The following is a 56,134-nucleotide window of genomic DNA, read 5'->3' as shown; positions in this document are numbered from 1 at the left end:
GACGGCGGCCCAGGTCGAGCAGTTCCGGCCGCCGGACGCCGGTCCGGCGGCCGGGGACGAGCCGGTCGAACTGACCGACGGCGACCGGGCGCTGCTGGCCGAGCTCGGCCACGACGGCCGCACCGGCTTCCGCGAGCTCGCCACGGCCACGGGCTGGTCCCAGACGACGGTCCGGCGCCGGCTCGGCGAGCTGCGCGACTGGGGGGCGCTGTACTTCGACGTCGACTTCGCGCCGTCGGTGCTGGGGCTGCGGACCGCCGCGTCGCTGTGGCTGTCCGTGGCTCCCCGGCACCTCGAGGCGGCCGGCGCCGCCCTCGCCGGGCACGCCGAGGTCTGTTTCGCCGCGGCGACCACCGGGCCGGCGAACCTGTACGTCAGCGTCCTGTGCCGCCATCCCCGCGCGCTCTACGCCTACCTCACCGGGCCGCTGGCCGCGCTGCCCGGCGTGTCCGGGGTGGAGACCGCACCGGTCATGCGCACGGTCAAACGGACGGAAACCGCCGCCTGAGCGCACTGTTCGGAGAAAATCGCCGAAGATCGTCTTCTTTCTGGGGTTGCTTCGCCGAAGCCGCGACAGTGGGGCCGTACTGGTTCCCTCCCGATCGGAGACTTCGATGTCCCTCAGCCTCGGCCTGCCCGTCGCCCGCCCGGAACGGCTGCTCGACTGGGCCCGGCGCGCCGACGACGGCCCGTTCCGCTCCCTCGGCCTGGCCGACCGGCTCATCTGGGACAACCCCGAGCCGCTGGTCACGCTGGCCGCGCTCGCCGGCGCGACGACCCGGATCCGGCTGCAGACCGAAGTCCTGCTCGCGCCGCTGCGCGAACCGGCGTTGCTGGCGAAGCAGGCGGCGACCCTGGACCGGCTCTCCGGCGGCCGCTTCACCCTCGGCCTCGGCGTGGGCGGCCGCGCGGACGAGTTCGACCTCGTCGGCGTGGACCTGCGCACCCGCGGACGCCGGTTCGACGAGCAGCTGAAGACCATGCGCGACATCTGGTCCGGCGGCCCCATCGGCCCGGCCCCGGCCCGCGCCGGCGGCCCCGAGGTGCTGATCGGCGGGTTCGCCGAGCCGGCACTGGAACGCGTGGCCCGGTTCGCCGACGGGCTGCTGTGCGCGACCTCGCTGGCCGCCGCGGGCCGTCAGTTCGAGTACGTCGAGGCGTCGTGGGCCCGCGCGGGCCGCCCGGGCCGTCCCCGGCTGGTCGGGCAGCTGACCACCGCGCTGGGCCCGGAGTCCACTGTGGAGGAAGCACGCGAGCAGATCCTCGCCTACTACGCCTTCGACCCGGCCCTGGCGGCCGCGACGGCCGGACGCCTGCTGACCACCCCCGCGGCCATCCGCGCGGCGGTGGCGGAGTTCACCGGCCTGGGCGCCGACGAGGTGGTCTGCTACTGCTGGTCCCCCGACACCGACCAGGTCGACCGGCTCGCCGACGTCCTCGGCTGACGCGGCCACGCGCCGGGCGTGCCGCCGAGGCGGTGCGCCCGGCGCGCGGCAATTCCGCAATCCGCGTTTCCCGGAACACCGGTTGCCGTGAAATTTTCATTCCCGCGACCGCCTTTCAGCTCGCCGATTCCGCCGATCTCGCCCGCCTCTTGTGAGCGTGAACATCCGGTGCGACACTGCGTTCGCCGCCACCCCGGAAAGGCGGCGCCCGAACTTCCGGGCCGAATGGCGCACCGGCTCTCGGAATGCATTCACCGGCGAGCGAAGGAACCACGATGAACCTCGCGAAGACTTCCGTCCCGGTGCCGCCCGCCGGGATGGCCGGCCGCGACCGCGAGGGGCGTTCCGGCCGGGCCCGGCCCGGCGAGCCCGGCCACAGCCGGCCGTACCAGCCCTGACCTCTCCCCCACCCGTCCACCACCGCCTCCAGGAAGTGCGCACATGAAACTGACATCGCGGTCCTTCTCCCGCGCGGCACTCGCCTCGGCGCTGCTCGCCGCGTCGCTCGGGATTTCGCTGACGCTCGCCACCTCCGCCGGCGCCGCGACGACGCTCGGCGCCTCGGCCGCCCAGACCGGGCGGTACTTCGGCACCGCCGTTTCGGCCGGGAAGCTCGGCGACTCGACCTACGTGAACATCCTGAACCGCGAGTTCAGCATGATCACGCCGGAAAACGAAATGAAGTGGGACGCCACCGAACCCAACCGGGGGCAGTTCAACTACAGCGGCGGCGACCGGATCCTCAACCAGGCGGTCAGCACCGGCAAGCGGGTCCGCGGGCACGCGTTGCTGTGGTACCAGCAGGAACCGGGCTGGGCGCAGCGCATGGAAGGCTCCGACCTGCGCCAGGCCATGATGAACCACGTCACCCAGGTCGCCACCCACTACAAGGGCAAGGTCTACGCCTGGGACGTCGTCAACGAAGCGTTCGCCGACGGCGGCAGCGGCGGACGGCGCGACTCGAACCTGCAGCGCACCGGCAACGACTGGATCGAAGCCGCCTTCCGGGCCGCGCGCGCCGCCGATCCGGGCGCGAAGCTCTGCTACAACGACTACAACACCGACGGTGTCAACGCGAAGAGCACCGGTATCTACAACATGGTCCGCGACTTCAAGTCCCGCGGCGTCCCGATCGACTGCGTCGGCTTCCAGTCCCACCTCACCAACTCCGCGCCCGGTGACTACCAGGCCAACCTCCAGCGGTTCGCCGACCTCGGCGTCGAGGTCCAGATCACCGAGCTGGACATCTCCGGGTCGAACCAGGCCGCGGTCTACGGCACCGTCACCCGCGCCTGCCTGGCCGTCGCCCGCTGCGCCGGGATCACCGTGTGGGGCATCCGCGACAGCGATTCCTGGCGCACCGGCCAGAACCCGCTGCTGTTCGACAGCAACGGCAACAAGAAAGCCGCCTACAACAGCGTTCTCGACGCGCTGAACGCCGGCGGCCCGACCGTGCCCACGACCCCGACCACGCCGACCACCCCGACGACGCCCACCACGCCGACCACGCCCACCACGACCACCACGACCACGCCGGTCCCCGGCGGCTGCAGCGCGTCGGTGTCGCTGAACCAGTGGAACGGCGGGTTCGTCGCCACCGTCAAGGTCACCGCGGGCACCGCCGGCCTCACCGGCTGGCGCGTGACGACCGACCTGCCCGCCGGCGCCGCCGTCACCAGCTCCTGGAGCGCCGGCAACAGCGGCACCACGGGCAGCGTCACGTGGGCCAACGTCAGCTACAACGGCACCGTCGCGGCCGGGCAGTCGACCGAGTTCGGCTTCCAGGGCACCGGAAGCGCCGAGGGGGTGACGTCCTCGTGCGCCGCAAGCTGACCTGTCTGCTGGCTGCCGTCGTGGCCGCGCTCGCCGTCCTGCCCGGCAGCGCCCACGCCGACAACCCGATCGTGCAGCACATCTACACGGCGGACCCGGCGCCGCTGGTGCACGACGGCCGCGTCTACCTCTACACCGGCCACGACGAAGACGGCTCGACGTACTTCACCATGAAGGAGTGGCGCGTCTGGTCGTCGGCGGACATGGTCAACTGGACCGATCACGGCTCGCCGATGAGCCTGTCGACGTTCAGCTGGGCCAAGCAGGACGCGTGGGCCGGGCAGGCCATCGAGCGCAACGGCAAGTTCTACTGGTACGTCCCGATGGTCAACCGCGCCAGCGGCCGGATGGCCATCGGGGTCGGCGTCGCCGACAGCCCCACCGGGCCGTTCCGCGACGCGCTCGGCCACCCGCTCGTCGAGAACGGCGAGATCGACCCGACCGTCTTCATCGACGACAACGGCCAGGCGTACCTGTACTGGGGCAACCCGAATCTCTGGTACGTGCGGCTGAACGCCGACATGACGTCGTTCTCGGGCGGTGTCAACCAGGTCCCGCTCACCACGGCCGGGTTCGGCACCCGCCCGAACGGGGGCAGCCGCCCGACGCTGTACGAGGAAGGGCCCTGGGTCTACAAGCGCAACGGCACGTACTACAACGTGTTCGCGGCCAAGTGCTGCTCGGAGTTCATCGGCTACTCCACCTCGCCCGGCCCGACCGGCCCGTGGACCTACCGCGGCACGGTGATGCCCACGCAGGGCAGCAGTTTCACCAACCACCCCGGCATCGTGGACTTCAAGGGCAGCTCGTACTTCTTCTACCACAACGGCGCGCTGCCCGGCGGTGGCGGCTACACGCGCTCGGTGGCGGTGGAGAAGTTCGCCTACAACGCCGACGGCAGCATCCCCACCATCAACATGACCACCGGCGGGCCGCCACCGGCCGACACGCTCGATCCGTACACGCGGCAGGAAGCGGAGACCATCGCCTGGGGTTCCGGCATCGAAACCGAACCGGCTTCCGAAGGCGGCATGAACGTCGGCTGGCTCGAAAACGGCGACAGCATCAAGGTCCGCAACGTCGCCTTCGGCGCGGGCGCGAAGTCGTTCACCGCCCGCGTCGCCTCCGCGGCCGCCGGCGGAACGATCGAGCTGCGCCTGGGCAGCGCGAGCGGAACCGTCGTAGGCCGCTGCACGGTGGCCGGCACCGGCGGCTGGCAAACGTGGGCATCGGTGTCCTGCCCGGTCACCGGCGCCACCGGCACCCAGGACCTGGTCCTGCGCTTCACCGGCGGGAGCGGCTACCTGTTCAACGTGAACTGGTGGCAGTTCGCCGCCTGACCGTCCCCGTCCAGTGAAGGAACATCATGTCGTTACGTTCGTCGGCCATCCGGCCGGTCCTGGCGGCGGCCACCGCGGTCGTCGCCGGGACGGCCGCGACCCTGCTCGCGGTGTCCGCCCCGGCTGTGGCCGCTTCCGGCTGCTCGGTCAGCTACACGAAGACCTCGGAATGGCAGGGCGGCTTCGGCGCGTCCGTGTCGGTCACCAACCTCGGTGACGCCGTCAGCGGGTGGACGCTCGAGTGGTCCTTCGCGTCCGGTCAGCAGGTGGGCCAGTACTGGAACGCGACGATCACCCAGGACGGCACGCAGGTCAGCGCGAAGAACGTCGCCTACAACGCCGCCATCCCCACCGGCGGCACGGCGGAGTTCGGGTTCAACGGCACCTTTTCCGCGAGCAACCCGGTTCCGTCGTCCTTCCGGCTCAACGGCGTCGCCTGCACCGGCGGTGTCGACACGCCGACTCCGACAACGACGACACCGACAACCCCCAGCACCCCGACCACCACCACGACGCCGAACCAGCCGTCCACCTTCACGAACCCGGTGGTGTGGCAGGACTTCGCGGACGGCGACATCATCCGCGTCGGCGACACCTACTACTACTCGGCGTCGACCATGCACTACTCGCCGGGCGCGCCGATCCTGCGCTCCTACGACCTGGTGAACTGGGAGTACGCCGGGCATTCGGTGCCGAAGCTGGACTTCGGCGCCAAGTACGACCTGAACGGCGGACGCGGCTACGTCCGCGGCATCTGGGCGTCGTTCTTGAACCACCGGGCCAGCAACAACACCTTCTACTGGGGTGGCTGCATCGACTTCGCCAAGACCTACATCTACACCGCCACCGCGGTGGACGGCCCGTGGTCCAAGCACACGACGATCGACAAGTGCTACTACGACGCGGGCATGCTCATCGACGACGACGACACGATGTACGTCGCCTACGGCAACACCACCCTCAGCGTCGCCCAGTTGTCCCCCGACGGGAAGACGGAAGTCCGCTCGCAGCAGGTGTTCCAGACGCCGTCGAACATCGGCACCCTGGAGGGGTCCCGGTTCTACAAGCGCAACGGCAGCTACTACATCTTCACCACGCGCCCGGCGAACGGCCAGTACATCCTGAAGGCGAGCAGCCCGTTCGGCCCCTACACCGTGCAGCAGGTGCTGCTGGACCTGCCGGGCCCGATCCAGGGCGGCGGCGTGCCGCACCAGGGCGGGCTGGTGCAGACGCAGAACGGCGACTGGTACTACATGGCTTTCGTCGACGCCTACCCCGGCGGCCGGGTCCCGGTGCTGGCCCCGATCACCTGGACGGCCGACGGCTGGCCGCGGCTGCAGACGGTCAACGGACGCTGGGGCGTCACGTACCCGAAGCCGAACCTGCCGCCGCCACCCCGCCAGGTCGAACCGATGACCGGCACGGACACCTTCCAGGGCACGACGCTCGGGCCGCAGTGGGAGTGGAACCACAACCCGGACACGACGAAGTTCTCGGTGGGAAACGGGCTGAAGCTGTCCACCGCCACGGTCACCAACGACCTGTACTCGGCCCGCAACACCCTGACCCGCCGAATCCAGGGCCCCACCTCCACGGCCACCGCCACGCTGGACCTGACGGCCCTGCGCGACGGCGACCGGACCGGGCTGGCGATGCTGCGCGACTCGTCGGCGTGGATCGGCGTCAAGCGCGACGGCGGCCGCAACCGCGTCGTGATGGTCAACGGCCTGACCATGGACGGGAACTGGAACACGACCGGCACCGGAACGGAGGTCGCGGCCGCGGACCTGCCGGGCACGAAGATCTGGCTGCGCGCCAACGCCGACATCCGTCCCGGCAGCGGCCGCCAGGCCCGGTTCTCCTACAGCACCGACGGAACGACGTTCACGCCGCTGGGCAGCGCGTTCACGCTGAACAACGCGTGGCAGTTCTTCATGGGCTACCGGTTCGCCGTTTTCAACTACGCCGGCCAGGCACTCGGCGGGTCGGTCACCCTGCAGCGGTTCGACCTGACCACGCCGTAGGGGTCTCCCCCGTCCGGCGGTGAACCGGACGCCACGGAGGTGGCCGCCGCACCGGCTCGGCGGCCGCCTCCGGCGGGCTACTTCCAGGACTCGATCTCGCCGATCACCTCCCGGGTCAGCCGCACCGCTTCGTTCGACTTCTTGTCCGGCGCCACCCCGGCGTGGATGCCCACGGCGGCCGGCGCGCGCTCCTCCAGGTACGGCGACACCGGAGCCCCGCTCTGACCACCGGAGGTCGAGATCCGGTAGTTCAGGATGCGGGTGCCCGGCGGGCTGAGCAGCTTGCCGTCGTCGTACCACAGCGAGTTCTCCGGCGCCTTGTCGTCCGGGTAGCCGGCCACCTGCCACGTCCCCGCCGTCAGATCCGCGTCGGAGGCCGCGGTCAGCCGGTAGAGCGTCACCGGGGGCGGCAGCGCCGTCGCGAGCTTCACCAGGCAGTAGTCGTACGGCCGGCCACCGGAGGGGTACTGGCCCGGGTAGGTCCACGCGGTCGCCTTGGTCACGCCGAACGGTGTCCGGGTGGCGTCCCGGCCGGCTTCGAACGTCACCGCGACGGCCCGGCCGCCGTGGTCGGCGTCGTAGACCCCGTGGGCCGCGGTCACCACGTACTGCGGGGCGATCGCGAACCCCGTCGCCTCCAGCACTTCGCCGTCCGGCATCGTGGCCGAGAGCAGGCCGAGGCCCGACCAGGGCGGCTGGGTGGTCTGCTGCACCCGCTCCCGGCCGTCGGGCGGGAACGGCATCCCGACCCGGACGTGGCTGCGGACGGGCCGGTGGAACGCCGGCAGGGTCATCGTCATGGCATTGCCTCCAAGGGGTTTCGTGGTCAGACCTTGACCCGGCGGGGAGTCGCCGAGCGGCGCGGGCGCTGCGCGGGCACCAGGCCGCCGGTGACGGCTTCCTCGATGCGCGCCAGCACCTCGTCGACCTCTTCGGGCGAGGCCGCGGTGATCTCCGGGCTGCCGTCCTCGCGGACGCCGCCGATCGACGGGTACTCCGTGAGCGTGATGGTGTTCAGCGTCGCGACCATCGTCGAGTACTGCTGCGGTGTCCACTCACCGGATTCGACCTTCGCCATGTAAAGGAGCAGCTTCTTCCGCTTGGCTTCCTTCTCGGTGTCGATGCGGTTCTGCAGCCCCTCGTGCTTGGCCTTGGTGACGCAACCCTGCGCCATCATCTGCAGGTCGTAGAAGTGGCTCTCGGTGCTCGCCGCGCACGGCACCGCCAGCGCCATCGAGCTGTTGAACCGGACCGGCATCATCCCTTCGAACGAGACCTTCTGGTCGAAGGTGATTTCCTGCTTGAAGAAATTGCTGACGTACCCGACGTTGATCGACGTGGTGAACGGCAGCAGTTTCGACGCCCAATTCTCGTCCTTGGTGGGTTCCTGCGGAGTCGGATTCGGTTCGAACTTGAACAGGCCCTCCCCCGCGGTGATCTGCTTGTTGATCGCCTCGAACAGCGTCTTCGTGCTGTTGAGCATCTGCCAGCCGAACTCGTTGCCGCCGCTGCCCTGGATGTAGCGGATGTCGACGATGTTGTTCGTGATCAGCTCCTGGGTGATCTTGTCGATGCTGGTGCCCAGGTTGAACCAGCCGAGGTTCAGCCCGACGTCGACCTTCGTCCGGGTGTACTCCCAGACCCTCCGCAGGTCGGCGTGGATTTCCGCCACCCACGGGTCGGCGTACAGCTCGGCCTCGCCGGAGAGGTTGATCGCGAAGTCCGGCCGCGGCTCCGCGTGGTCCTGTTCGCTGCCGACCAGCTCGGCGAACAGGCTGTTGCCACTGCCGATCTGGTAGCCGGTGCTCGCGCCGATGGACAGCTCGTTGGGGAAGGTGGCCGAGCCGCCGGTGCCCATGTCCACGATGTGCTTGGCGAAGATCGGCTGCACGGTGACGTTGTTCAGCACCAGCGGCACCAGGTTCGGCTTCTTGACGCCGTAGACGTCCCCGATGACCTTGGTGATGTTGGCCCGCTGGGCGGTGGTGAGCTCCGGCACGGCGGTCCCCGAGAGGTTGCCGCCGACGCAGCTCTGGTAGTTCTCGTTGCCCATGTCGACCCAGTACGGCTTGGCGCTCACGCCGTAGTAGTCGACTTTGAAGCTGCGCAACGTCTCCCCGAGGACCGAATCGATCCGCAGCGGGAAGTAGTGGAACATGTCCTGCTTGTCCTTGTCCTGGTACGCGACGACGCCGTCCGCCGCAGCGGGACGGTTCAGCCTTCCGGCCATGGGAACTCCAGAAAAGGGAAGGAACAACGGGTGGGTGGAAACGTGCTCCGGCGGCCGCCGCTTTTCACGCCTTGGCCACGTTACGCAGATTCCCCGCCGATCCATCAGTCCACGAACTGATGACCTTCACTCACCGCGGGTCACAACGGCTTCCCGATCGGCCGGGATTTCCCCCGGTCCGGCAGAATCGTGCCGCCAAGCGGACCGCTTTCCCGCGCCGGCCGCCGTCCGCTCCGCCGCCGCGCAACCGGAAACCCTTTGTCCCCAAAGCGAAGACGCCGAGTGAGCGCGGCTGCTCCACGCGGGGGATGCGCTTCCCGTCGTGACGGAACCGCCGGCAACGCGGATCAGCTGTCCGCGTTCCGGTTGGGCCACCCGGAGGACCGGCCGTCGATCGAACCGGGCGGATTCCGGGGTCAGAGCCCGAGGGCACTCGCGAACAGGGCGGCGACGGCCGCGCGGTGCTCGGGCCGGTCCGCCCACCGCAGCAGGCGTCCCGCTTCGACGACCACGCCGAACCCCGCGTGCACCAGCACCCGCGCCTGGCGGGCGTCCAGCTCCGGGCGGGCCTCGCGCAGGTGCTGCTCCCACACCGCGATGTGCTCGCGCTGCGCCGCCACCAGCGGGCGGCGCAGCGCCGGCGGCAGTCCCGCGATTTCGGCGTCGGCCACGCTGGTGAGCGTGTGGTGCTCGAAGCTGTACGCCACGTAGGTCGCGGTCAGCGCGGCCAGTGCGTCGTGCGGGCCGGTCGTCCCGCGGAGGTTGTGCTCGACCGCCTGGGCCAGCAGGGCGGCGGCCTGCAGGCACGCCGCCGCCAGGATGTCGGCCTTGCCGGGGAAGTACCGGTAGAGCGCGGACGGGACCAGGCCCACCGCCTCGGCGATCCGGCCGTTGGTGACGGTGGCGAACCCGTCCCGCTCGAACAGCGGGACGGCGGCCGCGAGGATTTCCGAGCGCCGGGTGCGGGGCACCGGCGCGGCCGGGAGTTCGACCACGCGCGCGGTCGCCGCGGGACCGGTCGCGGCCACCCGCAGCGCCGCGTCCAGCAGCAGGGTTTCGGCCCGGCGCTGCGCGATCGAGGTGTGGTGCATCGTGACCGACCCGATCGCCCCGAGCGCGGCCACCGCGCGCAGCTGCTCGCCGGGCCACGGGTGCGCGCGGCGCACGACGTCCGTGACGCGCCCGACGACCTGCGCGAACTTGGCCCGCAGCAGCCTGCGGTCGGCCCGCTCGAGGTACCGGGCTTCCCACCGGTACACGCCCCCGGACGCGCGGTGGGCGACGGTGACCCGGGTGACGGCGGCGAGGACGCCGGCCGGCCCGGCGTCCCCGGGGACGTCGCCGAGCGCCGCGACCAGCCGGTCCGCCATGACGTTCGCGCACTCGGCGAACAGCGCGTACTTGTTCGGGAAGTGCCGGTACAGGGCGGCCGCGGTGATGCCCACGCGCGCCGCGATCTCCTCCATCGACGCCGCGTGGTAGCCGCGCTCGCTGAACAGCGTCGCGCCGGCCTCGACGATGAGCTGCCGCCGGTTGCGCGGCCGCACGGCCGCGGCCGGCCCGGCCGTCACCGCGGCCGCCGGGAAGGGGTGCGCGGACACGGGGCCATGGCGCCATCCAACCACAGGACGCCCGGGTCTTGCCGACGCGCGAGTCACCTCCTATGTTAATGGAGAATCTCCTCCCGGCGTCCGTGTCCCACGCCGGATCACCACCGCTGATACCCGGCCTGACCGGCCTACTGCCTACCAAGGAAGCTAGGTAAGTAAATGAGCAATCTCAGCAGGAGGAACGTTCTTACGCTCGGTGTCGCACTGGGTCTCGTGAGCGCGGCGAGCGTCGTCCCCGCCTGGGCGGCGGGCAGCACCGACCCGTGGTGGGTCTGGGACGACGAGGTGGACCGCCTGGTCGCCGGTCTCGTCGACGGCGGACAGGTCCCCGCCGTCAACACGGCACTGCGGTCGTGGGTGAACAACGGCGACCCGCTGCCCGGCGGCCTGCCTGCCGACCTCGCCGGCTACCTCGGGCGGGTGAACGGGCTGCCGTCCTGGGCCGACGCCGCGAAGCTGCGCCGCGCCGCCGACTTCAACCGCCGCAAGGACACCTACCTGTTCCTGCTCTACGGTCTGGGCAGCGGCATCATGAGCACGGTCATCCCGCGGGAGGCCCGGTCGGTCTACTGGTCCGCGGGCGGGGCGAACATGCAGGACCGCGCGGCCAAGACGTTCACCTTCGGCTACGACCTCAGCGACCTCGACGCGTTCGAACCCGGCGGCCAGTTCGTGGTCACGGCCACCAAGACGCGGCTGGTGCACGCGGCCGTCCGGCACCTGCTGCCGCAGTCGGCACACTGGCGGGCGGGCTCCGACGAGCAGGTGCCGATCAGCAACGGCGACATCCTGGTCACCTTCCACAGCCTCGGCACCTTCGTGCACCGGAAGCTGCGCGAATGGCACGTCCCGATGTCGGCCGCGGACGAGGACGCTTTCCTGCACCAGTGGCAGGTGGCCATCCACCTGCTCGGCGTGCGCGACGAGTTCATCCCGAAGACGTGGGCGGAGGCGGACGCGCAGTCGGCCCAGGTGCTCACCCCGCTGCTGGCCCCCACGACCGAGGGCAAGGAGCTGGCCGAGGACCTGCTCGGGCTGACCGCGCAGGTCGACCTCGGCGTCACCCGCGGGTTCCTCGACGAGTTCGTGCGGTACGTGCTCAGCGACGAGGTGGGCGACTGGCTCGGCCTGCGGCGTGACTACGCGGCGGCCGCGCTGGTCCGCACCGGGTGGCCCGCCTACATCGCGTTCCGCGAGGGCCTGCTGCCGATCGCCCCGGCCGGGTTCTACCTGTTCGACCAGTTCGTGCGGGCGCTCGCGATGCTGTTCCTCAACAAGGCGTCGTCCCCGACGAGCACGCCGATCACGATCCCCACCGCGAACCGGCCCGGAGCATGACGGCCGGGGTCCTCCTTGCGGAGGAGGCGGCCCGGCACTGAGGATGACGCGGTGATCGCCGTCGCCCGGATACGTTCCGGGCATGCAGCGGCTCGTGGTCCGGGCGCGGCGCCACCGCGGGACGGTGTCGCTCTGCGCGGTGTTCCTCCTCCTCACCCCGACCTGGCTCGCGGGCGAGGGCTGGGTGCCGCGCGCGATCCCGACGCTGTTCTTCCTGCCGTTGCTGGCGCGGCGGCGGTTCCCCCGCACGGTCGCGGTGCTCGCGGTCGCCGCCACGGCCGTCCAGTACCTGACGGAGGTCTGGGCCCACGACCGCGGCCGCGGCGAGCTGGCGATCGCGGTGGCGCTGTTCACCCTGGTCAGGCTGGGTGACCGCCGGTTCGGCGCGCTGATCACCGCGTGCCTGCTGGCGCTGTACGCGTTCTGGGCGGTGGTCTGGGGCCCGGACACGGCGGGCCCGGTGGTCGCGGTGGCCGGCGCCCTCCCGCTGCCGGTGACGGCGTGGGCGCTCGGCGAGTTCGCCCGCGCCCGCCGTGAGCTCGCCGAAGAGGAGGAGCTGCGGGCGCGGCTGGCGGTGTCGGAAGCCGCGGCGCAGGCGCGCGCGGCGGCCGCGGAAGAGCGCACGCGCATCGCCCGCGAGCTGCACGACGTCCTGGCGCACAGCATGAGCGTGATCGTGCTCAACGCCGACGGCGCGCGGATCGCCCGGCACCGCGATCCGGAGGTGGTGGACCGCACCCTGGCCACGATCGGCGCCACGGGCCGCGAAGCGCTCGCCGAGCTCCGGCGGCTGCTGGAGGTCCTGCACGCGGGCAAGGCGGCCCGCAGCCCCCAGCCGACGCTCACCGACCTGCGCACCCTGGTCGAGCAGACGGGCCGCGCGATCGACCTCGCCGTCACGGGCGAACCGGACGGCCTCCCGGCGGCCGCGGCGCTGCACGCGTACCGCATCGTCCAGGAGGCGGTCACGAACATGGTCAAGCACGCCCCCGCCGACGCGTCGGGCCGCGTGGCGATCGACTTCGCCCCGCACCGGATCGCCATCGAGGTGACGAACACGGGCGGCCACGCCCCGGCGGCGCGGCTGCCGTCATCGGGCCGCGGCCTCACGGGAATGGCCCAGCGCGTCGCGCTGTACCACGGCGAGCTGACGACGGGCCCCTTGCCCGGCGGCGGCTATCGCGTGACGGCGACCCTCGTCCTGGACCCGCCGGGACGGGGGCGGCCCGCCGGAACGGGCCGCCCCGAGCCGCCGGCCGTCAGCAGAAGTACTGCGCCAGGACGTAACCGCCGTACGGGGAGTTGATGTGCCACCACACGTTGTCGTTGTGGTTGTCGACGTTCACCCGGACGCCGTAGCCGATCGTCTCGCCGGGGATCGCCGGGCCGCCCGGGTACGAGCGGACCGTGACGCTGTCCGCGCCGCACTGCCAGCGGATCTCGTCCACCGAGCTGCCGCTGGCGCCGGCGACGCCCGGTGTTCCCAGGCAGATCGCCGCGGCCACCAGGACACCCGCTCCGATGACGTTCTTCGCACTGCGCACGATGGTTTCCTTTCGTTCAGTCGTTGTCGTTGTAGAGGGAGGCCGGCCGCTGGACGCAGCCGATCGGCAGGAATCCCCAGCCGAGCACGGTGTCGCGCACCACGGCCGCCTGGCCGTCACGCGTGGTGAAGCGGTAGCGGACGCTGCTCTGCGGCGCGCCCGCCGCCGTCGCCCAGTGGCCGCCGTTCGACGCGAAGTCGGTCCCGTAGAAGTAGTTGAAGTACAGCGTGCAGGCCGGGTTGGCCGGCACCGCACTGCCGTCGGTCGCCTGGTGCGCCGGGGCGTTGTAGTCGCGGCCCACGGTCAGGCGGTGCGAGATCGTCCCCTGGGTGGTGGCGGAACAGCTGTCCGCCACCGGCCCGACGTCGGCGCCCATCGAGCCCGGGAGCACCCAGCCGCACATGTTCACCGTCGACTGCGCGCGGCCGAAGTGCCAGTTGGCGCTCGTGGTGACCTCGTCGTCGAAGGTGTCCCCCGGCATCGCCCGGCCGACGTAGTACCCGCTCGGCTTGTTGACGATCCAGCTCCCGCCCCCGTCGATGGGTGCGCCCGTGCTCGGCGACGGCGCGGTCTTGATCCGGTGCACCTCCCCGGCATCCGCCGCCGGCGCCACCGTCAGCAGCGCCAATCCGGCCGTGACGAGTGCGGCGAGCACGGCCCGGGATCGGAATTCCCCCATCGCGCCTCCTTTCGTTCGGTAATCGGCGACCTCACCGAATGGTTCCTAGTGAACGGCCGACGGTGACGGCTAGGGTTCGGGACGCACCCGGACGGATCCGGATGGGAAACGGGGAGAAGATGCCGACCGGAACGACGACGCAATTGATCGACGATCTGCGCGGGATCCGCCGGAGAAACGGCATGCCGAGCTTCGCGGAACTGGCCCGAAGAACCGGCTACCCCCGCAGCACACTGCACGACGCGCTCCGGGGTGACCGCCTGCCGGCCTGCGACCTGGTCGTGGCGCTGGCCGAGGCGTGCGGCGAACCGGGGCCGGCGTGGAAGGAACGCTGGATCGCCGCGGCCGCCGCCGAGCAGGACGACCCCCGTCCGGACGCGTCCGCCGGTCGTCCGGCCCCGTCCGAGACGCCCCCGGCCAGGCGGATCAGCGTCAGAACGGCCCTGGTGGTCAGCGCGGCGGCGGCGTTGACCGGCGCCGGGGTGGCGCTGCTGGGCACGTCGGACGAACCGTGCGTGCCGGCTCGCGACTACCGGGTCACCCGCGCGGGCGCGGTCCTGGACGCGGCGGGCAGCCCGATCGGCGAGGTCCGCACCGCCGACGTCGTGCAGGTCCGCACGCTGACCCACGACCGCTACCCGCACCGCTACTTCGGCACGGTCGCCCGCACCGGGATCAGCGGTTACGTCGACGAGGCCAAGCTGACCTACACCGCGCCCAGTTGCACGTCGTGACTTCGGCCGGTAAACCCGCGTCCCCATTCCGGGTGCCGTAGGATCGGGTTCCTTCGCACAGGGGAACGCGATCTTGGGGAGTTCGATGACCGGCGGCACGTCGTCCGATTCGGCGGACAGTTCTTCGAAGAACAGCATTCGGGGAAATGCCGCTCAGGTCGTGCAGGCCCGCGACATCACCGGCCCCGTTTACCTCGGCCGTCGGCTCGCGCGGCCGCGGTGGTGGCTGATCGGCGGCCTCGTGGTGGTCCTGCTCGCCGGGACCGGCGCCGTCTTCTGGCTGCAGCCGTCCGGGCCGGCGGAACTGCGGGTGACCGCGGACCTGTCGGCCAACGACGCCGGGCCGTGGGGCTACGCGAGTGAAGACCCCGGTTTCCCCGGCCCCGGACTCGCCGCCCGGCTCGCCCGGCCCGGAGCCGGGACGGACGACACCGTGGCGCACGACGTCCGGGTCTCCGGTGCCGCGAGCCTGGAGCAGCAGGTGATCCGGCTGCACCTCGAGGGCCCGCGAACCGGGCAGGTCGTCGTCACCGACATCCGGCCGGTGATCCGCAAGCGGGTGCCGCCGTTGAGCGGCGGTCTCGTGTGGGTTCCGTCGCAGGGAAGCGAGGATTCGGCGCAGACGCTGCTCGAGCTGGACGACCGGTTCCCCGTCCTGCAGGCCGCCGTGCGCGACGCGACCGGCAACCGGAACTTCCCGGCCGGCCCGTACTTCCCGGCGCACACGATCAAGCTCGGCAACGGCGAAACCAGCGAGGTGGTCGTGACCGCGTCGGCGGCCAAGGGCGCCTACGACTACGTCCTCGCGGTGTTTTCCCAGTCCGGCACCCAGATCAAGCAGACGATCGTCGACGACGGCGGGAAGCCGTTCCGCGTGACGGGGTTCGCCTGCAGCGGGAACCACGAGGCCGCCTACCACGTCGTGTATTTCGCCGTGGGCGACTTCAGCGTCCCCCGCGATCCGCACCCGGAACGCTTCGGCACCCTGCCCTACTGCTGACGACGAGGGGGATCCGTGCGAAGAAGAACCCGGTGGCTCACGGCGATCGCGGCGCTGCTGCTGCTCCTCGCCGGGACGGTCTGGCTGGCGGCTCGCGGCGACGATCCGGGCCCGGCCGCCGTCGCACCGGCTCCGGCCGCACCGGCGTGCGGGCCGCTCACGACGACCGACCTGGACGGCCACCCGCTGGCCGAAGGGCTCCTCGCCCCGGCGCGCGCGGTGCACGACGCGGCCTGCCACCGCGACTACGCGGCCCTGGGCCGCCTGATGGACGACCCGTTCGGCACGCGCAGCCCGGCCGAGGCCCTCACCGAGCTGCACGCGAACGACGGCGCCCCGCTGACCGTCCTCGCCCAGACCCTCGAGTCCACCGCGGTCGCCGACCAGGGCGGCCTGACCTACTGCCACCCCCACGGCGCGATCGCGGTCTTCGCCCGCGGAACCCCGGACCACCAGGGCAAACTGACCGACTTCACCCTCACCGGTGACAACCCGATGGGCGAGGTCTGCTTCGAAGCCGTCCGGCGTTAGACCGTGTGACGACTGTCCCGACCGGAGCCCGCCAATTCGCGGCGGGTTCCCGAAGCGCGCCAGAACAGCCAGCCCGACACCGCGATCAGGACGTACGACACCGTCCACACCGGACCGAACAACCAGGACGGCGGCTGCACGAGTCCGTTGTAGACAGTTCGCGACCGCGTCGCGGCCAGGCTGCCGACGACGGCCACCGCGGCGACCGCCGCGAGGAAACCGGTCAGTGCCAGCGGTGAACGAGCGGAACGGGGCAACGTCGTCATGCCGGTTCTCCCGTGGTGGAGGAAATGGGGGCGGCCGCCGTGCCGAGCAGGTGTGCGAGCGCGTCCGCCAGGTGCGGGTGGCGGAACTCGTGGCCGGCCTCGAGCAGCCGCCGCGGCTCGACCCGCTGGCCGGCGAGCGCGAGCTCCCGGACGCCGTCGGCGCCCAGCAGCGGCCGCGGGCCGGGCGCGGGCACCTCCGGCCGGTCGAGCACGCTGCCGAGGACGCGGGTGTACTCGGCGTTGCGCACCGGCTCCGGGCTCACCGCGTTGACCGCCCCGGCCAGGCCGGGATCGGTCACCGCGCGCAGGTAGACCTCGGCCAGGTCGTCGATGCCGATCCAGGGCATCCACTGCCGCCCCGACCCGAGCGGGCCGCCCAGCCCGGCGGCGAACAGCGGGTACTGCAGCCGCAGCAGGCCGCCGCGGGGGCTGAGCACCAGCCCGGTGCGCACCCGCACCACCCGGTGCCCCGCCACCAGGGCCGGCTCGGTCGCCGCTTCCCACCCGTCGGCCACGTCGGCGAGAAACCCCGGCCCGCACCGGCTTTTCTCGGTGCGGATCTCGTCACCGCGGCCAGGCCCGTAGTAGCCCACGGTGGACGCCGAGACGAATACCTTGGGCCCGTCGGCGGTCCGCGCGGCCAGCGCGGCGAGCGCCCGCGTCGGCGCGGTCCGGCTGTCGCGCACGGCTCGCCGGTGCCGCTCGTCGAACCGCCCGGCCGTCGGAGCCCCCGCCAGGTGCACGACGGCGTCGATCCCGGCGAGCAGGTCCGCGGCGGGTTGCGCCGGCCGCCACTCCCGCTCGCCGGGCGCCGCGGCGGGCCGCCGCACCAGCCGCACGACCCGGTGACCTCCGGTGGCCAGCAGGGCCGTGAAAGCCGTCCCGACGAGCCCGCTCGCCCCCGTCACGGCCACGGTCAGCGGCTCGTGCCGGTACCGCCGGTGCGCGGCCAGGTCGGCGGCGAGCCGCCCGCGCCGGTAGGCGGACATCGCCCGCAGGGAACCCCTTCGGGACTTGCGCTTCGGCGTACTGCATCGTCCACCGTGGACACGAGGCTTCCCGGCGAACTGCCGAGGGCACGGGCGACCGGTTGCCCGTGCCCTCGGCACCCCGGTACGAGCCCCGGGTTCAGGGCTGCCGGCGGGACCACTCCCCGGCGTCGGTGGTGTAGCGGACCAGGAGCCGCGCGAACTGGGCCCGGTCCGCCGCCGACCACCCGGCCGTGATGGCTTCGAACGCCGCGCGCTGCTCGGCGGCGAACCGGGCCCGCTCGGCTTCGCCGCGTTCGGTGAGCTCGAGCACGGTCCGGCGGCCGTCAGCCTGGGAGGCGGCCCGCCGCAGCAGGCCGTCGGCGATGCACGCCGCGACCGTGCGGCTGGCCACCGGCTGCACCACGCCCATCTCCGCGGCGAGCCCGCCGACCGTCATCTCCCCCGGCGCGTCGGCGACCACGTTCAGCACCAGGTTCCGGGACAGGTCGCGGCCCGAGGCCGGGGTGCGCCGGCGCAGCCGGGACAGGGCCGGGCCGATCTGGTCCAGCAGGGCGTCTTCCGCGGAACTTCTCACCTGGCGGAGCGTAGTACTCCCGGCATTTGCATACCAGTGGCAAAGTGCATAGCATCAGGTATGTAACTGCGAAGAGAGAGCGAGGCCGCCATGGCCACCACTGCCATCACCGGTGCCCGGGTGTTCGACGGGGAGAAGACGCTGGGGGTGCAGACCGTCGTCCTCGACGGTGCGAAGATCCGCCAGGTCGGCGGCGAAGTGCCCGAGGGTGCCGAAGTCGTCGACGGCCGGGGCGCGACCCTGCTGCCCGGGCTGATCGACGCGCACGTCCACTCCGGCCCGGGCTCACTGGCGCTGGCCCTGCGCTTCGGCGTCACCACCGAGCTGGAGATGCAGGGCGTGAACACGCGCGAAAACCGGGCGCACATCACCGAGGACGACACCGTCGCCGACGTCCGGTCGGCGGGGTTCGGCATCACCCCGCCCGGCGGTCACCCCAGCGAGCTGATGCCGGAAGGCTTCCGGCCGGGCGGCAACCTGCCGCCGGTGATGCCGCTGATGCCGTTCTCCACCACCCCGGAACAGGCCGCCGCGTACGTGCCGCAGCTGCTGGCGCGCGGCTCCGACTACATCAAGTTCATGATCGACGACGGCAGCGTCGAGGGCCACCCCGGCCTGCCGATGCTCGACCAGGCCACGCTCGACGCGGGCGTCGCCGAGGCGAAGAAGCACGGCGCCCTCACCGTGGCCCACACGCTGACCCTCGACGCCACCCGGATGGCCGTCGAGGCGGGCATCGACGGCTTGGTCCACGTGTTCATGGATCGCCCGCACACCACCGAAATCGTCGACCTGATCGCCGGGGCGGAGATGTTCGTCGTGCCGTGCATCTGCCTCGACGCGTCGATGATGGGCATCACCGGCAGTGAACTCGCCGACGACCCGCGCGTCGCCCGCCGCCTCGACGCCCAGTGGGAGAAGACCCTGCGCTCGAGCTACGACCGTTACCCGCAGGGCAATCTCGACGACGTCCTGGCGACGGTGCAAGCGCTTGCGGCAGCGGGCGTGGACTTGCTGGCCGGCACCGACGCCTCGATGGCCGAGACGTTCTTCGGCGGCCTGGCCCACGGCGCCAGCCTGCACCAGGAACTGCAGTACCTCGTGGCCGCCGGCCTCACGCCCGCCCAGGCGCTGCGCGCGGCAACCGCCACCACGGCCCGCCGGTTCGGCCTCGGCGACCGCGGACGGATCGCCGAAGGACTCCGCGCCGACCTCCTGCTCGTCGACGGCGACCCGACGGCGAACATCGGCGACACGCTCGACACCCGCGCGATCTGGCGCCGCGGCAGCCGGCTCAAGGAGTCGTGATCGCCGGCAATCGGGGCATCGCTCCGGCGGTCCGGTCCTAGAATGGCCTGATGGCCGAGGAACACGACGTCCACAACGAAGTCAGTGGCGTCGTCCTCGGCCCCGTCGTGCAGGCCCGCGACATCATCATCGCGCGGCCGCCCGATCCCGGCCCGGTCGGCGTGCCGGTCCGGGAGGTCACCGATCCGCTGGCGTTCGAGGTGCACCCGGCCATCGACGCCGGACCGGGTTCGGCGGTGCTGCCCGCGTACGTCGAGCGCGCGCACGACGTCCGGCTGCGCCAGTCGGTGCTGCGCGCCGCGGCGGGCGGCAGCGTCGCCGTCTTCCTGGTCGGCGGGTCCTCGACCGGCAAGACCCGGGCCTGCTGGGAAGCGTTGCGGCTGGTGCCGGACGACTGGCGGCTCTGGCACCCGATCGATCCGGAAGACGCCGTTTCCGGGCTGGCCCGGGTCGTTCCGAAGACCGTGGTGTGGCTGAACGAGAGTGCCTACTACCTGCGCGCGCCGGTCCACGGCGAGCGGATAGCGGCGGGGTTGCGCGAGCTCCTGCGGCGCGCGGACCGCGGGCCCGTCCTCCTGCTGGGCACCATCTGGCCCGAGGACTGGCCGGTACTGACCACGGACGCGAACAAGCAGGCTCGCGCGCTGCTCACCGGCGCCGACGTGCGTGTTCCCGAGTCCTTCACGGGTGCCGCGCTGGCGGCCGTGCGCCGGGCCGTCCGTGCGGATCCGCGCTTCGCCGAGGCGTTGGCGCAGGTGGCGGACGGCCGGATCACCCAGTTCCTCGCCGGGGTGCCCGCGCTGCTCGACCGCTACCGCAACGCTCCCGCGGCACCTCGCGCCCTGATCGACGCCGCGGTGGACGCCCGGCGGCTCGGCCACGGCCCGGCGATTCCCCGTCCGCTTCTCGAGGCCGCCGCCCCCGGCTACCTGAGCGACGACGAGTGGGAGTCCCTCGACGACGGCTGGCCGGCGGCGGCTTTCAGCTACGCGGGCGCCCGGTGCCGCGGAGTTCGCGGGCCGCTCACCCTGATCAAGCCGCGACCCGGCGAGCAGGCCCCGGCCGGGCCGCACTACCGGCTGGCCGACTACCTGGAGCAGGCCGGCCGGGCCGGCCGGGCGAACGAGCTCGTCCCGGCGTCGCTGTGGAACGCGCTGCCGGACCACGCCGCCCGCGATTCCCTGCCCGCCCTGGCCCGCAGTGCCGACGTCCGCAGGCTCGATCGCCACGCGTACCTGCTGTACGCCGCGGCCGGCCGGCCGGAGGGCATGGCGCGGTTCCTGGAGAGCCGCGGGCGGAAACGGGAAGCCGTCGACTGGCTGTCCGGCCGCAGCGAACCGGAGGCGCTGTACTGGACGGCCTGGATCTACGAATCCTTCACCAGCCCCGAATTCGACCTGGGGCCGGAGATCGAGTGGACCCCCTGGGACGACGGCTTCCCGGATGTCGCCCTCGAGTACTACTGCCGCGCGGCGGCCGCGGGACACGAGGACTCCGTCGTCGAAGCCGTTCGCGTGCTGCGTGAGTCGGGTTTGGCTGACCGCCCTGCCGAAGTGGCCAAGGTCGTCGAGGCACTGACGCCGTGGTCGTCCTCCGGCAACACCGAAGTCCTGGAGGCCCTCGTCGAGCTGTACGAGTTCGCCGGCCGGGACGAGGACGCCGCCGAGCTGCAACGCCGGATCGACGAGGACTAGCCCGGTCAGCCGATGTTCTTCAGGAACAGGGACTTCGCCGTGCTCGTCTTCGAGTCGTCGACGCCGTGGCCGTGGGTGTAGTCGCGCTGTTCGTTGTGCGCCCAGTCCACGATGGGCTTGCCGCCGACGTCGAGGTGGTGGAACGCGGACCCGTCCCAGCCGAACTGGTAGATCTTCGTGCGGTCGGCGTAGTACGGCGTGTACGCCGCGCCCGCGGTGATCTGCTTGGTCATCGTGTTGGCGAAGAAGACGTTGCGGGGTCCCGAAGAGCCGGACCACTTGACCGCCTTCTGCCCGGTCGACCAGTAGATCGGGAACCACGACGAGTCGTCGGGCGCGTCGCCGCCCTCGTCGCCGCAGTGCGCGGTGCAGTTGCCCGAGCGGTGGGCGTAGGAGACGTTGTTCGTGTTGTTCTCGAACAGGTTGTTGCGCTCGTAGCCGCCGTGGATGTTGAAGTCGGAGTCGATGTCGTTGCCGATCACCACGTTGCCCGAGGCCGACCACTGGAAGGTGAAGTGCCGGAGGTCGCGGGTGGTGTTGCCGGCGTAGAGCGAATCCCAGACCCGCGAGCCGCGGAAGTAGCCGTTGCCGCCCTTGCCCTTGTTCCACGCGCCGTCCAGCTCGTTGCCGACGATCTGCAGGTTCTTGGCCTCCTCGGTGACGATGGGGTGCGACCCCGTCATGACCGCGTGGATGCCCCGCACCCACGAGTTCGCGGCCCACTTGAACACGATCCCCTGCATGGCCAGCGACGGAGCCAGGTTGCCGTAATTGTCCTCGGCCTGCTCCGGCGTCACCCCGGGCGGCGGCGCCTGGGTGAAGGCGAAGTCCTCGAAGCCGACACCGACGACCGGGTCCACGATCGGCGACGCCTTCGAGGCGTACGCCGTGCCGTCGATCGGCGCCGAACCGTCCGAAGTGGAGTCGACCGGGACGTCGTACTCGAGCGGCTTGTCGATCGACACGGTGTGGTTCTTGGTGTCGACCGCGGTGATGGTGAACCACTGCTGGCGCATGTGCAGGTTCTGCAGCGGCCAGGTGGTGGGCACCGCGTTCATCGACTGGTAGAACTTCATCGAGTTGGCGGCGCGGATGTTGACGAAGCCGCCGACCTTCATGTTCGTGGTCTTGGCACTGGTGGCCAGGTAGACGGTCCTGTCCCCGGTGCGCGCGGCGAAGTCCTTGTCACCGGGCTTCTCCCGCAGTTTCGCGCCGGCCTTCCAGTGCACGTTGATCGTGCCCTCGAAGATGTCCTTCCGGTTGGCCGGCGCGGACGCGTACTGGTCGGCGTAGCTCGGATCGACACCGCGCGACTGCACCCGGAACAACCCGCGCCCCGGCCACAACCAGCCACCGGAGCCGTCCTCGTAGCTCATCTCGTGCTGGTCCCATTGGTCGCCGTCGGGGGTCAGCACGTCGTATCCGGTGTTCTTGTCCGGCCGGTACACGAACTTCGTCTGGTCCATCCCGGCCCCGCGCAGGACCAGGTAACTGGCGTCGACGTGGATTTCGTGCGTGACGTCCAGCGTGCCGGCCGGAAAGGTGATCAGGCTCAGCTTCCCGTAGCTCGCCGACGGCGAGCACGAAGTGTGGATCTTGTCGATGGCGGCCTGGATCCCGGCGGTGTCGTCGACCCCGTCGTCCGGCTTGACGCGGTAGGTGGCGGCGAGCTGGGCCGCGGTGAGCCGGCAGCTCGCGCTCGGGTTGACCGCACCGGCCCCGGGCAGGTCCTGCCCGCCCCGGAACCCGGCCTTGCTCCAGTCGTAGAGCCCCGGCACCGGGGCTGCCCGGTTGCCGGCCGAGGTGTCCAGACCGGTCAGCGCACCCGGCCCGGGCGCGGCGACAGCGGCCGGCCCGAACCCGGCCACGAGGCAGGCGACGACGGTCAGTACGGCGGCTTTTTTCTTGCGTGACAAGGAAACCTCCGAGATCGGCGGAAAGCACGGGCAACCGGCCGCGCATGACGCGGCGCTGCACCGGCGTGGAGCGGCCGAGGGACCATCGAAGCGGCGACCCGGCCGAGAACGGACGCGGCGGCGGGAAGTGAGCACTTCCGGCCGCGGCGAACGCCTATCGGGACAAGACTCCTCCGTAGCTGGACTGGTTCGCACCAGGACTGCTTGAAGGCGGCGGTGTCCCGACCATACAACCGCAGACGGAGTTCGTAAAGTAACCTTCCAAATACGCGGGGTCGCGGTTCGCGGGCGTGACAGCGACAGCACGCCCGCCGAGGAGGCCGTTCGGGCCGGAGCTTGTCCCGCAGGACGTCAGAACCGGTAGCGGAGTATGCGGGTGCCTTGCCGGGACAGCGCGGCCACCCGGCTCATGAGCCGGGTGGCCGCGCGCAGCGGCTGGGGAAAGCCGCCGACCTCCGGGGCGCGGGCGAGCAGTTGCTCCTCGACCAGGGTCAGGCCCGCGTTCCACGTCTCGGGGTCGTGCGGGTCGTCGAAGCCCTGGGCGGCGGTGATGCCGATGGCCTTGATCGTCGGGTGGTACTTCATCGACCACGCGGCGAAACGGGTGTAGCCGTTGAGGGCCAGTTCGCCGGTGGTGAAGTGCTCGGTCAGCTCCCGGGTCAGCCGCTGGAAGCTGTCGCCGGGCAGGAACGGCAGCAGGCCCTCGGCGACGATCATGGCCGGCCGGTCGCGGGGCAGCGGGTCGAGCCAGCCGGGCGTGGTCAGGTCGGCGCCGAGGCACCGGGAGCGGTCCGGGAGGAACCGGGACCGCAGGTCGGCGACGTCGGGGAAGTCGACGTCGTACCAGTCGACGCCGGCGGGCGGGTCGCAGCGGAGGACGCGGGTGTCGAGCCCGCAGCCGAGGTCCAGCACGACCGCGCCGGGGTGGCCGGCGACGAACTTCCGGACCGCCTCGTCGAGCTTCTTGGCGCGCAGGGCGGTGCCGCAGACGAGGCTGGGCTTGAGCTTCAGCTTGGCGAAGTCGTAGTCGATCGCGTCGGCGATGCCGGCGGAGTGGGTGTCGCCGAGGATCGGGTGGGGCAGCTTCGCGTCCAGGGCCCTCGCGTAGAGGGTGAGCAGCAAGGTTTCCCGGAGCGGGTCCAGGTCCGGTCGCAAGCGTTGCACGAAAAGTCCTTACGTGTTCGGGGGGTTGCGGGCGGCGATGTCGCGCAGCCAGGTCAGGGACTGCCGGGCGGCGCGGATGCGTTCGGTCCGGGCCCTGTTGCCGCCGGCGAGCTTCAGGCCCTCGTCGGCGATGTCGCCGAAGGCGCCGAGGCTGTCGAGCTTGCGCTGGATCACCTTGTGCCAGGCGTCGTCCTCGATGCGGTAGTAGGTGGTGCGGTCACCCGGCACGCGAACCTTGCGGACCAGCCCGATGGCGGCGAGGAACCGCATGTTCGACGTCAGCGAAGCGCGGCTGGCCCGGATCGTCTCGGCGATCCGGCCGGCGGAACACTCGGGCGGATCGCAGATCATCAGCAGGCCGAGGATGCGCCCGGTGATCGGCGGGAGCGCCCACTCCTCCACGCAGAACGTGGCCACCCGCTCGACCCACCGCAGCACCTCGTCCTGGTTGTCCTCACTGGACATACCGTCGTCACCTCGACTCTGATTCGCCAGTTGTTTCAGTCTCGACTGAAACAACTGGCAAAGTCAACCCGAGTCGGCCGGAGTGTCACGCCCCGGCGGCCGGCGGTAGCTTGAGCTCATGCCGGTCGGCGCGCAAGAGGTCGCAGTGTTCGAGGGGGCCAGGGCGAGGCTCGAAGCCATCGCCTACCGGCTGCTGGGATCGGCCACCGACGCCGAAGACGCGGTGCAGGACACGTTCCTGCGCTGGCAGTCCGCCGATCGCGCGCTCATCGAGACGCCCGAGGCGTGGCTGACGAAGGTGCTCACCAACCTCTGCCTCAACCGGCTCACCTCGGCGCGGGCCCGGCGGGAAACCTACGTGGGCCAGTGGCTTCCCGAGCCGGTCCTCGCCGGGGACCGGATGCTCGGGCCTTCCGACACCGCCGAGCAGCGGGAGTCGGTCTCGATCGCCATGCTCACGCTGATGGAGCGGCTCTCGCCCCGGGAGCGCGCCGTGTACGTGCTGCGCGAGGCGTTCGGGTACTCGCACGGCGAGATCGCCGAGCTGCTCACCCTCACCGAGGCCAACTGCCAGCAGATCCACCGGCGAGCCAAGCAGCACCTGGCCACCGACCGGCGCCGGGTGGAGGTCGATGCGGCCGCCGCCCGCAAGATCGTCGAAGAGTTCCTCACCGCCGCCCTCAGCGGCCGGACCGACTCGCTGGTGAAGATGCTGACCGACGACGTCGTCAGTGCGGGCGACGGCGGTGGCGTGGTCTTCTCGGTGCCGCGGCCGATCATCGGTGCGCTGCGGGTGGCGAGGTTCCTGCGCACGCTCTTCACACCCACCGAGGCCAAGTGGGAGATGATCGGCGGCCGCCCCGAGCTGTTCGCCGCCGTCGCCAACGGCGGACCCGCGCTGGTCATGGTGGTCGGCGACCGGGTCGCCGGCGTCTTCTCCCTCGAGGTGACCGCCGAGGGCATCGCGGCCGTGCACGCCCAGGCGAACCCGGGCAAGCTCGAACGCGCGACGCGCCGGTGGGCCGCGTCCGGCACCGGAGATCCCCTCCCCGGCGACTGGTGACCCGGATCACAACGCACGGCTGTCAGGTTCCGTGCCGCTGCCTGGTTCAGGGAGCGACACCAGCCGGACAGGAGTGAAACCATGAAGCACCGCATCGTCGTCCTCGGGGCCGGATACGCCGGAGCCAACGCCGCCGGGCGCTTGGCCAAGCGGCTGCACCCCGCCGACACGGACATCACCCTCGTCAACGCCGAGCCCGACTTCGTCGAGCGTGTCCGCATGCACCAGCTCGCGACCGGCCAGGACCTGAAGCCGCGCCCGCTGGCCGGCGTCTTCGCGGGCACGGGCGTGCAGGTGCGGACGGCGCGGGTCACCGCCGTCGACGTCGAACGCAAGATCGTCGCCCTCGCCGGCGGTGACGAGATCGCCTACGACACGCTCGTCTACGCCCTCGGCAGCACTGCTGCCGTCGACGGCGTTCCCGGCGTCGCGGAGCACGCCCACCACATCGCCGGCAAGCAGTCCGCGCTGCGGCTGCGCGAGCGGCTCGCCGGCCTCGCCGCGGGCGCAACCGTGCTCGTCGTGGGCGGCGGGCTCACCGGCATCGAAGCCGTCACCGAGATCGCCGAAGCCCGTCCGGACCTCGAGGTTTCCCTCGCCGCCCGCGGCGGCCTCGGCGACTGGCTGAGCGAGAAGGCCCAGGAGCACCTGCGCCGGACGTTCGCCCGGCTCGGCATCACGGTGCACGAACACACCGGCGTCGCGGCGGTCGAGCCGGACGGCGTGATCACCGCCGACGGCCGCACGATCCGGAGCCAGGTGACCGTGTGGACGGCCGGTTTCGCCGTCGACCCCATCGCCGCGGCCACGACGCTGGAGGTGTCCGCGACGGGACAGATCGTCGTCGACGACACGATGCGGTCGGTCTCGCACGGGGACGTCTACGCCGTCGGCGACGCCGCGCTCGCCCCGGGCGCGACCGGCACACCGCTGCGGATGTCCTGCGCCTCGGGGGTTCCTTCGGCCTACCAGGCGGCCGACGCCATCGCCGCCCGCCTGACCGGGCGCCCGCTGCCGCCGAACAAGATCGGCTACACCGCCCAATGCATCAGCCTCGGCCGCCGCGACGCCATCGTGCAGTGGGTGACACCGGACGACCAGCCGAAACCGTCGGCGGTCACCGGCAGGATGGCCGCGCGCCTGAAGGAACTGATCTGCCGGAGCGCGGCCTGGAGCGTCCACCACCCGACGTCGATGGCCCCGGCCCGGCGCCGTCACACCGTTCCGGACGGGAACGCCCTGACCACAGTGGACGTCTAGCTCACTGAACCTTCACGGCCAGGCGAGAGCCGACCGGCACGACGAGCCGGGAGAGGGACAGGTCGATCTTCCGGTGTGACGGCAGCATCGTCGTTGCGGTAGCCGGATCGTCGCCCGTTCCGAGATTGCGCTCCCACCGCGGGTGTGACCCGCCCGCGACGAGCAGCCGGAGCCGGCTGCCGCGCGCGAACCGGTGCGCGACGGGGTCGAGCTCCACCCGGACCACGCCCTGGGCGGTCGAGGGACCGAGCCGGACGAATCCGTCGCCGACGTTGCGGGAGCGGCCACGGGCGTCCACTTCGGACAGCCGGACGAACAGGTCGGCGAAGGGGTTGTCGGAGCTGTGCCCCAGTTCGGCGACCGGACTGCCGAGGACCTCGAGCTCGCGGACCGCCTGCACGCCAGTACGGGCGGCGTCTCCGGCGCCGTCCGCTACCTCGTCCAGGTCCGCCTGATCCGCACCGAGCGGGACCCGGGAACGCGCCGCCACGCTTACGTCGTCGACGGCTCGTGGTACGAGTCCACCGTCAGCGCGAACCCGTTCCTCGACCGAGGAGAGGCGGATATCCGGGAAGGCATCGCCATTCTGGGCGACTCACCGGCGGCCGACCGGCTGAACGAGACACTCGAACTCATCCGATTCCTCAGAGAGGAAACCTCCGCGATGATGCGCCGCTGGAATGAGCGCAAGACGGCGCTGCGAGCTGGGAACCAAGCCCGCTGAGTGCCGGATCAGCTCGCGCCTCAAGCGTAATAGGGTTCGAACCGCGGTTCTTCACTGGGGAAATCTTCCGGGAATACCGCACTGCTGCGAAGGTAATCGAGCGTCCGGTTCATTCGTTCGACGCAGATCGCCTCATGGTCGGCCGCAGTCAACCGCCACCGGTCAGACCCCCGAGGCGCGGCACTGCGCGTCATCCGATCGCCCCGTCATGGCGACGACGCGAGCCGGAACACGGGCCAGCCGATCTCCGTTCGCCAAGTTGCCGGGTCCGGGTTGTCGCGCGGGCCGACCACGTACGTTTCGTGGACCGGACCGTCCACCGCGAGGGCGTGGTCGACCACCCAGGCGCCGAGGCGGCCGTAGGTCACGTCGATGTCGTCGTGGGGTCCGTTGTGGACGACGACGGCGAGTTCGGCCGGCGGCAACTCCACCGGCCGCACCCGTCCCCGGGTCGGTGGGTCGGCGACGGGCCGGTGGACCAGGACCGCGCCCCGGCCGCCGGTGAACAGCTCGTTGGCGTAGCGGCCGCCCGGCGGACCGAGCGGAGGCAGGCCGGCGGTCGCGGCGTCGAGCTCGGCCATCGCCCGGTCGAACCACGACAGCACGTCCTCGTGGTCGACGACGTCCTCGACCGCCGCGACCGTCCTCGCCGCCACCGAGCGGAGCTCGACATCGAACCCGCCGGCCCCGGGAGACAGGAGCCGCTGCAGGGAAACCACCGCGGCCCGGGTCCGCGCCAGTTCCTCCTCCAGCCGCCGCAGGTGGCCGGCGACCAGGTCCGCGCGCTCCGCCGCGTCCTCGGTCGCGAGGATCTTGGCCACGTCGGCCAGCGGCACGTCCAGCTCCCGCAGCCGGTGGATGACCTGCGCGGCCGGGATCTGGCCGGCGGTGTAGTACCGGTAGCCGCTGGCGGGGTCGACCGAAGCGGGCTCCAGGAGGCCGGACTCGTGGTACCGGCGCAGGGTTCGCACGCTCAGGTGCGTCAGCTGCGCGAACTCGCCGATCGTCAATCCACGGAACACTCCTCCACTGTGCACCGCTTGACCCTCTCCCCGGGAGAGACCCCACGGTGGACCCCATGACCGAAGCGATCGACACCCGCGAACTGCCCGCACTGATCATCGGCTACCTGGCCGCCCACCAGGCTCGCGACCTGGACGCGGCGCTGGCCTGCTACACCGAGGACGCCGTCGTCACCGACGAGGGCCACACCCACCGCGGCAAGCGCGAGATCCGCGACTGGCTCGCCCGCGCCGCGAGCCAGTACACCTACACCACGACACTCGTCGCGGCCCACCGCGACGACGACCGGCACTACGTCGCCGTGCACCACCTCGAAGGCGACTTCCCCGGCGGCGTCGTCGACCTGCGGTTCCGGTTCACCTTGGACGGCGATCACATCGCCGCGCTGGTGATCGAGCCGTGAAGCTCAAGGTTCCGGTCGCTGATGCTGAGTAGCCCGGTAGGAGCCCGGTGTCCGCCCCATGGTGCGGGTGAACGTTTCGACGAACGCGCTCGGCGTGGCCCAGCCGCACTGGTGTGCGGTCCGGGTGACGCTGGCGCCCTCCGCGAGCTGGATCATCGCGTGGAACACGCGGGTCGTGGTGCGCCACTGCGGGTAGGTGGTCCCGAACTCGACGCGGAACAGCCGGGACAGCGTGCGCTCGCTGGTTCCGGTGCGGCGGGCCAGCCACGCCGTCGTGCGGGGCCGGCTGAGGTCTTCGGTGACGAGGCGGCACGCGTGGGCCAAGCGGGGGTCGCGGGCCGCGGGCAGGGTCAGCGGCCGGTCGTGGGCGCGGCGCAGGCGGTCGCGGAGCACCAGGTGGAGCCGGGCGGCTTCGGCCGCGTCGAGGCCGGGTTCGGTGGCGGCGATGAGGAGTTCGCGCAGCAGCGCGCTGACGGCGATGACCGCGGGCGCGGTGCCGTCCAACGGCGCGTCGTGGCTGGGGAACATCAGCGTGAGCACCTCGGAAGCGCCGTAGACGCGGTGTTCGTGCCAGGTGCCGGCGGGCATCCAGACGGCGCGGTCGGCGCACGCGACCCACGCGCCGCGGTCGGTGCGGACCGCGAGCACGCCCCGGATGACGTACACCAGCTGGTGCTCGTCGTGCCGGTGCCGCTCGATGACCTGTCCGGCCGCGTGCTCGTGGCGGTTTTCTGACACAAGTCGACAGATTATCGGAAGTGTGGCCCGGCGGTGGCTGCGAACGTGAGCCCATGACGACCAGCGCTCCGCAGAGCCGCCTCCGCCGGATCGCCGTGGACATCCGGCCGCTGGCAAACCCCGTGTTCCGCCGGACCTTCTTCGGCCAGAGCGCCGCGGTGGTCGGGACGGTGGTGACCGAGGTCGCCGTGCCGGTGCAGATCTACGACCTGTCGCATTCGTCGTTCGACGTCGGTCTCGCCGGGCTGGCCGGGCTCGTCCCGATCCTGGTGTTCGGGCTCTACGGCGGCGCGATCGCCGACGCCGTGGACCGGCGACGCCTGAACCTGGTCTCCTCGGCGCTCACCTGGACGGTCACGCTCGCGTTGTTCGCCCAGGCGGCGGCCGGGCTGCGGTCGGTGCCGCTGATCCTCGCGCTCGTCGCCGTGCAGTCCGGCGGTTTCGCGGTGTCGTCCGCGGTCCGCGGCGCCATCGTCCCGGCCCTCGTCACCCCGGATCTGGTGCCCGCGGCCAACTCGCTGAACTACACCGCCTCGACGGCCGGACAGGTTCTGGGCCCGCTCGTCGCGGGTGTTCTCCTCGGACTGCCGAACGGATTCTGCTACGCCTACGGCGCCGACGCGGTGTTGTTCACCGCCGCGCTCTACGCCACCTTCCGGCTCCCGCCCCTGCCGCCGGCGGCGCCCCTCGGGCGTCCCGGCCTGCGCTCGGTCCTCGACGGCCTGCGTTTCCTCGCCGGCCGTCAGGTTCTGCTGATGTCCTTCCTGGTCGACATCGCCGCGATGGTGCTGGCCATGCCGACCGCCCTGTTCCCCCAGGCGGCCGAAACGCGGTGGCACGGCGGAATCGGCCTGCTCTACTCCGCGATCGCGATCGGCTCGGTGCTCGCCGGCCTGTCCAGCGGCTGGATCGGCCGGGTGCGGCGCCAAGGCGTCGCCCTCACCGCGGCGGTGGTGGTCTGGGCCGGAACCGTCGCGCTGGCCGGGCTCGCCCCCACCCTGTGGCTCGCGGTGAGCCTGCTCACCGTCGCCGGCGCGGCCGACCTCGTCAGCGCGGTGTACCGGCAGACGATCCTGCAGACCGCCGTCCCGGACCGGATGCGCGGCCGGCTACAGGGCGTGTACACCGTCGTCGTCACCGGCGGTCCCCGCCTCGGCGACCTCCGCGCCGGGATCATGGCCTCGGCGCTCCCCCTCGCCGTGGCCTGGTCGGCGACCGCACTGACCTGCGCGGTACTCGTCCTGACCGGCGCGGTCCTGGCGAGGTCGTTCTGGCGCTACACGCCGGGCGAAGAATCGAGCGCGGAGAGCTAGTGAAGTGCACATCGGGGGTCGTCTCCCGGCGGGATCACCGCCGGGACGCGACCCGGCCGACCCCGAGGAGGAGCCTCCGGAGCTCGCGCCGGTCCTGTTCGCCGAGGTTGGCCAGGACCCGATCCTCGGCCTCGACCACCTGGGGGTCGAGGCGCGCGAGCATGGTCACGCCCTCGCGCGTCAGCGTGGCGGGCAACGACCTCCCGGACGACACCGAGGCGGGCCGGCTCACCAGGCCGCGGTCCTGCAGCTCGCGCACCACCTTGTTCATCGCCTGCGGCGACACCTGGGCCTCGCGGGCCAGCTCGGCGTTGGACTTCGGCGCCTGCGCCAGCATCCGCAGGCAGAGGTACTCCGGGGCGACCAGCTCCGCCGGCCCGAGCACGGTGGCGGCCACCTCGGCGCGCAGAGCCGCGGTGACCCGGTGCAGCAGGTAGCCGAGCGGCTCGTCCCGGAAACCGTTCATGTCAACCATGTTGACATATATCAACCTGGTTGACACTCTGGGGGCATGACGAGCCCAGCCAGCAACGCGTTGTTCGAATCCGCCTATCGAGGCCAGGCCCCCGAGATGGGACCGGGCTTCCGGCCGCCGTGGAGCATCGGCGAACCGCAACCCGAGATCGCCGCGCTCATCGACGCGGACGCTTTTCACGGCGAGGTCCTCGACGCCGGCTGCGGCGAGGGCACGACGTCGCTCCACCTCGCCGAGCGGGGCTTCACGACCGTCGGCCTGGACCAGTCGCCGACCGCGATCGCCATCGCCCGCGCGGAAGCCGCCCGCCGGGGCCTGGCCGGCGCCAGCTTCGCGGTCGCCGACATCAGCACGTTCACCGGCTACGACGGCCGGTTCGGCACCATCGTCGACAGCACCTTGTTCCACTCGATGCCGGTCCGCCTGCGCCAGGGCTACCAGGAATCGATCGTGCGCGCCGCGGCGCCCGGAGCGTCCTACTTCGTGCTGGTGTTCGACAGCACCACCGTGCCCTCCGACCGGGTCAACCCCGTTTCGGCGGAAGAACTTCACGAGGTGGTGGGCGCGTACTGGACGATCGACGAGATCAGGCCGGCCCGCATCCACGCCAACGTCCCGGACGGTTTCCCCGACTTCGCGGACTTCGCCGGCAGCGATGTCCGGGACGAGGGCAACGGCCGGAAATCGACACCCGCCTGGCTCCTGTCGGCGCACTTGTCCTGACCGGAGGCACACGGCCGCCGAGGCGCTACGTTGCCGGCCTGACATCCCCATTCCGGGATGTCTCCCCAGATACGCTGACAAAGCGCTCGCTTACAATGGGCGCCATCGGGCCGTCGTGGCCGCGGTCGAGCGGGGCGATCTGGGAGGATCAGCGGATGACGATGTCGCTGTCGGCCGAACTGTGGCCCGATGTTCAGCCCGAGACAGCGCGGCGGCTCATGCTGGCCGGGGTCGAGGCCTTCGCCCAGCGCGGGTACCACGCCACCACCACGCGGGACATCGCCGGAGCCGCCGGGATGTCGCCCGCCGCGCTCTACGTGCACTTTCCGTCCAAGGCCGCGCTGCTGTTCGCCATCAGCCGGTACGGGCACGAACAGACCCTCGCGCTCGTCGAGAACGTCGTCGCGAAGGAAACCGATCCGACCCGGCGGATCCGGCTCATCGTCGAGGACTTCGTGGCCTGGCACGCGCGGCGGCACACCGTCGCCCGGGTCGTCCAGTACGAGCTGCAGGCGCTCCCGGAGCAGGAGTTCGAGGTGGTCGCCGAGCTGCGGCGGCGGATCGAGCGGATCGTGCGCGAGGTCATCGCCGACGGCGCCGCCGCCGGCGTGTTCACCGTGTCCGACCCGCACGTCGCCGCGCGGGCGGTGCTCTCGCTCGGCGTCGACGTCGCCCGGTGGTACAGCGAGCGGGCCCGGCAGACGCCGACCGCACTGGGCAAGGAGTACGGCGAGCTCGTGCTGCGCATGCTGGGCGTGACGCCCGTCACAGACTGAGCGGTCGTTCAATACCAGGCCGCAGTAGCGGACAAATTCTGTCCGCTATCTCTGCCACAGTGGCTCCGTGCCGAAGACCGTCCTGGACACCCGCGCCCTCAACCGCGCCACGCTCGCCCGCCAGCTGCTGCTCGAACGCGCGGCGTTGCCGGTGCACGACGCCGTCGCCCACCTCGGCGGCCTGCAGGCGCAGGAACCGCAGGAACCGTTCACCGGGCTGTGGTCGCGGCTGCGCGGCTTCGAGCCGGCGGCGCTGGACGACCTGCTGACCGGCCGGCGCGTGGTGCGGACCCACCTCATGCGCCGGACCGTGCACCTGCTCACGGCCGGCGACGTGCTCGCGTGGCGGACCCGGTTCGACGCGATGCTGCGCCAGCGCGTCCTCGGCACCTACCGCCGCGAGCTCGCCGGCGTCGACCTCGGCGAGCTCGCGGCCGCGGGCCGGGCGGTGCTGGCCGACGGCGAGGCGCGCTCGATGGGCGAGCTGGCCAGGGCGGTCGCCGGCCGCTGGCCCGCGGCGGGGCCGCGGCCGCTCGGGGAAATGCTCGTCGCCGCGCTGATCCCGGTGGTCCAGCTGCCGCCGCGCGGGCTGTGGCGGACCAAGGCGGGCGTGCGCAACCTGCCGCTGGCGGCCTGGCTGGGCCGCGACGGCGACCCGCTCGACCCGGACGACGGCGTCGGGCAGGCCCTGGTGCGCCGCTACCTGGCGGCGTACGGCCCGGCGGCGACGGCGGACCTGCGCGCGTGGTCCGGCCTGGCCGGGCTGCCGTCGGCGGTGAAGGCCGTGCGCGAGGAGCTGGTGTCCTTCCGCGACGCGCGGGGCCGCGAGCTGCTCGACCTGCCGGACGCCCCGCGCCCCGGCCCGGACACGCCGGCCCCGGTCCGGTTCCTGCCGGCGTTCGACAACGCGATCCTCGGCTACGACGACCGCACCCGCATCATCGACGACGCCCACCGCGGCCTCTCGGTGGCGGGTGAGCGCATGGTGCTGGTGGACGGCCGCGTGAGCGCGACCTGGACAACCGACGGCGACGGAGTGGCGGTGCGGCCGCTGCGCCGGCTGACCGGCCCGGAACGCGACGAGGTCGCGGCCGAAGGAACCCGGCTGGCAACCTTCCTCACCGACGGCGAGCACCACCGAGTCCGGGTGGAACCGAACTAGCCCGAGCCGCTCACCCGACCGCCCGCGCGAATCGCTCCGCCACCTCCCGCAGCCGCTCGACCAGCCCCGGCGGGGCCTCCTCCACCACGAAGTCGTACCCCCACTGCGCCAGGTAGTACGGCACCGTGTCCAGGGTGTTCGCCCCGGTCCGCACCCGGCAGCTGTGCTCGTCGACCGCCTCCACCACGCCCGACGTCGGCGGGATCCGCCGCGCCAGCACTTCGGCCGGTGCGGCCACGCGCAGCACGAACTGGTGCGGGTACGGCGCCGTCGAGATCTGCCGGGAGACGTACTCCGCCAGGTCCGGCGCCGGTGGCTCGCGCGGGGTGAACCGGAAGCCCGCCGAGGGGACGCCGGTGATCCGGTCGACCCGGAACGTCCGCCACGCTTCGCGGCCGAGGTCGTACGCCACCAGGTACCAGCGGCGTCCGGTGTGGACCAGGCGCAGCGGCTCGACCGACCGGTCCGTCGAGGCGCCCGTCCGGTCGTCGTAGCCGAAGCGGAGACGCTCGTGGTCGCGGCAGGCCGCGGCGATCGCCGTCAGCACCGACGCGTCCACCGTCGGCCCCGCGCCCGGCAGGGAGACGGTGGCCGCCTGCAGGGCGCCCACCCGGGGGCGCAGGCGCGCCGGCAGCACCTGCTCCAGCTTCGCCAGCGCGCGCACCGACGTCTCCTCGATGCCGCTGACCGTGCCGCTCGCCGCCGTGCGCAGGCCGACCGCCACCGCCACCGCTTCGTCGTCGTCCAGCAGGAGCGGCGGCAGCGCCGCGCCCGCGCCGAGCCGGTAGCCGCCGGCCACGCCCGGTGTCGCGTGCACCGGGTAGCCGAGGGACCGCAGCCGCTCGACGTCGCGGCGGATCGTGCGGACGTCCACCTCGAGCCGGGCCGCCAGGTCCGCGCCCGGCCAGTCCCGGCGCGCCTGCAGCAAGGACAACAGCCGGAGCAGCCGTTCCGAAGTGCCGTACATGGCCCGCAGTGTGCCAGACATCGCGGACAGAACCGGTCCGCGATCCGCCGGATGGTGCAGTCGGGCGGGCGAACACTTGCCAGGCGCCGCCCCGGCCGGAAAGAGTGACGCATGACGATCGATCCGCACGCCCTGCTCGCCGTCGCCCGCGAGGAAGCCGAGCTGGGCAAGGCCGAAGGCGGCGTCCCGATCGGGGCCGCGCTGTTCGACACCGCGGGCACCCTGCTCGGCCGCGGGCACAACCGGCGCGTGCAGGACGGCGACCCGTCGATGCACGCCGAGACCGCGGCCTTCCGCAACGCCGGCCGCCGCCCGCACTACCGCGACACGATCATGGTCACCACGCTCTCGCCGTGCTGGTACTGCTCCGGGCTCGTCCGTCAGTTCGGTATCGGGCGCGTGGTCATCGGCGAGGCGGAGACGTTCCACGGCGGGCACGACTGGCTCGCCGGGCTCGGCGTCGGAATCACCCTGCTCGACGACCCCGGCTGCACCGCGCTGATGACGGAGTTCATCGCCGCGCGCCCGGACCTGTGGTTCGAGGACATCGGAGTCGAGAAGTCCGAATAGGACAGTGCTGGACGAGGAGCCGTATGCCGTCATCCGTTCCGCTCGTGGACCTTTCGCCGTGGTTCGCGGGCACGTCCGAAGGCCGCGCCGAGGTCGCCGCCCGGATCGACCACGCCCTGCGGGAGTCCGGCTTCCTGCTGGTCACCGGGCACGGCGTCCCGCCGGACCTGCGCACGCGGACCCGTGAGCTGGCCCGGCGCTTCTTCGCGTTGCCCGAGGACGTCAAGCAGCGCTACGCGGTGACCGTCGGCGGCCGCGGCTGGCTGCCGCCCGGCGTCGAGGCCAACGGCTACGCGGAGGGCACCGAGACCCCGCCGGACCTCAAGGAGTCCTACTCCGCGGGCGCGGACGCCAAGCTCGGCGTCGCCGAGATCGACGGGTTCTGGTTCCAGCCGAACGTCTGGCCGCACGAGGTGCCGGGCTTCGGCGAGACGGCCACCGAGTACATGCGCCGGATGCGGGCGCTGTCGGACCACCTGCTGGAGATCTTCGCCGCGGCGCTCGGCCTCGCGGAAAGCCACTTCACCCGGCACACCGCGCACCCGACGTACACGTTCAACATCAACTGGTACCCGCCGATGACCCACGTCGGGCCGCCGGAGCCGGACCAGTTCCGGATCGGCCCGCACACCGACTTCGGCACGGTCACCGTGCTCGACCGCCAGGCCGGGCTCGGCGGCCTGCAGGTCTGCACGGCCGGCGGCGAATGGGAGGACGCGCCGTTCCACCCGGACGCGTTGACGGTCAACATCGGCGACCTGATGGCCCGCTGGACCGGCGACCGCTGGCGTTCGACGCGCCACCGCGTCCTGCCGCCGCCTGCGTCGGCCCCGGACGAGGACCTGGTCTCCCTGATCTTCTTCTACGAAACCGACCACGACGCCCGGATCACGTCGCTGGCGCCGCCGCTGGGCACCCGGACCTACCCCGAGGTGATCGCGTCGGAGTACCTGCGGGAGAAGCTCGACGCCATCACGATGAGCTGACGTCCGGTTCGGCGCAGACCGTCCGGTTGCGGCCCGCCGCCTTCGCCCGCAGCAACGCCGTTTCGGCGGCCAGCAGCGCGTCCGCGAGGACGCCGCCGCCGGCGCAGTCCGCCACGCCGATCGACACCGTCACCCCGACGAACTGCGGGCCGTCGCCCGACGCCTTCAGCGCCACCGGCGTCGAGGCGATCCGCAGCCGGATCCGCTCGGCGATCGCCATCGCGTCGAAGCGGCCGGTGCCGGGCAGCAGCACCGCGAACTCCTCGCCGCCCGAGCGGCCCACGAGGTCGGCGGCGCGGACCTCGTCACGCAGCGTGCCGGCGACCGCGCGCAGGACGGCGTCGCCGATGCGGGCGCCGTAGCGGTCGTTGAGCAGGCGGAAGTGGTCCAGGTCGAGCAGCAGCACGGCCGGGCCGGGTCCGTGGCCGCCGAGCCGGTCCAGCCGGGCCTCGGCGGCGCCGCGCCAGGACGCGGCGGTCAGCACGCCGGTGCCGGGATCGAGGGTGACGTGGTCGCGGCGCCCGGCCCCCAGGCCGCCGCGGTGCAGCACGACGGTGGCGCCGGCCAGCAGCGGCACCAGCAGCGGCGCGGCGCCGGCGGCCCAGGCCAGCGGCAGGCCGAACGCCGTCATCGCGGCGTCGAAGGCGTGCCCCGCCGCGGCGTCGCGGGGACGGCGGGGCCCGTCGGCGCCGGTCACGAGCGCGGCGTTCACCGCGAGGAACACCACCCCGGCGGTGGCGAGCAGGCCGACGGTCCGGCTGTCGAGGACCGCGCCGAGCGGCCGGAGGCCGGTCGCGGTGAGGAAGGCACCGGCGGCGAGGCCCGCCAGCGCCGTGGCCGCGGCGCCGAACACCTGCCGGTAAACGGGTCTTCTGCGGACCCGGAACCACTGGTGCAGCGCGGAGAGCGCGACCAGCGCGACGGCGAGGCCCGGCCGGAGCACGAGCACCCCGGCGAAGATCCACGGGGTGTCGACGCCGGGACCGAGCAGGGTGTCCTCGCGGTGGCGCTCCACCGGGCGCGCGAGCTCGGCCGACACCAGCATCCCGCCCAGGAGCAGCGCGAACGGGCCGAGCATCACGGCGAGCGGCGGGAAGCGGAGGGCGGCGAGCACGACGGCGGCGAGGGCGAGCGCGTCGACCCCGACGAGGTAGCAGATCCGGCCGCGGCGCGGCAGCCGCCACAGTGCCCAGCGCCGCAGGGCCGAGCGCTGCAGGACGAGGGCGGCCAGGAACCGGCCCGGGCGGCGTTCCCCGCCGGCGGCGACCGTGGAATCCCCCACCATTTCGGCAAAGTAGCCGGAATGCGGGCCGGTGTCGATCCGCCTTCAGGGGAATTCGACGTCGGTGGTCCGGACGACTCCGTGGGTCATTTTCCGACCGAAGGAGGGTTGACACGCAATATTGGTCTAGTCCATTGTGTGGTGGCACACAGCACTCCTCCCGGGTTGATCCCGCCGCCTCAAACCGGAGGTGCTCCACCCTGCATTCGGAGGACCCCCATGAAATCAGTGCGCCGTCTAGTCACCCTCGCAGCCGCGGCCTCGGCCGCGCTGGCGACGACGGCCGGGCTCGCCCCGCAGGCCATGGCCGCGACCGACCCGGTGCTCGCTTCCCCGTACCTGTACCAGTGGGGCGGGCAGACCAGCCCGACCGCCGCGATGTCCGCGACCGGCGTGAAAGCGTTTACGCTCGCGTTCGTCCTCTCGGACGGCTCCTGCAACCCGAAGTGGGACGGCACCCGGTCGCTGACCGGCTCGGACAAGACGATGATCCAGAACATCCGCAACGCGGGCGGGGACGTGATCCCCTCCTTCGGCGGGTGGTCCGGCACGAAGCTGGGCTCGAAGTGCACGTCGGCCTCGGCGCTGGCGGGCGCGTACCAGAAGGTGATCGACGCCTACGGCCTCAAGGCGATCGACCTCGACATCGAGAACACCGACGAGTTCGAGAACAACACGGTGCAGGACCGGATCCTCAACGCGGTCAAGCTGACCAAGCAGAAGAACCCGAACCTGCGCGTGGTCATCACGATCGGCACCGAGACCACCGGCCCGAACAGCTGGGGCAAGCGCCTGATCAACCAGGCCAAGGCGATCGGCGCCCCGGTCGACGTCTGGTCGGTCATGCCGTTCGACTTCTCCAGCGGCGGCGACATGGCCGCCCACACCAAGTCCGCGGTCGACGGGCTGAAGAACCAGCTCAAGACGACGTTCGGCTGGAGCGACGACACCGCCTACCGGCACAGCGGCCTGTCCTCGATGAACGGCAAGACCGACAACGCGGGCGAGACCGTCACGGTCGCGAACTTCACCTCCATCCGCAGCTACGCGGCGAGCCACCACCTGGCCCGCTTCACGTTCTGGGCCACCAACCGCGACTGCAGCGGCGGCGGCGAGTGCAGCGGCATCACGCAGGACAAGTACGCCTTCACCAAGATCGTCGCCGGCTACACCGGCTGACACAGGCCCGTAGTGGGGCAGTCGGAGGCCCTCTCACCGGCATCGGGGCCGGTGAGGGGGCCTTCGCGGATCAGCGCCGCGGGCCGCCGGAGTAGGGCCCGCAGTAGTACGGGTAGCACTGGTAGGGGTTCCAGGTGGGCGGCGGAGTCGCCTTCGTCGTGGCCGGCGGCGGGGGTGGCAGCTCGACGGTGACGGTCGGGGTGGGCGTCGGGGTCGGCGTCCGGCGCGCGTGCATGACGACCGGCGACGGCGTGGTCGTCTCGGTCGGGACGGCCGGCACGGTCGGCGACGACGAAACGGCGGTGGCCGGCTGCAGCTGCGGGAACTGCGTGGACCCGGGCACCGGATCCGGCCGCGTCGCGAGCACGAGCACCAGCCCGCCGAGCACGACGATGACGGCCGACGCCAGCGCCATCCGCGCCGCCCCGCTCGGCCCGGGCCCGTCCCCGGTGTCCCGGCGCGCAGCCAGCTCGGCGGCACGCGAGCCGGGCTTGCGCGGCCGCGCCCCGGTCTGCCGGAGCAGCTCGTCGACCGTCACCCGGTCCCGCCGCCTGCGCGCACTGCGCGTCATGCACGACCTCCGCCCGTACCCCCGCCGCCGCGCTCGCCCGCGGCCGCATGATCCGGGTGGATAGTAGAAACCCTTGCTGCAAAAGTAAACGCGCCGATCGCCGCGCTCTCGTTACCGTTTCGAGACAACCGGATGGCGTTCCCGGCCGTAGCTGTCAACGAGCCGCCACCAGGCCCGGCGGGCGGGTCCGCCACACCCTCACCGAGCCACCAGCCGCCGTCCCAAGCCGGCCACCCGGCGGGTCACCGGGGCGAACTCCGGCAGCCTCAGCACCGCCAGCAACCCGAACGGCACCGCCATCCCCAGCAGTCCCTGGACCGGCAGCTTCACCCACGCCGCCGGGATCACCCCGAGCGACGCCGGGACCGCGTACCCCGCCAGCACCGCCGCCACCACCCCCAGCACGCTCACCGAGAGCGTGATCAGCCCGACCCGCAGCGACCGCTTGCTGCGCAGGTGCCCCAGCCGGACCCACAGCCACACCTGGCCGAGGACCGCGCCGACCACGAACCCCGCGCCGTTGACCAGCATCACGCCGTAGACGATGTGCTCGGCGTCGAGGAGGCCGCGGCAGAGCAGGAGCAACGGGATCTTCACCGCCGTCATCACCAGCATGATCAGCGTCGGCGTGCGGGCGTCCTTCATCGCGTAGAACACCCGCAGCTGCAGCATGACCAGCGCGAACGGCAGCAGCCCGACCGCGGAGACGGCCAGCGTCTGGCCGAGCCGTTCGGCGTCGGCCAGGGTGCCGCGGCCCCAGGTGAAGATCGCGATGCCGATCGGGGTGCCGACCACGGCCAGCACCGCCGAGATCGGCACGAACAGCACCGTCGACATGCGGGAAGCCAGCGAGAGGTCGCCGACGAGCGACACCGTGTCGCCGTCCGCCGCGGCGCGGCTCATCCGCGGGAGCAGCGCCGTCAGCAGCGAAACGCCGAGGATGCCGTACGGCAGCTGGAAGAGCAGCGACGCGTAGCTGTAGGCCGTGACGCCGCCGCTGGAGCCGCCGGTCAGCACGCGGGTGGTGACGACGAACCCGACGTGGCTGACCACGACGTAGCCGAGGATCCACGCCGCGAGCCCGCCGAACTCCCGGATCCGCGGGTCGAAGCCCCAGCGCCAGCGGAACCGGAACCCGGTGCGCAGCAGCGCCGGGATCAGCACCAGCGCCTGCGCGACGATGCCGAGCGTGGTGCCGAGGCCGAGCACGAGCAGCTTCGGGTCGCTCATCCGGGCCGGGTCGAGGGTCAGCTCCCCCGGCACCAGCGCGAACACGACGAGCGTGCCGGTGACGACGACGTTGTTCAGCACCGGCGCCCAGGCCGGCGGGCCGAAGACGTTCTGCGCGTTGAGGATGGCCGAGAGCAGCGCGAACAGGCCGTAGAACAGGATCTGCGGCAGCAGCAGGTACGCCAGCGCGGTGGTCAGCCCGGGGTTCGCGGTGGCCGACGACTTGTCGACGTAGAGGGCGGTGAACAGCGGGGCGATGGCCACCGCGATCGCCGTGCCGACGACGAGCAGCACCAGCGCCATCGTGATCAGCCGCTGCGTGTAGGCGCGGCCGCCGTCCGGGTCGTCGTGGGAGCGCACCAGCAGCGGCACCACGACACTGGCCAGGACGCCGCCGAAGAGCAGTTCGAAGACGATGTTGGGCAGGGTGTTCGCGACGGTGAAGGAGTCGTTGACGACCCCGGTCCCGACGACGGCGGCGAGCAGCAGCTTCGCGACGAACCCGGTGACCCGGCTGACGGCGGAGGCGACCGCCATCCGGCCGCTGGAGCGGGCGAGCGACGAGCCGGCGCCTTCCCCGCGGCCGGCGCTGACCGGCGACGCGGGCGGGCGCGCGACGATCTGGCCGGCGAACTCGTCGTAGGGGCGCCGGGAGACGTCCGGGTCGCGGGTGGGCCAGTGCGGGCCCCGCAGCTCCTTCGGGAGGAAGACCGTCGCCTCGTTGTCCACCGGTGGTGGGTGCTCCGCCATGGGACAAGCCTGCCAGGTCGGCGACCCGGGAGAAATCGAACACCTGAGCGACGTCACGACCCTGCGTGACGCGGCGGCTCAGGCGGCGGTGACCGCCAGCGCGGCGCGGCCGGCCTCGGTCAGTTCCGCGGCGACCCGGCCGGTGGCCCCTTCGGGAGCGGGCCGGAGGTAGCCGCCGTGGGCGAGGGCGTGCGCGGTCATCTGATCGCAACAGGCGAATCCGTCGACGAAGAGATCGGGCTCGCAGCTGCAGGACATCTGCGCACGACCGGCGGCCACCGCCTTCAGCATGGCCATCGCGCGGTGGGTGAGCTCGACTCCTGAACCGGACACCGGACTTGCCTTCCCCTGAGGTTCGCTACTACCTGTCATTCGCCCATTGGGCCGATTGTGTTACTTACGGCCCTATGACGTTTCGGCCGCGGGTGAGGTTCCGTCCGGTCTCGGAACCTCCGCGCCGCAGGGCCATCCGGGGTGGGCTCAGCTCGCGGTGAGCCGCAGCTCCAGGGTCCGCGCCCACTCGCGGACGATCTGGCGCCGTCGGCGGGTGTCGTCGGTGAGCAGATTCGCCAGACCGAGGCCGCGGGCCAGGTCCAGGGTGGCCTGGACCAGTTCGCGCACCCCCGGCTGCGACTCGTCGACGCCGAGGAGCTCCACCGTCACGCGGTGCGCCTCGCGACCCACCCGCGCCTCCAACGGAACCAGCACGTCCCGCAGCGCCTCGTCGGTCGCCGCCACCGACCACAGTTGCAGGGCCGCGCGGAACAGCGGGCCCGTGTACAGGTTCAGCACCATCTCCACGACGCGCTCGATGCGGGACGCGCCGCTCGGGAGGTCGGCGGCCTGGGCCCGCAGCTCGTCGATCTGGGCCTCGCCCAGCAGGTCGACCGCCGCCACCACGAGGTCCTCGCGGGCCGGGAAGTGGTGCTGGGCCGCGCCGCGGGAGACGCCGGCGCGTTCCGCGATGCCGGCCACCGTCACGCCGTGCCAGCCGCGCTCGCCGAAGCTGTCCAGCGCGGCCTCGACCAACCGCCGCCGCGTGGTGCGGCTGCGTTCCTGCTGGGGTTCGCGGATGCCGGTCAAGACGCTCCTAGTACGACTTCGGGAGGCCGAGGCTGTGCTGACCCACGAAGTTGAGCACCATCTCGCGGCTCACCGGCGCGATCCGGCCCAGCCGCACCGCCGTGACCAGGGTGCCGAGGCCGTATTCGGTGGCGAGACCGTTGCCGCCGTGGGTCTGCACGGCCTGGTCGGTCGCGCGGATCGCGACCTCGGCGGCCGCGTACTTGGCCATGTTCGCCGATTCACCGGCGCCGAAGTCGTCGCCGGAGTCGTAGAGCGACGCGGCCTTCTGCGTCATCAGCTTGGCCAGTTCCAGCTCGATCTTGATTTCGGCCAGCGGGTGCGCGAGGCCCTGGTGGGTGCCGATCGGGGCGCCCCAGACCTGCCGCTGGTTGGCGTAGCCGACGGCCTTGGCCAGGGCGTACCGCGCGATGCCGAGGGAGAACGACGCGCCCATGATGCGTTCCGGGTTGAGGCCCGCGAACAGCTGCGCGATCGCCGCGTCCTCTTCGCCGACCAGCGCCTCGGCCGGGAGCTTGACGTCGTCGAGGAACAGCGAGAACTGGTTCTCCGGCGCCACGATGTCCATCGGGATCTTCGTGTACTCGAAGCCCGGGGTGCCGGTCGGCAGGATGAACAGCGCGGGCTTGAGCCGGCCGGTCTTCGAGTCCTCCATGCGCCCGACGACGAGCACCGCGTCGGCCTCGTCGACGCCGGAGATGTAGACCTTGCGTCCATTGAGGACCCAGCCGTCGCCGTCGCGCTTGGCGGTGGTGGTGATCTTGTGCGAGTTCGACCCGGCGTCCGGCTCGGTGATGGCGAAGACCATCCGCCTGCTGCCGTCGGCGATGCCAGGCAGCCACTGCTTCTTCTGCTCTTCGGTGCCGAACCGGGAGATCACCGTGCCGCAGATCGCCGGCGAGACGACCATGAGCAGCAGCGGCGAGCCCGCGGCGGCGAGTTCCTCGAGGACCGCGGCGAGGTCGGCGATGCCGGCGCCCCCGCCGCCGTACTCCTCGGGGATGTTGACGCCGAGGTAACCCAGGCGGCCGGCTTCGTCCCACAGCTCGTGGGTCTTCTCGTCCGCGCGGGCTTTGCGCGCGTAGTACTCGTGGCCGTACTTGGCGCCGAGTTCGGCGACGGCCTTCCGGAGCGCGATCCGCTCTTCCGGCTCGATGAAGTTCATCGCGTTCATTCTGCTTCTCCCACCACTGAGTCCGATGGCGCGTCTCCGACGACGGCGAGGATCGTGCCCACTTCGACCTGCTGTCCGACCGTGACCGGCAGTTCCGCGACCACGCCGTCGGCGGGGGCGGCGATCCGGTGTTCCATCTTCATCGCCTCGAGCCACAGCAGCGGATCGCCGGCCTTGACCGGGTCCCCGGCCTGCACGGCGAGCCGGACGACCGTGCCCGGCATCGGCGCGACCAGCGAACCGGCGGCCAGCGCCGCGTCCGGGTCGGCGAACCGCGGCTCGGCCTTGAGCGCCACCGAGCCGAGCGCCGAGTCCACATACGACACCCCGTCGTGGTGGGCGACGTCGAAGGTGCGCCGCACTCCGGCGACGTCCAGGACGACCCGGCCGGGCTCGGCCGACACCAGCTCGGCTTCGAAACCTTCCGCCCGCAAGCCGTCCCGCGTCAGCGAATAGACCACTGTGTACTCGCGGCCGGCCACCGTGAAGACCTTGCGCTGGCCGGCCGAGCGGACGTTGCGCCACCCGCTCGGCAGCCGGCGCTGCGTGGTCGCCGACGCCCGGTTGCCCGCCGCGTCTGCCAGGGCCGCGGCCAGGGCGGCCAGCCGTTCGGTGTCCACAGTGGCCAGTGGCGCGGCCAGGGTGTCGAGGCCGTGGCGGCCGAAGAACGCCGTGTCGGTCTCCCCGGCCAGGAACGCTTCGTGGCGCAGGATGTTCACCAGCAGGTCGCGGTTGGTGACGACGCCGTGGATCTTCGTGGCGGCCAGGGCCTTCGCGAGCCGCCGGGCGGCTTCGGCGCGGGTCGGCGCCCAGGTGATCACCTTGGCGAGCATCGGGTCGTAGTGGACGCCCACCACGGACCCGGTCTCGAAGCCCGAGTCCAGCCGCAGGCCCGGGCCGTGCGCGAACGTACGGTCCACATCGGGCACGGCGAAGGTGTGCAGCGTGCCGCTCTGCGGCTGCCAGCCCGCGGCCGGGTCTTCGGCGTAGAGCCGGACCTCGATGGAGTGGCCGACGGTGGGCGGCGGGTCGGCCGGGAGCCGCTCGCCCTCGGCGATCCGCAGCTGCAGGGCGACCAGGTCGAGGCCGGTGACGTTCTCGGTGACCGGGTGCTCGACCTGCAGCCGGGTGTTCATTTCGAGGAAGTAGAACCGGCCGTCGGGGCCGGCGAGGAACTCGACCGTGCCCGCGCCGACGTAGTCGATCGCCTTGGCCGCCTTGCGCGCGGCCTCGAAGAGTTCCTCGCGCATGCCTGCGTCGACGAACGGCGACGGCGCCTCTTCGACGACCTTCTGGTGCCGCCGCTGGATCGAGCACTCCCGCTCCCCCACCGCCCACACCGTGCCGTGGGTGTCGGCGAGCACCTGGACCTCGATGTGACGTCCGGTCTCGAGGTAGCGCTCGCAGAAGACGGTCGGGTCGCCGAACGCGGATCCGGCCTCCGCACTGGCGCCTTCCACCGCCTCGGCCAGCTCGTCGAGCGAGCGGACCACGCGCATGCCGCGGCCGCCACCGCCCGCGGACGCCTTGACCAGCAGCGGGAGGTCGTCCTCGGTCACCGCGTCCGGGTCCAGTTCGGACAGCACGGGCACGCCGGCCGCGGCCATCAGCCGCTTGGACTCCACTTTGGAGCCCATGGTCTCGATGGCCTCCGGCGGTGGCCCGACCCAGGTGAGCCCGGCGTCGAGGACGGCCCGGGCGAAGGCGGCGTTCTCCGAGAGGAAACCGTAGCCCGGGTGCACGGCGTCGGCGCCGGTCTCGGCCGCGGCCTTCACCAGCAGCTCGGCTCGCAGGTACGTCTCCGAAGGCGCGTTGCCGGGCAGGCGGACGGCCGCGTCGGCTTCGAGGACGTGCGGCGCCGCGGCATCGGCGTCGGAGAACACCGCGACCGTGCCGATGCCGGCGTCGCGGCAGGTGCGGAAGACGCGGCGGGCGATCTCGCCGCGGTTGGCGACCAGCAGGTTCTGGATCATCGCTCGCTCACATCCGGAAGACGCCGAAGCCCTCGGCGCCCTTCACTGGTCCATTGTGGATCGCGGACAGGCTCAGGCCGAGCACCGTGCGGGTGTCACGCGGGTCGATGATGCCGTCGTCGTAAAGCATGCCGGAGAGGAACATCGGCATCGACTCGGCTTCGATCTGACCCTCCACCATGGCGCGCATGGCCTTGTCGTGCTCCTCGTTGTACTCCTGGCCGCGGCTTTCGGCGGCCGCGCGGGCCACGATGGACAGCACGCCGGCCAGCTGCGCCGGGCCCATCACCGCGGACTTCGCGCTCGGCCAGGCGAACAGGAAGCGGGGGTCGTAGGCGCGGCCGCACATCCCGTAGTGCCCGGCGCCGTAGGACGCTCCCATGAGGACGGACAGGTGCGGCACCTTCGAGTTCGAGACGGCGTTGATCATCATCGCGCCGTGCTTGATGATGCCGCTCTGCTCGTACTCCTTGCCGACCATGTAGCCGGTCGTGTTGTGCAGGAACACCAGCGGCGTGTGGATCTGGTTGGCCAGCTGGATGAACTGCGCGGCCTTCTGCGACTCCTCGCCGAACAGCACGCCCTGGGCGTTGGCCAGCACGCCGACCGGGTAGCCGTGGATGCTCGCCCAGCCGGTCACCAGCGACGAGCCGTACAGCGGCTTGAACTCGTCGAAGTCGGACCCGTCGACGACCCGGGCGATGACCTCGCGCGGGTCGAAGGGCACCTTGAGGTCGGTCGGCACGATGCCGAGCAGGTCTTCGGCGTCGTAGAGCGGCTCTTCGTAGTCCGGCTTGGGCGACGGCCCCTGCTTGGTCCAGTTGAGCCGCTTGACGATGTTGCGGCCCAGCCGGATCGCGTCCTGCTCGTCGGCGGCCAGGTAGTCGGCCAGGCCCGAGGTCCGCGCGTGCATCTCGGCGCCGCCGAGCGATTCGTCGTCGGACTCCTCACCGGTGGCCATCTTGACCAGCGGCGGGCCGCCGAGGAACACCTTCGCGCGTTCCTTGACCATCACGACGTAGTCCGACATGCCCGGCAGGTACGCGCCGCCGGCGGTGGAGTTGCCGAACACCAGCGCGATCGTCGGGCAGCCCGCCGCGGAGGCGCGCGTGAGGTCGCGGAAGATCCGGCCGCCCGGGATGAAGATCTCCTTCTGGGTGGGCAGGTCGGCGCCGCCGGACTCGACGAGGTTGATCGACGGCAGCCGGTTCTGCGCGGCGATGTCCGCGGCCCGGAAGCTCTTCTTGGTCGTCCACGGGTTGCTCGCGCCGCCCTTGACCGTCGGGTCGCTGGCCGAGATCAGGCACTCGACGCCTTCGACGACGCCGATGCCGGTCACCAGGCTCGCGCCGACGCGGTAGTCGGTGCCCCAGGCGGCCAGCGGCGACAGCTCCAGGAACGGCGAGTCCGCGTCGAGCAGCAGCTCGATCCGTTCCCGCGCGAGGAGCTTGCCGCGCTTGCGGTGCCGCTCGACGTACTTCTCGCCGCCCCCGGCGACGGCCTTGGCGTGCTCGGCGTCGATCTCGGCGAGCTTCTCCAGCATCGCCTCGCGGTTCGCGCCGAACTCGGCGGCCCGCACGTCCACTGTGGACCTCAAGGTTGTCACGAGGTGTATCCCAATCGCTTCGCGGCCAGGCCGGTGAGGATCTCGGTGGTGCCGCCGCCGATGCCGAGGATCCGGACGTCGCGGTAGTGCCGCTCCACTTCGGACTCGCGCATGTAGCCGAGGCCGCCGTGCAGCTGGACGGCCTCGTTGACCACCCACTCGGCGGCTTCGACGGCGGTGTTCTTCGCGAAACAGGCTTCGGCGATGACCTCTTCGCCGGAGACGTGCCGGATCGCGGCCTGCCGGGTGTAGGTGCGGGCGACGTCGATCTTCCGCGCCATTTCGGTGAGCTTGTGCTGGACGACCTGCCGTGAGATGAGCGGACGGCCGAACGTCTCGCGCAGCCGGCACCAGTCGAGCGTCAGGTCGAGCGCGCGCTCGGCGTGCGCGTACGCCTGCACGGCCAGCGACAGCCGTTCGGTGACGAACTGGGTGGCGACCTGGGCGAACCCGCTGTTTTCGGCACCCACCAGGTTCTCCACCGGCACCCGGACGTCCACGTAGGACAGCTCGGCGGTGTCGGAGCAGAGCCAGCCCATCTTTTCGAGCTTGCGGCTCACCGTGAACCCCGGTGTCCCGCGTTCCACGACGATCAGCGACAGCCCGTGCGCGCCGTCGCCGCCGGTGCGCACCACCGTCGTCACGAAGTCCGCGCGGCAGCCGGAGGTGATGAACGTCTTGGCGCCGTTGACGACGTATTCGTCGCCCTCGCGCACGGCGGTGGTCCGGATCCCGGCGACGTCGGAGCCGCCGTCCGGTTCCGTGACGGCGAGCGACCCGATCTTGTCCCCGGCCAGGGTGGGCCGCACCCAGCGTTCGATCTGGACGGGATCGTTCGCCTCGGCGATGTGCGGGACGGCGATGCCGCAGGTGAACAGCGAGGCGAACAGCCCGCCGGAGCCGCCCGCGTAGTGCATCTCCTCGGCGACGACCAGCGCGTCGAGGTAGTTGCCGTCGCCGCCGCCGATCTCCTCGGGGAAGGCGACGCCCAGCAGACCCAGGTCCCCGGCCTTCCGGTGCAGGTCGCGGGGCAGCTCACCGGCGCGTTCCCAGTCGTCCAGGTGCGGCAGGACCTCCTGCTCGACGAACTTGCGCACGGTCTTGCGCAGCTCGGCCCGTTCGGGGGTCCGGAAAGGATCGGTCACAGCAGGACCTCCGGGACGTCGATCTCGCGCGACCGCAGCCACTCGCCGAGGGCCTTGGCCTGCGGGTCGAACCGGGCCTGCGACGCGACGCCTTCGCCGAGGATGCCTTCGACGACGAAGTTCATCGCCCACAGGTTCGGCAGCAGGTACCGCGTCACCGGCAAGGCGGCGGTCTCGGGCAGCAGCAGCTTGAACTCCGCGACGGTGAGCCGGTGCACCAGCCACCGCCACGCCTCTTCGGACCGCACCCAGACGCCGAGGTTGGCGTTGCCGCCCTTGTCGCCGCTGCGGGCGCCGGCGACGGTGCCCAGGGGCACGCGCCGCACCGGCCCGTGGCCGAGCGGTTCGGGCAGCGCCGGCTCGTCCACTTCGGACAAGTCCAGGGTGGACGACGAAGGCGCTATGTCGACCCGCATCCCGTCCGGCAGCACGGCGGCGTGCGGCACCTCGTCCGCGGCGACGTAGGCCGCGGTGTAGACGCCGTAGGGCGAGGCGTCCGACGGCGGCGCGGTCACGTGGAATCCGGGATAGCTGGCCAGCGCGAGTTCGACGGCCGCGCCGGTGAAGGCGCGCCCGGCCACCTTCGGGTCGGCGTCCTTGACCGCGACGTGCAGCAGCGCGCTCGCGGTTTGCTCGGTGTCGGCGTCGGCGTGGTCGGTGCGGGCGAGGGTCCACCGCACGTCGGCGGGCGGCCGGTCCTTCATGGACGCTTCGAGTTGTTCGCGCACCAGCGCGGCTTTCGCCTCGATGTCGAGTCCGGTGAGGACGAACGTGGTCTCGTTGCGGAACCCGCCGAGGGTGTTCAGCGCGACCTTGAGCGTCGGCGGCGGCGCTTCCCCGCGGACGCCGGAGATCCGGACGCGGTCCGGCCCGTCCTGGCTCAGGGCGAGCGTGTCGAACCGGGTGGTCACGTCGGGCCCGGCGTACCGCGCGCCGGTGATTTCGTACAGCAGCTGCGCGGTGACCGTGCCGGTGTTCACCACGCCGCCGGTGCCCGGATGCTTGGTGATGACGCTGGAGCCGTCGGCCTCGATCTCGGCGATCGGGAACCCGGGCACGCCCAGGGCGTGCTCGGTGAAGAAGGCGTAGTTGCCCCCGGTGGCCTGGGCGCCGCATTCGATGACGTGCCCGGCGGCGACCGCGCCGGCGAGGGCGTCGAAGTCGTCGCGGGCCCAGCCGTAGTGCGCGGCGGCCGGCCCGACGATCACCGAGGCGTCGGTGACGCGGCCGGTGACGACGACGTCGGCGCCCGCGTTCAGGCACTCGACGATGCCCCAGGCGCCGAGGTAGGCGTTGGCGGTCAACGGTTTCCCGAGTCCCAGCTCGCCGGCCCGGGCCACGAGGTCGTCGCCTTCGACGTGCGCGATCTTGACGTCGAGGCCGAGCTTGGCCGCGAGTTCGCGCAGAGCGCCGGCGAGCCCGGCGGGGTTCAGCCCGCCCGCGTTGGCGACGATCTTGACGCCCTTTTCCTGCGCGAGCCCGAGGTTCTCCTCCATCTGCCGGAGGAACGTTTTGGCGTAGCCGCGGGTGGGGTCCTTCATCCGGTCGCGGCCGAGGATGAGCATGGTCAGCTCGGCCAGGTAGTCACCGGTCAGGACGTCGAGCGGGCCGCCGGTGAGCATCTCGCGGACCGCGGAGAACCGGTCGCCGTAGAAGCCCGAGGCGTTTCCGATGCGGTAAGTCATGCGAACTGTCCCGGCTTCCGGCCGTTGCCAGGCGGACCCGCGAAGGCCTGCGCGATGCCGAGCCACTCTTCGACGTCGGCGCCGTGGGCGACGAGGCCGGTGTCGGCCGGGTGCCGCCGCTGGGTGACGACGAGGCAGAAGTCCAGCGCGGTGCCGGTGAGCTTCTGCTCGGCGTCCTCGGGACCGAACGCCCAGGTGGAGCCGTCGGGCGCGGTCAGTTCGACGCGGAACTCCTCGGCCGGCGGGGCGAGCGAGTGGACCTTGTAGGCGAAGTCGCGGGTGCGGGTGCCGAAGCGGGCGATGTGCCACAGCCGCGCGGTCGGCTCGCGGGTGAGCCCGAGCGCGTCGAAGACGTCCTGCCCGTGGGCCCAGGTCTCCATCATCCGCGCGGTGGCCATCGAGGCGGCGCTCATCGGCGGCCCGTACCAGGGCAGTTTCTGCCCGTCGGGGACGGCGGCGAGGGCTTCGGCCAGCGCCGCGCGACCGGCCCGCCAGTCTTCGAGGAGCTCACCGGGCGGCCGCTGCGCCCCGGCGGCGGCCCCGTCGTCGACGTAGGTCTCCCCGGCCTTGAGGAGCTCTTCGACCTCGGCCTGCCAGTCTTCCGGGTGCGCGGCCGCGATCAGGGCCTTCCGGTCGGTCCAGGCCAGGTGCGCGATCTGGTGCGCGATCGTCCACCCCTCCGCCGGTGTCGCGCGCGCCCAATCGGCCGCGGGCAGCGCCGCCACCACGTCGTCGATCGTCCGTGTCTCCGCGTCGAGATCCCCGAGGATCACGCCGAGATCCGCCATCGCCCGCCTCCTTGCGTCCGGCAGCCAGCGTGGCACCGGCCGACAGAAAAATCAAGCACGCCTGATTGTTTCGCCCCGGACGCTGCGGACCCGCTATTGACATCTTGCCAGTAGCGCCCCGCTGCCATAACTTCGTCGCATGGCCGACTACGCCGAGATCACCTACACCGTCGCGGACCGGGTTGCCACGGTCACGCTGAACCGGCCCGCGGCGCGCAACGGCTACACGATCCGGATGGCCGACGAGCTCGAGGCCGCGATGGACCGGGCCGACCGTGACGAGGACGTCCGCGTCGTCGTGCTGGCCGGGGCCGGCCGGGACTTCTGCGTCGGGGCCGATCTCTCGCAGGGCGGCTTCGACTTCGATCCCGGCGAGGGACCGGATGCGGCGTGGCAGGAGCCCGCCGGCCGGTGCTCGAAGCGGATCTTCACCATGAACAAGCCCGTGATCGCCGCCTTGCACGGCGCGGCCGTCGGCGGTGGGCTCACCATCACGCTGTCGTGCGACTACCGGCTCGCGTCGGAGGACTCGCGGTTCGGGTTCGTCTTCACCCGCCGCGGCATCTACCCCGAAGGCGCCTCCGCCTGGTTCCTCCCACGGCTCGTCGGCATGGGCACCGCGCTCGACTGGATGATCAGCGGGCGTGTCTTCCCCGCCGCCGAAGCCCTGGAAAAAGGCTTGGTGCACAAGGCCTTCCCCACCGGAACCGTGCTGGCCGAAGCGAAGAAGCTCGCGAACGAGATCGTCGAGAAGACCGCGCCGGTGTCGGTCGCGGTGACCCGGCAGCTGCTCTACCGGATGGCGAGTGCCCCGTCGCCGTTCCCGGTGCACGAGCTCGACTCGAAGCTGATCGGCGGCCTGGGCGCGAGCCCGGACGCCGTCGAAGGCGTGCTGTCGTTCCTGCAGAAGCGGCCGCCGTCGTTCGGCATGCGCGTCGAGCGGGATCTGCCCGACTACCTGCCCTGGCTGGAGAAATGACCCCCTATCCCCCGCAGCCCTGGAACCTGGTCGCCGACGCGCACGTGTCGATCTGGCGCGTCCCCGCGCGTGACGTGCACCCCGGCGCGCTGTCCGTCGCCGGGTACACCACCGTGTTCACCGCCTGGATCGCCTACCGCGAGCCCGGGCAGCTCAGCTACCACGAGCTGCTCGCCGCCGTCCCGGTCCGCGGGAAGCGGACGACGTGCACCATCACGCAGATCTGGGTCGACTCCGAGGTCTCGCTCGCCGGCGGCCGCGAGCTGTGGGCCATCCCGAAAGACCTCGCCGCCCTGCAGTTCACCGACCGCACGTACACCGCGACGACCGGCGACGACTGGATCGCCACCGCGGCCTTCACACCGCGGCCGGGCTCGCCGCTCGCCCTCCCCGGCCGCTTCGACGTCCTCCAGGACCGCGACGGCACCCCCGTGCGGACGCCGGTCGGCGCGAAGATCCGGCCCGGGCTCGCCGCGGCCGACTGGACGGTCAACGCGAGCGGCCCGCTCGGCTACCTGGCCGGCCGGCGCCCCTTCCTGAGCCTCGCCCTCCCCGGCAGTGAGCTGCGTTTCGGGGCTTGAGCAGCACCTCAGGGTGATCACGTAACCCCGCCAGAGTGAACTCATGACACGCCATCTGGGGTACCGCGCGGACCCCGACCCCAACATGTAGTCTCTGGGAACCGGCAGCCCCCAGCGACGGGGAGACCGCTGCAGAGGGCGGCCGGGCAGCTTTCAGGAAACCGCAGCGCACGGCCTCATGACGCCGTGTGGCGATCGAACGCGCCCGAAAACTTGGAGACACGCATGTCAGTCGAAACCGGTCAGCGGCCCTCTGCCGCCGACACACCCACCGCGATCCGGGTCATCCGGCGGGACGGCAGCGTGTCGCCGTTCGACGCCGGGAAGATCTCGGTCGCGCTGACCAAGGCGTTCCTCGCGGTCGAGGGCGGCGACGCCGCCGCGTCCTCCCGCGTGCACCACGTCGTCGCGGAGCTGACCCAGCAGGTCGAGACCACCCTGCTGCGCCACGCCGGCCCCGAGACCGCCCTGCACATCGAGCAGATCCAGGACATCGTCGAGCTCGCCCTGATGCGCGGTGAGCACCACAAGGTCGCCCGCGCCTACGTCCTCTACCGCGAGGAGCGCAGCAAGGCCCGCGAGGCCGCCAAGCCCGCGACGACCGAAGCCACGCTCAACGTCAAGGGCACCGACGGTGTCCTGCGCCCGCTCGACTGGGCCCGCGTGTCCCACGTCGTGGGCGAGGCCGTCGCCGGTCTCGAGGACGTCAGCGCCGAGCCGGTGCTGGCCGAGGCCAAGCGCAACCTCTACGACGGCATCAGCGCCGACGAGCTGGCCCTGGCCCAGGTCCTGGCCGCCCGCGTGCTCGTCGAGCAGGAGCCGAACTACTCCTACGTCTCCGCGCGGCTGCTGCTGGACAAGCTCCGCGGCGAAGCGCTGAGCTACCTCGCCGGCACCCCGCGCCAGGCCAGCCAGGACGAGATGGCGGGCGAGTACCCGGCGTACTTCCGCGCCTACCTGCGCCGCGCCATCGAGCTGGAGCTGGTCGACCCCGAGCTGCAGCGCTTCGACCTGGACAAGATCACCGCCGCGATCCGCCCCGAGCGCGACCTCGACTTCGGCTTCCTCGGCCTGCAGACGCTGTACGACCGGTACTTCCAGCACCACGACGGCACCCGCTTCGAGCTGCCGCAGGCGTTCTTCATGCGCGTCGCCATGGGTCTCGCGATCCGGGAAGACGACCGCGAAGCCCGCGCGATCGAGTTCTACGAGCTGCTGTCGAGCTTCCACTTCATGGCTTCGACGCCGACGCTGTTCAACTCGGGCACCACGCGCCCGCAGCTGTCGTCCTGCTTCCTGACCACGGTGGACGACGACCTGGACTCGATCTTCCAGGCCTACAAGAACAACGCGCTGCTGGCCAAGTACTCGGGCGGCCTCGGCAACGACTGGACCCCGGTCCGCGGCCTCGGCGCGCACATCAAGGGCACCAACGGCCAGTCGCAGGGCGTCGTGCCGTTCCTCAAGATCGCCAACGACACCGCCGTCGCGGTCAACCAGGGCGGCAAGCGCAAGGGCGCGGCCTGCGCGTACCTCGAGACCTGGCACGTGGACATCGAGGAGTTCCTCGACCTGCGCAAGAACACCGGTGACGACCGCCGGCGCACCCACGACATGAACACCGCGAACTGGGTGCCCGACGAGTTCCTCCGCCGCGTCGAGGCGAACGCCGAGTGGACGCTGTTCTCGCCGAACGAGACGCCGGACCTGCACGACCTCTACGGCAACGAGTTCGCCGCCCGCTACCGCGAGTACGAAGCGATGGCCGACCGGGGCGAGATCAAGGTGTTCCGCCGGATCCGCGCGGTCGACCTGTGGCGCCGCATGCTGACCATGCTGTTCGAGACCGGCCACCCGTGGATCACGTTCAAGGACCCGTGCAACCTGCGTTCGCCGCAGCAGCACGTCGGCGTCGTGCACTCGTCCAACCTGTGCACCGAGATCACGCTGAACACCACCGTCGACGAGGTCGCGGTCTGCAACCTCGGCTCGGTGAACCTGCTCAAGCACGTCACGCCGGCCGGCCTGGACACTGAGCGGCTCGAGAAGACCGTGCGCACGGCCGTCCGCATGCTGGACAACGTGATCGACATCAACTTCTACACGATCCCGGAGGCGCGCCGCTCCAACCTGCGCCACCGCCCGGTCGGCCTGGGCATCATGGGCTTCCAGGACGCGCTGTTCGAGATCGGCGTCCCGTTCGCCTCCGAAGAGGCCGTCAAGTTCGCCGACGTCTCCATGGAGCACCTGTCCTACTACGCGATCTCGGCGTCGACCGACCTCGCCGAGGAGCGCGGGCAGTACCAGTCGTTCGAGGGTTCGCTGTGGAGCAAGGGCATCCTGCCGATCGACTCGATGCAGCTGCTCATCGACGCCCGCCAGGGTGACGGCCTGGACGTCGACCTGTCGTCCACGTTGGACTGGGCGCCGCTGCGCGAGCGCGTCAAGACCGTCGGCATGCGCAACTCCAACGTGATGGCGATCGCCCCGACCGCGACGATCTCCAACATCTCCGGCGTGGGCCAGTCGATCGAGCCGCTGTTCCAGAACCTGTTCGTCAAGTCGAACATGTCCGGCGACTTCACCGTCGTCAACCCGCACCTGGTCAAGAGCCTCAAGGAGCGCGGGCTCTGGGACGAGGTCATGGTGAGCGACCTGAAGTACTTCGACGGCAGCCTCGGCCAGATCGACCGCGTGCCGGACGACCTGAAGGCGCTCTACGCGACGGCGTTCGAGATCGAGTCGAAGTGGATCGTCGACGCCGGTTCGGTGCGCCAGAAGTGGATCGACCAGGCGCAGTCGCTGAACCTGTACATCGCGGCGCCGAGCGGCCGCAAGCTCGACGAGCTGTACCGCTACGCGTGGCACAAGGGCCTCAAGACCACGTACTACCTGCGCGCGCAGTCCGCGACGCATGTGGAGAAGAGCACCCTGCGCGGCACCGACGGCAAGCTGAACGCCGTCTCGGCCACCCCGGCCCCGGCGGCCGCCCCGGCCCCGGCCCCGGCCCCGGCGCCTGCTCCGGCCCCCGCGCCGACGCCGCCGCCCGCGCCCGACGTCGACTTCGTCGCCACGGAAGGCGCCGCCTGCCGCATCGACGACCCCGACTGCGAAGCCTGCCAGTAAGCCCCTCCCGCGGGGGGGGGGGGGGGTTGGTGGGGGGGATGGCCCCCCACCCCACACACCCCCCCCCCCCCCAAAAGAAAGCAAAAAAACAAAAAAAAAAAAAAAAAAGCAC

The 56,134-nt window shown here is 71.7% G+C and carries 53 protein-coding genes and 1 pseudogene (1 of these 54 running past the window's edge); 27 read left to right on the top strand and 27 right to left on the bottom strand.

Annotated elements, in window-relative coordinates:
- The 6 genes from AB0M93_RS18840 to AB0M93_RS18815 all read left to right on the top strand — a co-directional run.
- Positions 1-508: the 3' portion of an Lrp/AsnC family transcriptional regulator gene (locus AB0M93_RS18840; protein WP_364275051.1), read on the top strand. It extends 449 nt beyond the left edge of the window; 508 of the gene's 957 nt are visible here — the last part of the coding sequence; its start codon lies beyond the left edge, outside the window; the stop codon is at positions 506-508.
- 106 nt (positions 509-614) lie between these two features.
- A complete protein-coding gene (locus AB0M93_RS18835; RefSeq protein ID WP_364275049.1) occupies positions 615-1,445 on the top strand; it encodes an LLM class flavin-dependent oxidoreductase in 831 nt (276 codons plus the stop codon).
- 275 nt (positions 1,446-1,720) lie between these two features.
- Positions 1,721-1,843: a hypothetical protein gene (locus AB0M93_RS18830; RefSeq protein WP_364275047.1), complete on the top strand. Its 123-nt coding sequence runs from the start codon at positions 1,721-1,723 to the stop codon at positions 1,841-1,843.
- Positions 1,844-1,886: 43 nt separating this feature from the next.
- Positions 1,887-3,278: an endo-1,4-beta-xylanase gene (locus AB0M93_RS18825; protein ID WP_364275045.1), complete on the top strand. Its 1,392-nt coding sequence runs from the start codon at positions 1,887-1,889 to the stop codon at positions 3,276-3,278.
- Complete coding sequence (locus AB0M93_RS18820) at positions 3,263-4,618, top strand: glycoside hydrolase family 43 protein (RefSeq protein ID WP_364275043.1); 1,356 nt, start codon at positions 3,263-3,265, stop codon at positions 4,616-4,618. The genes AB0M93_RS18825 and AB0M93_RS18820 overlap by 16 nt, the downstream gene beginning before the upstream one ends.
- A 26-nt stretch (positions 4,619-4,644) precedes the next feature.
- Positions 4,645-6,642, top strand: a complete 1,998-nt coding sequence (locus AB0M93_RS18815; RefSeq protein ID WP_364275041.1) for a family 43 glycosylhydrolase — start codon at positions 4,645-4,647, stop codon at positions 6,640-6,642.
- Positions 6,643-6,719: 77 nt separating this feature from the next.
- On the opposite strand, the gene AB0M93_RS18810 is transcribed toward AB0M93_RS18815, so the two are convergent.
- The 3 genes from AB0M93_RS18810 to AB0M93_RS18800 all read right to left on the bottom strand — a co-directional run bounded on the left by AB0M93_RS18810 (position 6,720) and on the right by AB0M93_RS18800 (position 10,443).
- Complete coding sequence (locus AB0M93_RS18810; protein WP_364275039.1) at positions 6,720-7,442, bottom strand: trypsin-like peptidase domain-containing protein; 723 nt, start codon at positions 7,440-7,442, stop codon at positions 6,720-6,722.
- Between the two features lie 26 nt (positions 7,443-7,468).
- Complete coding sequence (locus AB0M93_RS18805; RefSeq protein WP_364275037.1) at positions 7,469-8,872, bottom strand: hypothetical protein; 1,404 nt, start codon at positions 8,870-8,872, stop codon at positions 7,469-7,471.
- 416 nt (positions 8,873-9,288) lie between these two features.
- Positions 9,289-10,443: a TetR/AcrR family transcriptional regulator gene (locus AB0M93_RS18800; RefSeq protein ID WP_364275175.1), complete on the bottom strand. Its 1,155-nt coding sequence runs from the start codon at positions 10,441-10,443 to the stop codon at positions 9,289-9,291.
- Positions 10,444-10,641: 198 nt separating this feature from the next.
- Between AB0M93_RS18800 and AB0M93_RS18795 the strand changes: the two genes are divergently transcribed.
- A complete protein-coding gene (locus AB0M93_RS18795; RefSeq protein WP_364275036.1) occupies positions 10,642-11,820 on the top strand; it encodes an oxygenase MpaB family protein in 1,179 nt (392 codons plus the stop codon).
- An 82-nt stretch (positions 11,821-11,902) separates the two neighbouring features.
- The gene (locus AB0M93_RS18790) at positions 11,903-13,126 is read left to right on the top strand and encodes a histidine kinase (protein ID WP_364275034.1); all 1,224 of its coding nucleotides are present in this window, start codon (positions 11,903-11,905) and stop codon (positions 13,124-13,126) included.
- Here AB0M93_RS18790 and AB0M93_RS18785 read toward each other — a convergent pair.
- Both AB0M93_RS18785 and AB0M93_RS18780 read right to left on the bottom strand, forming a co-directional pair.
- Positions 13,080-13,364 (bottom strand): hypothetical protein, encoded by a 285-nt coding sequence (locus AB0M93_RS18785; RefSeq protein WP_364275032.1) that lies wholly within the window; start codon positions 13,362-13,364, stop codon positions 13,080-13,082. The two genes, AB0M93_RS18790 and AB0M93_RS18785, sit on opposite strands and share 47 nt — an antisense overlap.
- 16 nt (positions 13,365-13,380) lie before the next feature.
- On the bottom strand, positions 13,381-14,043 hold the full coding sequence (locus AB0M93_RS18780) for a hypothetical protein (protein ID WP_364275031.1): 663 nt from the start codon (positions 14,041-14,043) through the stop codon (positions 13,381-13,383).
- A gap of 119 nt (positions 14,044-14,162) precedes the next feature.
- Between AB0M93_RS18780 and AB0M93_RS18775 the strand changes: the two genes are divergently transcribed.
- From AB0M93_RS18775 to AB0M93_RS18765, 3 genes are all read left to right on the top strand, one after another.
- Entirely contained in the window at positions 14,163-14,777 is a 615-nt protein-coding gene (locus AB0M93_RS18775) for a helix-turn-helix transcriptional regulator (RefSeq protein WP_364275029.1), read from the top strand.
- Between the two features lie 85 nt (positions 14,778-14,862).
- Positions 14,863-15,777 (top strand): hypothetical protein, encoded by a 915-nt coding sequence (locus tag AB0M93_RS18770; protein WP_364275027.1) that lies wholly within the window; start codon positions 14,863-14,865, stop codon positions 15,775-15,777.
- A gap of 15 nt (positions 15,778-15,792) precedes the next feature.
- On the top strand, positions 15,793-16,308 hold the full coding sequence (locus tag AB0M93_RS18765; RefSeq protein WP_364275025.1) for a hypothetical protein: 516 nt from the start codon (positions 15,793-15,795) through the stop codon (positions 16,306-16,308).
- Positions 16,309-16,343: 35 nt separating this feature from the next.
- Here AB0M93_RS18765 and AB0M93_RS18760 read toward each other — a convergent pair.
- From AB0M93_RS18760 to AB0M93_RS18750, 3 genes and pseudogenes are all read right to left on the bottom strand, one after another.
- A pseudogene (locus AB0M93_RS18760) lies at positions 16,344-16,574 on the bottom strand (TspO/MBR family protein); the annotation flags it as partial.
- Positions 16,571-17,563, bottom strand: a complete 993-nt coding sequence (locus tag AB0M93_RS18755; RefSeq protein WP_364275024.1) for a TIGR01777 family oxidoreductase — start codon at positions 17,561-17,563, stop codon at positions 16,571-16,573. The pseudogene AB0M93_RS18760 and the gene AB0M93_RS18755, both read right to left, overlap by 4 nt.
- Positions 17,564-17,702: 139 nt before the next feature.
- Entirely contained in the window at positions 17,703-18,140 is a 438-nt protein-coding gene (locus tag AB0M93_RS18750; protein WP_364275022.1) for a MarR family winged helix-turn-helix transcriptional regulator, read from the bottom strand.
- Between the two features lie 90 nt (positions 18,141-18,230).
- On the opposite strand from AB0M93_RS18750, the gene AB0M93_RS18745 reads away from it, so the two are divergent.
- Both AB0M93_RS18745 and AB0M93_RS18740 read left to right on the top strand, forming a co-directional pair.
- A complete protein-coding gene (locus tag AB0M93_RS18745; RefSeq protein WP_364275020.1) occupies positions 18,231-19,448 on the top strand; it encodes an amidohydrolase family protein in 1,218 nt (405 codons plus the stop codon).
- A 50-nt stretch (positions 19,449-19,498) separates the two neighbouring features.
- Positions 19,499-21,142 carry a hypothetical protein gene (locus AB0M93_RS18740; RefSeq protein WP_364275018.1) on the top strand — a complete coding sequence of 548 codons (1,644 nt, stop codon included), beginning with the start codon at positions 19,499-19,501 and terminating at the stop codon, positions 21,140-21,142.
- Between the two features lie 5 nt (positions 21,143-21,147).
- On the opposite strand, the gene AB0M93_RS18735 is transcribed toward AB0M93_RS18740, so the two are convergent.
- The 3 genes from AB0M93_RS18735 to AB0M93_RS18725 all read right to left on the bottom strand — a co-directional run bounded on the left by AB0M93_RS18735 (position 21,148) and on the right by AB0M93_RS18725 (position 24,687).
- Positions 21,148-23,058, bottom strand: coding sequence for a hypothetical protein (locus tag AB0M93_RS18735; RefSeq protein ID WP_364275016.1), 1,911 nt, complete (start codon positions 23,056-23,058; stop codon positions 21,148-21,150).
- A 351-nt stretch (positions 23,059-23,409) separates the two neighbouring features.
- A complete protein-coding gene (locus AB0M93_RS18730) occupies positions 23,410-24,222 on the bottom strand; it encodes a class I SAM-dependent methyltransferase (protein WP_364275014.1) in 813 nt (270 codons plus the stop codon).
- A gap of 9 nt (positions 24,223-24,231) precedes the next feature.
- Positions 24,232-24,687: a transcriptional regulator gene (locus AB0M93_RS18725; RefSeq protein WP_364275012.1), complete on the bottom strand. Its 456-nt coding sequence runs from the start codon at positions 24,685-24,687 to the stop codon at positions 24,232-24,234.
- Positions 24,688-24,805: 118 nt separating this feature from the next.
- Between AB0M93_RS18725 and AB0M93_RS18720 the strand changes: the two genes are divergently transcribed.
- Both AB0M93_RS18720 and AB0M93_RS18715 read left to right on the top strand, forming a co-directional pair.
- A complete protein-coding gene (locus tag AB0M93_RS18720; protein WP_364275010.1) occupies positions 24,806-25,750 on the top strand; it encodes an RNA polymerase sigma-70 factor in 945 nt (314 codons plus the stop codon).
- Between the two features lie 81 nt (positions 25,751-25,831).
- Positions 25,832-27,010 (top strand): FAD-dependent oxidoreductase, encoded by a 1,179-nt coding sequence (locus AB0M93_RS18715; RefSeq protein ID WP_364275009.1) that lies wholly within the window; start codon positions 25,832-25,834, stop codon positions 27,008-27,010.
- A gap of 1 nt (position 27,011) precedes the next feature.
- Here AB0M93_RS18715 and AB0M93_RS18710 read toward each other — a convergent pair whose 3' ends face one another.
- Positions 27,012-27,410: a CocE/NonD family hydrolase C-terminal non-catalytic domain-containing protein gene (locus tag AB0M93_RS18710; protein WP_364275007.1), complete on the bottom strand. Its 399-nt coding sequence runs from the start codon at positions 27,408-27,410 to the stop codon at positions 27,012-27,014.
- Here AB0M93_RS18710 and AB0M93_RS18705 point away from each other — a divergent pair.
- Complete coding sequence (locus AB0M93_RS18705; protein ID WP_364275005.1) at positions 27,354-27,734, top strand: helix-turn-helix domain-containing protein; 381 nt, start codon at positions 27,354-27,356, stop codon at positions 27,732-27,734. The two genes, AB0M93_RS18710 and AB0M93_RS18705, sit on opposite strands and share 57 nt — an antisense overlap.
- Positions 27,735-27,940: 206 nt before the next feature.
- On the opposite strand, the gene AB0M93_RS18700 is transcribed toward AB0M93_RS18705, so the two are convergent.
- Entirely contained in the window at positions 27,941-28,756 is an 816-nt protein-coding gene (locus tag AB0M93_RS18700; protein WP_364275003.1) for a MerR family transcriptional regulator, read from the bottom strand.
- 56 nt (positions 28,757-28,812) lie between these two features.
- On the opposite strand from AB0M93_RS18700, the gene AB0M93_RS18695 reads away from it, so the two are divergent.
- Positions 28,813-29,160, top strand: coding sequence for a nuclear transport factor 2 family protein (locus tag AB0M93_RS18695; protein WP_364275001.1), 348 nt, complete (start codon positions 28,813-28,815; stop codon positions 29,158-29,160).
- Positions 29,161-29,163: 3 nt separating this feature from the next.
- On the opposite strand, the gene AB0M93_RS18690 is transcribed toward AB0M93_RS18695, so the two are convergent.
- Complete coding sequence (locus tag AB0M93_RS18690) at positions 29,164-29,898, bottom strand: helix-turn-helix transcriptional regulator (protein WP_364274999.1); 735 nt, start codon at positions 29,896-29,898, stop codon at positions 29,164-29,166.
- Positions 29,899-29,951: 53 nt separating this feature from the next.
- On the opposite strand from AB0M93_RS18690, the gene AB0M93_RS18685 reads away from it, so the two are divergent.
- On the top strand, positions 29,952-31,211 hold the full coding sequence (locus AB0M93_RS18685; protein ID WP_364274998.1) for an MFS transporter: 1,260 nt from the start codon (positions 29,952-29,954) through the stop codon (positions 31,209-31,211).
- Positions 31,212-31,245: 34 nt separating this feature from the next.
- Here the strand turns inward: AB0M93_RS18685 and AB0M93_RS18680 are convergent, their stop codons facing one another.
- On the bottom strand, positions 31,246-31,677 hold the full coding sequence (locus tag AB0M93_RS18680) for a MarR family transcriptional regulator (RefSeq protein WP_364274996.1): 432 nt from the start codon (positions 31,675-31,677) through the stop codon (positions 31,246-31,248).
- 45 nt (positions 31,678-31,722) lie between these two features.
- Here AB0M93_RS18680 and AB0M93_RS18675 point away from each other — a divergent pair, with 45 nt between their 5' ends.
- The 3 genes from AB0M93_RS18675 to AB0M93_RS18665 all read left to right on the top strand — a co-directional run bounded on the left by AB0M93_RS18675 (position 31,723) and on the right by AB0M93_RS18665 (position 34,347).
- A complete protein-coding gene (locus AB0M93_RS18675; protein ID WP_364274994.1) occupies positions 31,723-32,409 on the top strand; it encodes a class I SAM-dependent methyltransferase in 687 nt (228 codons plus the stop codon).
- A 155-nt stretch (positions 32,410-32,564) separates the two neighbouring features.
- Entirely contained in the window at positions 32,565-33,185 is a 621-nt protein-coding gene (locus AB0M93_RS18670) for a TetR/AcrR family transcriptional regulator (protein WP_364274992.1), read from the top strand.
- Between the two features lie 67 nt (positions 33,186-33,252).
- Complete coding sequence (locus tag AB0M93_RS18665) at positions 33,253-34,347, top strand: winged helix DNA-binding domain-containing protein (RefSeq protein ID WP_364274990.1); 1,095 nt, start codon at positions 33,253-33,255, stop codon at positions 34,345-34,347.
- A gap of 10 nt (positions 34,348-34,357) precedes the next feature.
- Here AB0M93_RS18665 and AB0M93_RS18660 read toward each other — a convergent pair whose 3' ends face one another.
- Positions 34,358-35,314 carry a YafY family protein gene (locus AB0M93_RS18660; RefSeq protein WP_364274988.1) on the bottom strand — a complete coding sequence of 319 codons (957 nt, stop codon included), beginning with the start codon at positions 35,312-35,314 and terminating at the stop codon, positions 34,358-34,360.
- Between the two features lie 111 nt (positions 35,315-35,425).
- Between AB0M93_RS18660 and AB0M93_RS18655 the strand changes: the two genes are divergently transcribed.
- Positions 35,426-35,884: a nucleoside deaminase gene (locus AB0M93_RS18655; RefSeq protein WP_364274986.1), complete on the top strand. Its 459-nt coding sequence runs from the start codon at positions 35,426-35,428 to the stop codon at positions 35,882-35,884.
- A 23-nt stretch (positions 35,885-35,907) separates the two neighbouring features.
- Positions 35,908-36,870: a 2-oxoglutarate and iron-dependent oxygenase domain-containing protein gene (locus tag AB0M93_RS18650; protein ID WP_364274984.1), complete on the top strand. Its 963-nt coding sequence runs from the start codon at positions 35,908-35,910 to the stop codon at positions 36,868-36,870.
- Here the strand turns inward: AB0M93_RS18650 and AB0M93_RS18645 are convergent.
- On the bottom strand, positions 36,857-38,155 hold the full coding sequence (locus AB0M93_RS18645) for a GGDEF domain-containing protein (protein ID WP_364274982.1): 1,299 nt from the start codon (positions 38,153-38,155) through the stop codon (positions 36,857-36,859). The genes AB0M93_RS18650 and AB0M93_RS18645 overlap by 14 nt on opposite strands.
- Positions 38,156-38,371: 216 nt before the next feature.
- On the opposite strand from AB0M93_RS18645, the gene AB0M93_RS18640 reads away from it, so the two are divergent.
- A complete protein-coding gene (locus tag AB0M93_RS18640) occupies positions 38,372-39,331 on the top strand; it encodes a chitinase (protein ID WP_364274980.1) in 960 nt (319 codons plus the stop codon).
- 70 nt (positions 39,332-39,401) lie between these two features.
- Here AB0M93_RS18640 and AB0M93_RS18635 read toward each other — a convergent pair whose 3' ends face one another.
- The 10 genes from AB0M93_RS18635 to AB0M93_RS18590 form a co-directional block, all read right to left on the bottom strand.
- Positions 39,402-39,902: a hypothetical protein gene (locus AB0M93_RS18635; protein ID WP_364274978.1), complete on the bottom strand. Its 501-nt coding sequence runs from the start codon at positions 39,900-39,902 to the stop codon at positions 39,402-39,404.
- A 198-nt stretch (positions 39,903-40,100) separates the two neighbouring features.
- Positions 40,101-41,882: a murein biosynthesis integral membrane protein MurJ gene (murJ, locus tag AB0M93_RS18630; protein WP_364274976.1), complete on the bottom strand. Its 1,782-nt coding sequence runs from the start codon at positions 41,880-41,882 to the stop codon at positions 40,101-40,103.
- A gap of 78 nt (positions 41,883-41,960) precedes the next feature.
- Positions 41,961-42,215: a hypothetical protein gene (locus AB0M93_RS18625; protein ID WP_364274974.1), complete on the bottom strand. Its 255-nt coding sequence runs from the start codon at positions 42,213-42,215 to the stop codon at positions 41,961-41,963.
- A 147-nt stretch (positions 42,216-42,362) separates the two neighbouring features.
- Positions 42,363-42,965 carry a TetR family transcriptional regulator gene (locus AB0M93_RS18620; protein WP_364274972.1) on the bottom strand — a complete coding sequence of 201 codons (603 nt, stop codon included), beginning with the start codon at positions 42,963-42,965 and terminating at the stop codon, positions 42,363-42,365.
- Between the two features lie 7 nt (positions 42,966-42,972).
- The gene (locus AB0M93_RS18615) at positions 42,973-44,139 is read right to left on the bottom strand and encodes an acyl-CoA dehydrogenase (protein WP_364274971.1); all 1,167 of its coding nucleotides are present in this window, start codon (positions 44,137-44,139) and stop codon (positions 42,973-42,975) included.
- Positions 44,136-46,112, bottom strand: a complete 1,977-nt coding sequence (locus AB0M93_RS18610) for a biotin carboxylase N-terminal domain-containing protein (RefSeq protein ID WP_364274969.1) — start codon at positions 46,110-46,112, stop codon at positions 44,136-44,138. The genes AB0M93_RS18615 and AB0M93_RS18610 overlap by 4 nt, the downstream gene beginning before the upstream one ends.
- Positions 46,113-46,119: 7 nt before the next feature.
- Complete coding sequence (locus AB0M93_RS18605) at positions 46,120-47,718, bottom strand: carboxyl transferase domain-containing protein (RefSeq protein WP_364274967.1); 1,599 nt, start codon at positions 47,716-47,718, stop codon at positions 46,120-46,122.
- Positions 47,715-48,863: an acyl-CoA dehydrogenase family protein gene (locus AB0M93_RS18600; RefSeq protein ID WP_364274965.1), complete on the bottom strand. Its 1,149-nt coding sequence runs from the start codon at positions 48,861-48,863 to the stop codon at positions 47,715-47,717. Before AB0M93_RS18600 ends, AB0M93_RS18605 begins: the two co-directional genes overlap by 4 nt.
- Positions 48,860-50,548 carry an acyclic terpene utilization AtuA family protein gene (locus AB0M93_RS18595; RefSeq protein ID WP_364274963.1) on the bottom strand — a complete coding sequence of 563 codons (1,689 nt, stop codon included), beginning with the start codon at positions 50,546-50,548 and terminating at the stop codon, positions 48,860-48,862. The genes AB0M93_RS18600 and AB0M93_RS18595 overlap by 4 nt, the downstream gene beginning before the upstream one ends.
- Entirely contained in the window at positions 50,545-51,336 is a 792-nt protein-coding gene (locus tag AB0M93_RS18590) for a TIGR03084 family metal-binding protein (RefSeq protein WP_364274961.1), read from the bottom strand. The genes AB0M93_RS18595 and AB0M93_RS18590 overlap by 4 nt, the downstream gene beginning before the upstream one ends.
- 139 nt (positions 51,337-51,475) lie before the next feature.
- Here AB0M93_RS18590 and AB0M93_RS18585 point away from each other — a divergent pair, with 139 nt between their 5' ends.
- The 3 genes from AB0M93_RS18585 (at position 51,476) to AB0M93_RS18575 (ending at position 56,022) form a co-directional block, all read left to right on the top strand.
- Positions 51,476-52,315 carry an enoyl-CoA hydratase-related protein gene (locus AB0M93_RS18585; RefSeq protein ID WP_364274959.1) on the top strand — a complete coding sequence of 280 codons (840 nt, stop codon included), beginning with the start codon at positions 51,476-51,478 and terminating at the stop codon, positions 52,313-52,315.
- Positions 52,312-52,896, top strand: a complete 585-nt coding sequence (locus AB0M93_RS18580) for an acetoacetate decarboxylase family protein (RefSeq protein WP_364274957.1) — start codon at positions 52,312-52,314, stop codon at positions 52,894-52,896. Before AB0M93_RS18585 ends, AB0M93_RS18580 begins: the two co-directional genes overlap by 4 nt.
- Before the next feature lie 225 nt (positions 52,897-53,121).
- Entirely contained in the window at positions 53,122-56,022 is a 2,901-nt protein-coding gene (locus AB0M93_RS18575; RefSeq protein WP_364274955.1) for a ribonucleoside-diphosphate reductase subunit alpha, read from the top strand.
- Positions 56,023-56,134 lie beyond the last annotated feature (112 nt).

Origin of the sequence: Amycolatopsis sp. NPDC051102, assembly GCF_040682815.1 — a bacterium.
Classification (GTDB): domain Bacteria; phylum Actinomycetota; class Actinomycetes; order Mycobacteriales; family Pseudonocardiaceae; genus Amycolatopsis.
This window is presented reverse-complemented; position numbering and strand designations above follow the sequence as displayed.

Bases quoted from the DNA above. Each gene is read 5' to 3' on its own strand.
- AB0M93_RS18835 (WP_364275049.1), top strand. From the start codon at position 615: ATGTCCCTCAGCCTCGGCCTGCCCGTCGCCCGCCCGGAACGGCTGCTC.
- AB0M93_RS18830 (WP_364275047.1), top strand. From the start codon at position 1,721: ATGAACCTCGCGAAGACTTCCGTCCCGGTGCCGCCCGCCGGGATGGCC.
- AB0M93_RS18825 (WP_364275045.1), top strand. From the start codon at position 1,887: ATGAAACTGACATCGCGGTCCTTCTCCCGCGCGGCACTCGCCTCGGCG.
- AB0M93_RS18815 (WP_364275041.1), top strand. From the start codon at position 4,645: ATGTCGTTACGTTCGTCGGCCATCCGGCCGGTCCTGGCGGCGGCCACC.
- AB0M93_RS18810 (WP_364275039.1), bottom strand. From the start codon at position 7,442: ATGACGATGACCCTGCCGGCGTTCCACCGGCCCGTCCGCAGCCACGTC.
- AB0M93_RS18805 (WP_364275037.1), bottom strand. From the start codon at position 8,872: ATGGCCGGAAGGCTGAACCGTCCCGCTGCGGCGGACGGCGTCGTCGCG.
- AB0M93_RS18795 (WP_364275036.1), top strand. From the start codon at position 10,642: ATGAGCAATCTCAGCAGGAGGAACGTTCTTACGCTCGGTGTCGCACTG.
- AB0M93_RS18790 (WP_364275034.1), top strand. From the start codon at position 11,903: ATGCAGCGGCTCGTGGTCCGGGCGCGGCGCCACCGCGGGACGGTGTCG.
- AB0M93_RS18780 (WP_364275031.1), bottom strand. From the start codon at position 14,043: ATGGGGGAATTCCGATCCCGGGCCGTGCTCGCCGCACTCGTCACGGCC.
- AB0M93_RS18775 (WP_364275029.1), top strand. From the start codon at position 14,163: ATGCCGACCGGAACGACGACGCAATTGATCGACGATCTGCGCGGGATC.
- AB0M93_RS18770 (WP_364275027.1), top strand. From the start codon at position 14,863: ATGACCGGCGGCACGTCGTCCGATTCGGCGGACAGTTCTTCGAAGAAC.
- AB0M93_RS18755 (WP_364275024.1), bottom strand. From the start codon at position 17,563: ATGTCCGCCTACCGGCGCGGGCGGCTCGCCGCCGACCTGGCCGCGCAC.
- AB0M93_RS18745 (WP_364275020.1), top strand. From the start codon at position 18,231: ATGGCCACCACTGCCATCACCGGTGCCCGGGTGTTCGACGGGGAGAAG.
- AB0M93_RS18740 (WP_364275018.1), top strand. From the start codon at position 19,499: ATGGCCGAGGAACACGACGTCCACAACGAAGTCAGTGGCGTCGTCCTC.
- AB0M93_RS18725 (WP_364275012.1), bottom strand. From the start codon at position 24,687: ATGTCCAGTGAGGACAACCAGGACGAGGTGCTGCGGTGGGTCGAGCGG.
- AB0M93_RS18720 (WP_364275010.1), top strand. From the start codon at position 24,806: ATGCCGGTCGGCGCGCAAGAGGTCGCAGTGTTCGAGGGGGCCAGGGCG.
- AB0M93_RS18715 (WP_364275009.1), top strand. From the start codon at position 25,832: ATGAAGCACCGCATCGTCGTCCTCGGGGCCGGATACGCCGGAGCCAAC.
- AB0M93_RS18695 (WP_364275001.1), top strand. From the start codon at position 28,813: ATGACCGAAGCGATCGACACCCGCGAACTGCCCGCACTGATCATCGGC.
- AB0M93_RS18685 (WP_364274998.1), top strand. From the start codon at position 29,952: ATGACGACCAGCGCTCCGCAGAGCCGCCTCCGCCGGATCGCCGTGGAC.
- AB0M93_RS18680 (WP_364274996.1), bottom strand. From the start codon at position 31,677: ATGAACGGTTTCCGGGACGAGCCGCTCGGCTACCTGCTGCACCGGGTC.
- AB0M93_RS18675 (WP_364274994.1), top strand. From the start codon at position 31,723: ATGACGAGCCCAGCCAGCAACGCGTTGTTCGAATCCGCCTATCGAGGC.
- AB0M93_RS18670 (WP_364274992.1), top strand. From the start codon at position 32,565: ATGACGATGTCGCTGTCGGCCGAACTGTGGCCCGATGTTCAGCCCGAG.
- AB0M93_RS18660 (WP_364274988.1), bottom strand. From the start codon at position 35,314: ATGTACGGCACTTCGGAACGGCTGCTCCGGCTGTTGTCCTTGCTGCAG.
- AB0M93_RS18655 (WP_364274986.1), top strand. From the start codon at position 35,426: ATGACGATCGATCCGCACGCCCTGCTCGCCGTCGCCCGCGAGGAAGCC.
- AB0M93_RS18650 (WP_364274984.1), top strand. From the start codon at position 35,908: ATGCCGTCATCCGTTCCGCTCGTGGACCTTTCGCCGTGGTTCGCGGGC.
- AB0M93_RS18645 (WP_364274982.1), bottom strand. From the start codon at position 38,155: ATGGTGGGGGATTCCACGGTCGCCGCCGGCGGGGAACGCCGCCCGGGC.
- AB0M93_RS18640 (WP_364274980.1), top strand. From the start codon at position 38,372: ATGAAATCAGTGCGCCGTCTAGTCACCCTCGCAGCCGCGGCCTCGGCC.
- AB0M93_RS18635 (WP_364274978.1), bottom strand. From the start codon at position 39,902: ATGACGCGCAGTGCGCGCAGGCGGCGGGACCGGGTGACGGTCGACGAG.
- murJ (WP_364274976.1), bottom strand. From the start codon at position 41,882: ATGGCGGAGCACCCACCACCGGTGGACAACGAGGCGACGGTCTTCCTC.
- AB0M93_RS18615 (WP_364274971.1), bottom strand. From the start codon at position 44,139: ATGAACGCGATGAACTTCATCGAGCCGGAAGAGCGGATCGCGCTCCGG.
- AB0M93_RS18610 (WP_364274969.1), bottom strand. From the start codon at position 46,112: ATGATCCAGAACCTGCTGGTCGCCAACCGCGGCGAGATCGCCCGCCGC.
- AB0M93_RS18595 (WP_364274963.1), bottom strand. From the start codon at position 50,548: ATGACTTACCGCATCGGAAACGCCTCGGGCTTCTACGGCGACCGGTTC.
- AB0M93_RS18590 (WP_364274961.1), bottom strand. From the start codon at position 51,336: ATGGCGGATCTCGGCGTGATCCTCGGGGATCTCGACGCGGAGACACGG.
- AB0M93_RS18585 (WP_364274959.1), top strand. From the start codon at position 51,476: ATGGCCGACTACGCCGAGATCACCTACACCGTCGCGGACCGGGTTGCC.
- AB0M93_RS18580 (WP_364274957.1), top strand. From the start codon at position 52,312: ATGACCCCCTATCCCCCGCAGCCCTGGAACCTGGTCGCCGACGCGCAC.
- AB0M93_RS18575 (WP_364274955.1), top strand. From the start codon at position 53,122: ATGTCAGTCGAAACCGGTCAGCGGCCCTCTGCCGCCGACACACCCACC.